The following is a 56,781-nucleotide window of genomic DNA, read 5'->3' as shown; positions in this document are numbered from 1 at the left end:
CTACGGCCGTGGTGATGTGGGAGCCGCGCACACGACGTAGGCACAAAGACAACCGCGGTGCGGAAGGATAATCCCACACGGCTGATTGAACGGACTAAGCAGCGTTGGCTGGTTAGTCCGTTTTCTCTTGGCTTGTTAATTTTGGCCGTGGATTAGCAACCGCTGATCTGAGACACCGGTCAGCTGTCAGTTAGCCACCGGTTGGTCTCGCGGGTGAAAACTTCGTCGTCAAAGTAGTGTTCGATGTGCGGGTTGCCCTGAACGTGCCGATACTTTTGAGGAATATCCTGCACGGGAGTGACCATGAAATCGGTCAAATCTCGCATGGACAGGCCACGCTCACTCAGGTTGAGTGTGTACGCGCCGAAATCCTTATCCGCTGGGTTTTTCCCATGAATCCCCAGTTCGGCAGGAATACGAATGGGGTCCATCGGGGACGTCGCCACTGCCACACGGTGGCTATTCTCATTTTCGGGTCGGACTGTGCCGTCCGGCTTGAGTAGTTTCATGTCGTTTGCGCGCTCCAGTCCGGGGCCAACACCTGGCGGAGCTATGAGCAGCACCCTATCCGCGTAGAGGCCACTACCAAGGGAAGCCTGCGAGACCACCGTCGCCCCATAGCTATAGCCGGCAACAACGTGCCGCTGAGTAGAAGACGTGCCGTGGCTAGTAAGGCCACCGGCAATCGCAGTGTCACCACTATCGACGCCACCGGAACGCTCAATCAAACCAGCTTGCAAATGCTGCAGCCGCTCAGCGGCAAAATTGTGATACTCGGTGCGTATGGCCTCACGGAGGTCGGGTGGCGCGTCATAGGAAAACAACACCACCGCCACATCCTCCGGATCTTCACCGGCGGCGTGGAAGGTCGCGGCTACGCGCTCGAACTGCCTGCTAGCGTCCTCCGCGCTAGAGCTGGTGCCGGGGACGAGAGTAATCACAGTCGATGCTCGCTCAACGTCACCGAACGCAATCGCAGAATGTCCAGGCGAGGACTCCAATAGTTGTCCAGGAGGCAGCCCCAAAGACCGGGCGCGAGCGGACATGGCAGCGTCTATCTCCGATAGCGGTCTACTCGAATACGCCCCAGTCAATCCGCTCCCAACTTCCAAGTCCCAACCACCGTCAAGCCCTCTGTCAGCAGGGTTGCCAGTACCACTGCCAGCCTGTGATGGCTGCAATCTACCCGAGCCGCTAACTCCGCTTGCCACCAGTGGTGAAAGAGCTGAGATTGCGCCCGCCGCCTTCTCATCGAGTCGGTTGAGTTCAGCCAAAGCCGACTGAATCCGAAGCTGCGAGGTTGCACGCCATTCGGCCATGGTGAAAGGCCCGGAAGGAATTTTGGGATGAACGAGGCTGCGCGCAATCGCAGACAGCATGCCCTCCGGCGGAGTCACCGCACCAGAAACCAGGTTCACCTGAAATCCCAGGTTGGTTGCCTGGTTTACCGCGTCGGTAAGTTCGCGGATGACGTCGTTAAGCATGGCGGCGGTGTCGCTGCAGCAGGCGGCGAGACGTTCGAGCGCGACACTGCTCCGGCGTAGACGCGTGGAGCTGTGGGTGACAGAAATCTCGGCGGCGCTGCGGTTGTCGCCGGCGAAGTCGTCCTCTGAGAGCGCGTTGAGTGCGCCCTGGGAACTGTCGGCGGAATCGGCGAGGGCGCGTGCCCCGGAACGCAGTGCCCGGGCAAGCGTCTCCAGCGAATCCACATGCCACAGCAGTGCTTCGCCTACCGTGACCATGACAGCTTTTCCAAGGCGGCGGACTGGTCATGCTCGTGCGCGAGAGCGCTGACAGCGAGGGCATCGGCAGCCTGCGCAATAACGTCGATGTTTGTGCACGCGGCAAGCAATGATTCCGACCACTTCCCACAAGTAGTGGAGACCGCGGGGACAATCCGTGAACCGGGCAGGGCAGAGGTGAGCTCGGCGCTTCCTGGGGCAGCTGCGACGATGGTGGAAAGGCCATCAATACGAGTGGAAATCTGCTGGTAGGAACGACTTAAGGCGGATAGTTGAGCTGGGTTTACTGTGATGTGTTCGGCCATGTTTTTGATTCTGCTGGGTGGAGTAAGGCAGCGGAAGACCATCTTCAGCGAACTGTGGATAACTCTGAGCGGAAGCAACGCAGGAAGCCGCGCTGTGGATAACTTCAGGGCGGTCAATCCGGGGTAGTCGGTAGCATTTAGGCATGCGTATTGCACTGGCTCAGTTGGAATTGTCAGCGTCGGTTGAAGAGAATCTGGACGCGGTGAAGGTGACTATCGCGCGGGCAGCACAGGACAACGCCGATTTGGTGGTTTTCCCCGAGGCCACGATGAAGGCGTTCAATTCCGGTCGCCTGGATGTCGTGGCGGAGTCCAGCAGCGATAGGTTCGTAGCGGAGGTCTCGCAGGCCGCTCACGATGCCGGAATCAGCGTGGTGGTCGGCATGTTCCGGCCGGCAGATGAAGTGGAGCGCGACGGTAAGACGATGCACCGCGTCTTCAATTCGCTGCTTCTGGCTTGGCGTGATGAGGACGGCCCCGGTGTCGAGTTCTACGACAAACTCCACCTCTTCGACGCTTTTGGGTTTCGCGAATCGGATACTGTCGCGCCGGGCAATGCGCACGTGGTCTGTGATGTCCCGCTTGCCGACGGATCGTCGGTCGCCCTCGGTCTTGCGACATGCTTTGACATCAGGTTCCCGGAGCAATTCATTCAACTGGCCAACCTGGGCGCAGAGGTCATCGCGCTGCCTGCATCGTGGAATGATGGCCCGGGCAAGGTAAGGCAGTGGCAGACGCTGGTGTCGGCACGCGCACTGGATAGCACTTGTGTGATTGCGGCAGTCGATGCAGCCCGGCCTGGTGGGGCGAAGGCCGCGGGGAAAGATGAGGGGCCGACCGGCGCGGGGCACTCCATGTTGGTCAATGCGGACGGCGGAGTCATTGCCTCGGCGGGCTACGACCCGCAGTTGCTTGTGGCCGATGTGGATATAGCGGAGGTGGAGCGGATTCGTCGCTCGATTCCGGTGCTGGAAATTCGCGATCAGGGCTAGCCGGGAAGCAATGAAGCGGGCCGAGTCGAGGGGGCGAAGATTGCGGGATATTAGCCTATAGTTCTACCGATTCGGGCGAAGTCCTTTATATTTCTTATCATGCTGCTCCACATCCTCTGGGTCATCGGAATTACGGCCGAAGGCGTCACCGGCGCACTAGCGGCCGGTCGAATGCGCATGGATCTCTTTGGAGTTTCAACAATTGCGTGCATGACTGCTATCGGCGGCGGTACCCTGCGCGATGTCATTCTCGGTCACTATCCGTTGGTGTGGGTTGCAAGCCCACAATATTTGCTGGTTATTGTCGGTGCAGCACTGATCACGGTGCTGTTGGCCGACTTCCTGATGAAGCACTTCCGGGTCGTGTTCTTGGTCGCTGACGCAATCGGTTTGTCGGCGTTTTCCATCATTGGTGCCCGCGTGGCCATGGAAATGGGGCACGGCGTCATCATCGCTATTGTCGGCGCCGTTCTTACCGGTGCGTTTGGAGGTGTGCTCCGCGACCTGATGTGTGACCGCGTCCCGCTGGTGTTTCAAAAGGAGCTCTATGCCTCCATCGCAGTCGTCGCGGCGACGCTTTACTACGTGCTCGACATGGTTGGCCTGCACGAGAACATCAACATCATCTGTGCGGTGCTGTCCGCACTGTTCATTCGACTAGCGGCGCTTTGGCGTGGCTGGTCGCTGCCGGTATTTGATTATCAAGGGCGCGATTAAATAACTCCCGCACCAAGAAAACCTGGTACGGGAGTTTTTAGTTGCGCTAGCGACTACCTAGAGGCGCGCACAAGCGCAAATGCACAGCGCGGACGATTAGGAAATCGAAGCCTCGTAGATGCCCTTGACGGACTCAGCCATGGTTGCGTTGAACTCTTCGTCGGACTGCTGAGCGGACAGGCCCTCAGACAGTGCACGGGAGAAGGAAGCAATCATGCCGTGGTTGCGGGACAGACGCTCGTTGGCGTCCTCGCGCTCGTAGCCACCGGACAGGGCGACAACGCGCATGACCTTCGGGTGCTCAATCAGCGGCTTGTACAGGTCATCCTTGGTCGGGATGGAAACCTTGATCATGACCTTCTGGTCATCAGCCAGGTCATCCAGGCCAGCGAGCAGCTCGCGCAGGACGATGTCCTCAGCCTCTGCCTTGTCAGCAGCGTTGATGTCGACCTCCGGCTCCAGGATCGGAACCAGACCGTGGGACAGAACCTGCTTGCCGAACTCGAACTGCTGGGCAATGTTGGCCTTGATGCCCTCTTCGTTTGCCTCGGCAATGAAGGAACGCATCTTGGTACCGAAGATGCCCTTAGCGACAGCGCGCTCCAGCAGCTCATCCAGGCCCGGGCACGGCTTCATAAGCTGAACGCCGTTTTCCTTGTCTGCCAGGCCCTTGTCAGTCTTCAGGAACGGGACGATGCCCTTCTTTTCCCACAGGTACTGAGCGGTCGGGATTCCCTCGATGTCGCGATCCATGGTCTGCTCGAAGAGAATCGCGCCAATAATCTGCTCAGAGTTGAAGGACGGGGAAGTGATGATGCGGGTACGCATCTCGTGAACCAGGTCGAACATTTCATCTTCGTTCGAGTACTGATCCTCGTTGATGCCGTACAGGCGCAGCGCCTTCGGGGTAGATCCACCGGACTGGTCGAGAGCGGCGATGAAGCCCTTGCCCTCAGTCATCTGACGTGCCTGCTCGATGTTCATTCGAGTCCTTTCGTGAGAATGAAGGAATGTCACCTACCAGGGTAACCAAAACAATATGAGTGCGCTGCCCGCCCATCACTCACATGGGGGAAGTTGAATCCGGCGGGAGTGTGCTGGTGAGGACGTCGGGCGGTGTGTCGGAGTGTGTTCGCACGTGGTTTCTGGAGCTTTCCAACGTTTTCTAGTGCTTTCCGGCGCGCTACTACGCTTAACGACGCTGCCGAGCTCAATCCTTTTTGCTATAGGTGTGGTGTGAATCACGGTCGGGAAATTGAAAAATTTGAAGTTGAGTGGAACAGACTCAAGGCTGAGTGCGTTATGGGTAGTGAATGACAAAGTTGAGTCAAAGGGGCGCAAGTTATGAGTTTTACACCAACAACTAAGACTGGAGAAGTTCTCCAGGAAGCTATGAAGGCCGCGACCAGCGCGGGTAACCCGGATATCCGGCCTGGGCACATTCTGGTAGCACTGCTGGAGCAAAAGGAGGGTATTGCGGCTCCACTGCTTGAAGCAGCGGGCGTTAATCCTTCTGGGGTTTTGACCCGCGCTAAGGAGCTGGTCGCGGGGTACCCGTCGGCAAGCGGGGCGAATATGGCGAACCCGCAGTTTAATAGGGACGCTGTTAATGCACTGAACGCCGCCGAGGAGCTGGCGGGGGAGCTGGGAGACGAGTACGTTTCCACGGAAATTCTGCTTATCGGTGTAGCAACTGGCCAGTCGGAGGCGGCAACTGTGCTGCAGTCGGCGGGTGCTACTGCCGAGGCGTTAAAGGGTGCGCTGACTAGCGTGCGTGGATCGAGGAAGGTAACAACGGAAAATCCGGAAGAGCAGTACCAGGCTCTGGAAAAGTATGCGACGGACTTAACCGCGCGGGCACGTGAGGGCAAGATTGACCCAGTTATCGGCCGCGATGCGGAGATTCGTCGCGTGGTACAGGTCTTAAGTCGTCGCACCAAGAACAATCCTGTGCTCATTGGTGAGCCGGGCGTTGGTAAGACGGCCATTGTAGAGGGGCTGGCACGACGCATTGTTGCAGGTGATGTGCCGGAATCTCTGAAGGGCAAGACCCTGATGAGTCTGGATTTGGGCTCTATGGTCGCCGGTGCGAAGTACCGCGGTGAGTTCGAGGAGCGCCTGAAGGCGGTTCTGGACGAGATTAAGGAATCCGACGGTCAGATTATTACCTTCATCGATGAGATTCACACCATCGTTGGCGCTGGCGCCACGGGTGATGGCTCGATGGATGCGGGCAACATGATTAAGCCGATGCTGGCTCGTGGTGAGCTGCGGCTGGTCGGTGCGACGACCCTGGATGAGTACCGCAAGTACATCGAGAAGGATGCTGCGCTGGAGCGTCGTTTCCAGCAGGTCTTTGTCGGTGAGCCGAGCGTTGAGGACGCCATTGGTATTCTGCGTGGTCTGAAGGAGCGCTACGAGGTCCACCACGGTGTTCGCATCCAGGACTCCGCGCTGGTGGCTGCAGCAACGCTGTCGGACCGCTACATCACATCCCGCTTCCTGCCGGATAAGGCTATCGACCTGGTTGATGAGGCCGCATCGCGTCTGCGTATGGAGATTGACTCCTCGCCGGAGGAAATCGACTCCGCGGAACGCATCGTGCGCCGCCTCGAAATCGAGGAAATGGCCCTGGAGAAGGAAACTGACATCGCGTCGAAGGAACGCCTGGACAAGCTCCGTGAGGAACTTGCAGATGAGCGCGAGAAGCTCAACGCTCTGAAGACTCGCTGGCAGAACGAGAAGTCCTCGATTGATGATGTCCGCTCCGTCCGCGAAGAGCTCGATGCCCTGCGCACTGAGTCCGAAAAGGCTGAGCGCGAAGGTGACTACGGGCGCGTCGCAGAGCTGCGTTACGGACGCATCCCTGAGTTGGAGAAGAAGCTGGAGGCCGCCGAGGAATCGGTCGCTGACGCAGAGGAAAACTCCATGCTCAAGGAGGAGGTCACGCCTCAGGAAGTCGCTGAGGTTGTCTCCGCCTGGACGGGTATCCCGGCTGGCAAGATGATGCAGGGTGAGACCGAGAAGCTGCTCGAAATGGAGCTCAACCTCGGCCGTCGCGTTGTTGGTCAGAATGCCGCTGTGGAGGCTGTCTCCGATGCCGTCCGCCGTTCGCGTGCGGGTGTTGCCGATCCGAACCGTCCGACTGGTTCCTTCCTGTTCCTCGGTCCAACTGGCGTTGGTAAGACAGAGCTGGCCAAGGCGCTGGCGGAGTTCCTCTTCGACGATGAGCGTGCGATGGTGCGCATCGATATGTCCGAGTACGGCGAGAAGCACTCTGTCGCTCGTCTGATTGGTGCTCCTCCTGGATACGTCGGCTACGACGCTGGCGGTCAGCTCACCGAGGCTGTTCGTCGCCGTCCGTACACCGTCGTGCTTTTCGACGAGGTCGAGAAGGCTCACCCGGACGTGTTCGATGTGCTCCTGCAGGTGCTCGATGAGGGTCGCCTGACCGATGGTCAGGGCCGAACCGTGGACTTCCGAAACACGATTCTGATTCTGACCTCCAACCTCGGTGCTGGTGGTACGCATGAGCAGATCATGGATGCGGTCAAGATGGCCTTCAAGCCGGAGTTCATCAACCGTCTCGACGATGTAGCGATCTTCGATCCGCTGACCTCCGAGCAGCTGCGCGGCATTGTGGACATTCAGGTTCGCAACCTGGCAGAACGCCTGGAGGCACGTCGTCTGGTGCTGGATGTCTCCGATGAGGCACTGGATTGGCTGTCGGAGCGCGGCTACGACCCGGCCTACGGCGCCCGTCCGTTGCGTCGTCTGGTGCAGAAGGCAATCGGCGATGAGCTGGCACGTCGACTGCTCGCTGGTGATGTTCGCGATGGTGACCGCGTAGAGGTCACGGTTGCTGACGATAGCGAGTCGCTGAAGGTTGTCGGCTATGACGAGGATGGCGTAGCCCGAATCTAGGGCGCCTGATACTCAGGGCGATAACTGCTGAGCAGGCTGTCTGTTTGTTGGGGCGGTTTGAGAGAGTTTTCTCCTGAACCGCCCTTTTTGTGCTTTTATTGTCCAGATTTATGTGTCTTGTGACCGACCGTGTGGGCTTGTTGCATTCCGGTCAGTCTGGAGTGCGCCGGTATAGTGCGCAAATATGACTAACTTTCAGTGGCGACCAGCGACAGACTCCGACCTCCCCTTCATTGCCTGGATGGACGAACTAACGGAAACATTCGGAGATGAAAGTCAGCCACTGCCGGAAGATTATGTAGTCACGAGGCGTCAGTACGTCGACCAGTGGGACGCGAGTCAGGGAGGGGTTATCCTTTTCGCCACTTCGCTTGACGACGCTGACCTCGAGTCGCTCAGTAGCGACATGACCCGCACTGACCCATTTGAACCGAGGGTTTCTCGCGAGGCTACCTACAGTGCGGCCGCCATTAAGAAGGAATGGTTGGAGCGCGGGGATTCGTCGTCAAGCGAAGAGCACGAGAGCTATGAAGTGCCGGTGGGGGCGGCCTGGCTGCGTACGTTTACGCAGGACGATCCGGGGTACGGATTTGTGGAAAATGGGATTCCTGAGGTAGCGATTGCGCTGCGTCCGGGCGTTGTCGGGCGCAGGCTGTCGCAGCCGATGATTGCAGGACTCCTTGAGTATGCGCGTGAGCTGGGGTATCCGGGGGTTAGTCTGGCTGTCCATGATGCCAACCCGCGGGCGGCGAAAGCCTATGTGAAGGCGGGATTTGAGCTAGTGGGGCGCTCGAGCTTCCCGGACCACGATGTGATGGTGGTGCGGTTTTAGGTTTTCGGCGTGCAGTTTTTGGTGGGGGCTGCGCGGGTTGGTGGGGCAGGGCGGATGGTGGGGGGGGGACTGCGCGGGTTGGTGGGGTGTTTAGGTCGGGAGCGTGGCAGTTTTTCGGAAAAAGATTCGAAAAGTTGACGTAGGGGGTTGTGGTGTGTCGAATTGGTGTGCGATAATGTGGAGGAGGGAAATTAGTTAGTCCATTTGGGGATTCGGATTGCTAGCGTTTTAAAAGGGGGTGGGGAAATGTCTACATCATCGGCGTCAAACGGCGGTGGACCGCTTTCGACATCGCAGGTTTTAGATGCGGTTGCACAGTTTGAAGCTCTGTCGACAGTCATCGTGGAGAACTTCGAAGTACTTGCACCGGATCATGCGCACGACGCATATAAGTCGATTGAGAAAGCGCGAAAACGACTCGCAGTAATTGATGCGACTTATGTGGAGACAATGAAAGGGCGGATGCCCAGCGCGGAGCACCGAAGGATCGCGTGGCTAGCGCAGGAGATGCGAATCTCGCGAGCAGAAGCGAGGCAGCGTATCAATGTCGTCGGACGTCTGAGTAGGAATGTTGATCCGTTTGCTCCGGCGAATGAGGATGTGCGAATGCCGAACCTTCGTCAGAAAGTTGAGGAAGGTGTTGTCGGTGCGGATGCTGTTGCGAAGATTGACAAAGCCGTTCGCGAGCTGCCGGCAACGGAGCATGCACAGCTGTCTAGGCTGCTGGACAAGCACATTGCAGATTTAGTGGACAAAATCCGTGTTGATGATCTCAATAAATTGCCGAACCGTCTGCGGGCGATGCTGGGGGTTGATGACCCGTATACGGATGAGGACCGTTCTCGGAAACGAAGCCTAAAAATCGGTGCTCAGGGGCCGGACGGCATGAGCCGGTTGAGCGGTGTGGTTACGCCTTCGTTTGCGGCGGTGCTCAAAAGGCTGCAGGCAGATCATGCGCGGCCTGGTGGGTTACTCGAAGAAGGCGCCGATGACCAGCGGAATCCGGAGCAGCGTTTCCATGATGCCGTGGAAGCGGCGGTGAATGGGGGCTTTCAACCGGGCGGTGAGCTTCAGCCGGCGCGGGGGACGACATCGGTGGTCACCGTCGCGCATATCGCAGATGTGGCAGCGTTAGCTGGAGTCTCCCTGCCTGAGGGGGAAGATTTTGTACTTCCTGGATCGGGTAAAGCGGTCTCAGACGCGGGAGTGCGAATTTCCATTAGTCAGGCCGTGCAACAGATGGTCGATAGAAATTCGTTCCTCCAAGTCTTGGGGAATGAGGGGCAGACCTTGTACTTTGGTCGATCCCGCAGGCTGGGGACTTTGCCGCAGTATCTGGCCCTTCTTGGAGAGGAAGGAGGTTCCTCCGCGCCGGGCATGGGCACTCCGGGAGCTATGTGCGATGTTCACCATGTGCAGTCGTGGGCTTCCGGTGGTGGCACTGACCTGGATAATCTCACGTTGGTGGATCCGGGTACGCATCGAAAGATCGACGATGCTCGATGTAATGAAAATGCTTGGTGGACGCTCCGGCCGGATGAGGTGGCGGAGATTCTAGGAACTGACGAAGGGGACGGGGTTAGCGGGGAGTGTGAGCAGGCCTCTACTGATCGTGTGGTCTGGGTGCCCCCGAAAGACGAGGAAGGAAACCGGAAAGCGGAATCCAATGAGGACCCCGATACGTTCGATAGCCCGGGGCGCTGGTTGCGTCGTAAAGCGCGAGAGAAACGGGCGGGGGACACAGTGGATGGCAATGACGAGATGGGGCCGGATCCCGGTGGGTAGTCGGATTGGGAGACCGAGGCCTGGCTTAGAGGCTGATCTTCCGTTTCGTAGTCAGCTTTGTGTTAATAAAGCGGTTGAGGAAAGGGGGGTGCCGATGCTGGCGGCATAGTGCAGCAGTTTTTCTGCGGTGGCACAGCCGATTCCATGGCCTGTGCCTGAGATGAAAACGGCCAGGTGAGCAGCGTCTTCATGCACCTTCCCAAGCTCCTAGTTTTAATAACGTACATATCGCGCTACCAAGTCAATCGATTTAGAATCCGGAATTATGACAACATCCATCTCGGTACAAGAGCTTCGTGACAAGATTGCCGGCGGCGGTCGTATCGTCGTCGTTGACGCACGCTGGTCGCGTGCTAAAAAACCATATGACTCCTACGCCACGGCTCACATCCCACTGGCCGTGTTCTGTGATCCCGAGTTGGACCTAGCAGGTGTTCCAAGCCGAGAAGCTGGTCGCAACCCGTTGCCGGATATCGAGCGTGTGCGCGATGCCGTCCGTCGATGGGGAGTCCGCTCGGAGCATCTCGTGATCGTCTACGACGCGGGCGATGGACTGTTCGCGTCACGTGCTTGGTGGATTCTGCGCTGGGCAGGTTTGGAGAATGTGCGTGTCCTCACCGGTGGGTTAGCTGCTTGGGAAGCAGATGGAAACGAGACTGCCTTCGGGCCCGGAAATCTGCCGCGGCCTGGAACGATTGCGGTGAGTGAAGGCAATATGCCTGTTGCCAGCCTCGATGACGTACGCACCTGGTCTGAGCGTGGAATTTTGGTGGATGCGCGTGAGCCCAGCCGTTTTGAAGGTCGTAGTGAGCGCGTCGATCTGCAGGCAGGTCACATCCCGGGTGCCGTGAACCTGGCGGCTCGCAGTCTGCAAAATGCCGACGGCTCCTTCCTGCCTGTTGAGCAGCTCCGTGAGCGCTTTGCCTCCGTCGGTATCGAAGACGGTCGCAATGTAGCGGTCTACTCCGGTTCCGGTCTTCATTCCTCGCTGTTCATTCAGGCTATGGAAGAAGCGGGCATCACGGGGGCCTCTCTGTATGTCGGTGGCTGGTCCCAGTGGGCTGGCAATCCGAGCCTGCCTATCGTCCGCTTCTAAGCGGGCCCGGGCCAGGGCGACCGCCCCAGGGCCCCAGATGTGCCGTCCATGTGGCTTTTGCCCCTCGCCCTTTACCGTCCTAGAGAGTCCCGTACGCTCTCTCCTCGGGCATTGGCATTGCGCCAGACGGGGGACGGCATCTTGTCGCTGACCAAATAGAACGGCTTCTGGCTTAAGCTAGGAGATTAATGATTCCCCTAGTATTCACCCTCGCAGCGATTCTCATCATCGCCGCAGTCGCGCTGTTCGTTGTCGACCGCCGCCGTCGCAGCACAAGTGAGACTGCTGTGGCGTCTCCGTCATCGCCATCGCTTTACGACGAGCCCTCGGACTCCACCGGCGAAGTAACCGGTGTGGCGGCAGAAGATGTTGTGTCCGAACAGTCGGATTCTTCGGAGCAAGGCAGCCCCGAGACAACTTCTGTGGCGAGACCGAATGTCGCAGCTGACGCTGACTCTGAGGTTGCCGCTGAGACTGATAGCGCCGCTGAAGTTGATTCTGAAACTGAGGTTTCGACGACAGAACTGGGGACTTCAGCTGTAGAAAAGACACCGACGGAGCCTGAATCTGTCTCGGGAATCGAGCCGGCGGCCACTGCTGAAATGCCCGAAGCAACAGAAGACGCGGGTGCTGCCGAAACATCGGAAGCAGCAGCTGATCTGAATGCGGGAACGGACGTGACTCTCCGAAGCGGCGCGGAGTCTGGCACAGAATCTGGAGCAGGGCCTGGCATGGAGCCAGCCGAGTCGGTGACTGCTGAAGATACCGATACCACGGATGAGCCCGAGACAGGTTTAGTGGACAACACCAGTGCCATAGATGCCAACAGCACCACTGCTCCTGACGCTCGCATTGGAACTGTTGACGGTGCAGAATTCGAGGCTGTGCCCGGCGAAAATGCCGAGACTGACGAAGTGCCGCAATCATCCGATCGTGCGGCGCGCACCCAGGCCACCCAGGCCACCCCGCCCACTGTGTCCACCCAGCCCGCGCAACCGCAGCGCGCTCAGCAGCAATCAGTGGCCCCTATCCGTCGACGTATCAGCGGTCGCCGTGTGCGTCACTTGCGGAAAGCCTGGGCGCAGGAACGTAATTCTGTCTATAACCGTGTGGACCATGAGCTGCCGTCGTACTGGCAGCGTACGCCGGACGGCGATGCCAAGGCCGTGGTCTCCGGTTTCGCCTTTGGCCGGGAAATGCACCTCGCCGATGTCGGCGGCATCACCACCATCGCCATCCGCCGCTCTGTATCCAGCGATGAGGTTTTCGAGTTGCGCCGCAGCGGCGGCACGACGCTGCCTCACGTAGCTACCGAAGCCGGCCTGGTAGTCGCAGCTACCGACCCAGAGCTCATTCATCGCATCTTCGACGACCGTGCAACCCGCATGCTTGCCGACGTACACCCGGCCATTACCCGCATGTGGTCCGAAAACTCCTGGTCCTTGGCTCAGCTGATTGATAATTCAGTGCCAGAGGACTGGGACGGTGCACTGGCATCGCTGTCGGACTTCTCCGACATTGCGCGCAGGTTGCCACCGGCGGAAGGCGAAACCGTCGCTCCGGACACTAATCAGTGGGATCCCACTCGTTTGCAGCTCACCGAGCAGTCCGTTGACTCTGGTTCCTTGATTTCGGATGGAACCGGGCGTGGGCACTTGCACGCGGTACCAGATCAGCGTCGCAACGGTTCTGCTAACCACGAATCGCAGGATCACAGCTCACAGAACGGGCATGCCCAGAGTCACAGCGCGCAGAATAGCAAGGGTGAAGAGCCGCTGGACGTTGAGGAAATTGTTTACGCAGATTCTCCTTCGTCCTCGTCCGCTGCTACCGCGGATGCAACCACGGATGATTCGCAGTGGCCGTCGCAAAGCAATGCACAACCCACGGTGGTGCAGGCGATTGACGGTTCGTCGTGGCGCCCTACGCGGGATATACCGCTGGATCCGACGGCGCTGCCTTCGCGGTCGACGGCACGAAAGATGGGTGCAAACGTTGGCGAGTCGGAGGACATTGGAGATTCTGGCCAGCAGATTCCTGCGCTTGGGGAGGACCCCGAACATAGCCGGATGCGCTCGAGCCAGGGGCGTGTGGTGCGATCAAATGTGAAGCCCGCCAGTATTTTTACCGACGCCGCCCCAGACCTCGACAGCAGCGACGACCCCACCGAATCTATGTCCGAGGACAAGGGCGTAACCCCTGATTCCGCGGACGAGTAGAACCAGACATATCCTTGAGCACACAGTCGTTTATTTAGGAGACAACCTCAGATGAGCATCCACACGAGCAATGTCAATCAGGAGAAGCTGCAGCGTTTGGCCGAGCTGGTCAAGGAGCTGGCGGTTGTTCATGGCAAGGTCACGCTGTCGTCTGGACGTGAGGCTGATTACTACGTTGACCTGCGCCGCGCCACTCTACATCATGAGGCCTCGCGTCTGATTGGTTCTCTGCTACGAGAGCTCACTGGAGACTGGGACTACGCGCACGTCGGTGGTCTGACGCTTGGCGCGGATCCGGTGGCTACCTCTGTCATGCACGCCGAAGGGCGTCCAATTGATGCCTTTGTGGTGCGTAAGGAAGCCAAGAAGCACGGCATGCAGCGCCGCATCGAGGGACCGGACATTGTAGGCAAGAAGGTCCTGGTTGTGGAGGACACCACCACCACGGGCAACTCGCCGCTGACTGCCGTCGCTGCACTACGTGAGGCCGGTGCTGAGGTTGTCGGTGTCGCCACGGTGGTTGACCGCGCGACGGGCGCCGACGAGGTCATCAAGGCTGAAGGCCTGGACTACCGTTACCTGCTCGGTTTGGATGACTTGGGTCTGGCCTAAGAATCTGAGCGCTAGAGCTATCGCCGAGCCTCACCCTGCTCGCCGAGCCTCACCCAGCTCACCGCCCCAACGCAGTCCCACGAAAGAGGAACATCCCCATGACCACCAAGCGCGCAGGACTCCTGTCCAAGCTCACCACGACCAAACTTCCCGGCACCAAGGAAACCGTCGCTGACATGTTTGTGCGTCGCACGGGCGAGGGCCTCGGCGCACTCGTCGGTATCGCCAGCGCAAGCTCCGACACCCGCCGTGCCCCAGAACGTGCCGGCTATATCGCCGCCAGTGCGGTCAACGTTGTCTCCAGTGCCTTCGGCTGGGAGACTCCACGTCGAGTTTCCAAGACTGTCCTCATGCCACTGTTGGCGGCCAATGTTTGGCGCCGTCGCCACGAGACGTCTCGCTTTACGACGACCACCCTGCTCATCGGCCTCGCCGGCGGTTGGCTGGGCGACTTGATTCTCATGCCGAATAAGCCGAACCTGAACCGCGGTTCTGTGCCGTTCGCAGTTAACCAGGTTGCCTACCACGTGCTGCTGTGGCGTGCCGGAGCTCGGATTAGCGCGCTGCGTGCTGCCATTCGCTTCCCACTGTGGGCTGGTTCGGTACCGCTGGTCGGTGCTGTAAAGCCCGAGGCGCTGCCCGCTGCTGTTGGCTACGGTCCGCTGCTGGCTGTGACCTCCGCACTGGCCGATGACCCGGCGCTGCTGGAGGGTGCCGGTGCTGTCGGTACTGATGAGCAGACCGGCCTGCCGATTGCCGATGCCGCCTACGGCCTCGGCCACGGTGGCAACCTGTTCCTCGTCTCCGACACGCTACTGATGGCTCGAAAGATGTTTGCGGAGGAGGGCGTCGTCGGCAAGCTTCTGAATGCGGCAGTGATGGACACCTACACCGTGGCGCAGTTGTTCCTGGTCGAGGGGCTGTTGGCTCTTGACCGCGCCTGAGCCCGGGAAGGGGCCGACGGAATGGTTTGAGGCTCGTGTCGGGGTGGGGCCGTGGGAGCAGGAGCACCCGAACGAACCCCGGCCGACCGGCCCAGAATACGATGAGCAGCTTCTGGATGAGGGCGACCGACGTAATGTCGTCGATGCCTACCGCTACTGGACGATGGAGGCTATCGTCGCGGAGCTGGATAAGCGTCGTCATCCGTTGCATATCGCCATCGAGAATTTTGAGAATGACTCCAACATTGGCACCGTGGTACGCACCGCAAATGCCTTCCTGGTGGAGGCCGTGCACATCGTGGGGCGCAAGCGTTGGAATCGTCGCGGCGCGATGGTGACTGACCGCTACCAGCACTTGCTGCACCACGAGACGGTGTCGGAGGTCATTAGCTGGGCGCGCGAGCATGATTTGGCTGTCGTGGCCGTGGACAATGTGCCGGGCTCCGTACCCATCGAAACCGTTGAGTTGCCCGAGCGTTGTCTTTTGCTCTTCGGCCAGGAGGGGCCGGGAGTGACTGAAGAAGCACAGCAGGCGGCGGATTTGACGGTGTCGATTGCCCAATTTGGCTCGACGCGTTCGATAAATGCGGGGGTAGCGGCGGGTATTGCCATGCACTCTTGGATTCGTACTCATGCAGATATCACCGCGGCCTGGTAATTGTCTGCTTAGGTGTTTTATTTCGAAGGCTGTTTTAGAGCTGTTTCACAGCCGTTTTAAGGAGAGCCAGTGGTTCTAAAAATGTCGCGTCCGGAGGCCGAAACGTGGGCCTATCGTGCGGACGTGGCTGAACAGGCGATTCGCAACCGTCATGCGGCGAAGCTGTGGGGTCTTCCGGGCACGAATTTGGCAATGGCTTCCTGGCCCGCGCCGCTGCGACATAAGGTCTTCATCAACTGGCATTACTGGTGGCAGGCGCAGTATCTCGACTGCCTGGTAGACGCAGCCAAGCGCGTGCCTTCTAAGGAGAAGTACCGCGCTATCCGCCAGACCACTCGGGGTATCCGCATTCGCAACCTCACGCTGCTGACCAAGAACAAGTACTACGACGATCGCGCGTGGATGGCGTTGGCGCTCGGGCGTGCCGACGCGGTCCTCGGCGCATCGGTGCCCAAGAAGACGACAGCACGGCTGATTTCATGCTTGGGTGATGGTCGGCAGGAGTCCACGGGTGTGCTGCCGTGGCGTGAGCAGGACCTCTTCTTCAACGTTCCCTCGAACGGTCCTGCAGCCATCGCTCTGGCCCGGGCTGGTCGTATCAAGGAGGCAGAGGAACTTATCGATTGGGTTTACGCCAACCTCCTGGCGGACTCAGGGCTGCTCTACGACGGCATTCGCTTGTCCATGGCAGGTGCCGTCGTACAGAAGGGCATGTTTACGTACAACCAGGGTGTCATGATTGGCGCTTGCCTCGAAGTGGGACTTGCGCTTCGGGCGCACGGCCAGCGTGAACAGGCGACGAAGTATTTCACGCGCGTGCAAAACCTCATCCACGCGGTGGCAAAGGATTTGGCGACCACCGACAATGTCATCGCCGGTGCCGGTGGCGGCGATGGTGGTCTGTTCAACGGCATCCTCGTGCGATACCTCGCCGATGCGGCGGTGCGTTTGCCTGGAGACAATCGCATGAATCGCGCGGCGGCCCGCATTGCTCGCCGACTGGTTCTGGCGTCGGGGGAGAAGTGCTGGTACCACCGCCTCGAGGTTGATGGCCTGCCGCTTTTCCCCGCAGATTGGAACGACAATGCTCAGTTCCCACAGGGCGGTTCGGTTGCGCAATCAGTCGGTGGCGCGGTTCGCGGTTCGGCGATTAAGGAGCGTGACCTCTCTGTCCAGCTGTCGGGTTGGATGCTGATGGAAGCGTGCGCCCGAGTGGCCGATTTTGTTGCGACCAAGCTGGAAAATGGTGAGTCGTTGGATTCGACGAAGCCGAGCTGCCCGGAGTAGTCGGGGAACGCTAGTTGGTCGTCATCTGGCGCTTGCCGACGTCGCACCACCACGCTGTGCCCGCCGTTGCCAACAGAGAGTCACATACTGAGCCCCTGCCATCGCCACGTGATGCCTGGCACAATAGGACGCATGAAACTCAATGACATGATGGCTCCTGCTCCCGTGAAGCTCCCCGTTCTTGACGAGGCCGTTGCTGCCCGCAACGGTGGCGCAAGCCCGGAGGCCGTGGTTCGCGCATGCCCGCGCGATTCCCAGGCTTGGGCGGATTTGGCTGAAAGCGCTTTGTCCGAGGGCCAGGAGATTCAGGCCTATGCCTTCGCTCGCACTGGTTACCACCGCGGTCTGGACCTGCTGCGTGGAAACGGCTGGAAGGGGTTCGGAGCCATTCCGTGGGAGCACGAGCCGAATCGTGGTGTGCTTCGCGCCTTCGCAGCGTTGGCTAAGGCTGCTAAGGCTATCGGCGAGGATGATGAATTCGATCGCATGATGGCGTTGCTGCGTGACAGTGATGAATCCGCGTTGCCAGAACTGGGTCTTTAATCGCGCACAGAGATTCAGCGGGCACATAAGAGTGCACAACAGCACAACGGGTACATAAAAAGCGCACAGTTTTTTACATGAGGATGGTGACTTCGGCATGGCTGGCATAGCTGGTGGGGAAGATAAGGATGCCGCAGCTGCCAGGAATCTAGAGGACCTTGCTCCCGCGCATGTCGACGACCTCGTCGAAGCTAAGGAAACGCAATTCGTCGAGGATAATCCGCGCCCGGATTTCCAAGATTTTCGCAATACGTACCTACATCCGGCCTCCCGCGCAGCAAACAAGTTGCGTCAGAAAGTGAGGCCCCGCACGCGTTTCCTCCATGCGATTGACCGTGTGCGCTCCCGTTGGATGCTCATTGTCCAAGCCACGTTAGCCGCTGGGTTGGCCTACTGGTTCGCACTTGAGGTACTGGGGCACCCCAACCCGTTCTTCGCGCCGATGGCCGCTTTCATCAGCCTCAACGTGATGACCGCAGGTCCTCGCTTAAAGCACTCTGTGGAGTTGGTGCTCGGTGCCTCGTTGGGAGTCGGCATTGGTGATGTGATTATCTCCATCCTCGGCTCGGGTATCTGGCAGCTGACCGTCGGTGTGTTCGTCGCCATGGTCATCGGTGTGTTTGTCGGTCGAGGACCGCTTGTGGTCAACCAAGCGGCATCTTCAGCCGTGCTCATCGCCACCATTATTCCGCCGGGCACCGCTGGTTCTTATTACCGAATGATCGATGCTCTCGTCGGTGGTGTGGTGGGCATTATTGTGCTCATGATATTGCCGCGAAGCCCGCTGGCGGGTGCTCGCCGCAAGGTGGCCAAGGTCCTCGACATGGGTGCAGATGTACTTTATGACATCGGCATCGGCATGAAAGAGGGCGACACCGATCGCATCCGCACCGCACTGAGCGTGGTGCGCTCCATGCAGGCGCAAGTCTCGCTGATGGACCGCACTGTCGCCGACGCGGGCGAGCAGGTCCGTATCTCGCCGTTGCTCTGGCGCTCCCGGGATCGAATCCACTCGCTGTCACGTATGGTTCATCCCGTCGACAACGCCATGCGCAACATCCGTGTGCTCGCGCGTCGCGCTATCACAGCACGTGAGGACCACATCGACTTCTCGTCCGAACTGTGCGCACTTGTTCTCGGCGTGTCTGAAGGTACGCGTCTGGTCAGTCATGTGCTTGACGACGAAGCCGCCGTGCGCCGAATCCCAGAGTGGGGCGAGTTGCCTTTCGAGTCCGGCGACATCGCTATCGCTCAGCTTTCCGAGGGATCCGGAGAGGTCAAGCTTGAAGACGTGGTTCGGTACTTGCGTCGTCTAGCGGCGAAAATGCACCCGCGCGTGATCGAGGACGCAACGCTGTCGGAACAGGTTGTGTTTGCGCAGTCCCGCTCCTTGGTGGTGGACCTGTTGCAGGTGTGTGGCCTGTCCAGACGTTCAGCTGTGGCAACGCTGCCGCCGACGACGCCGTTCCCAGCAATGCCGCCGGAGGTATGGGACGAGTAGCCGGTGAGGAGTGGGTGAGTAGCGGCTCGCTAGGCGCCCGTCGGTTACTGCCCACGTGCTCCGGCGCACATGCTACTGCCCACGTGCTATTGCAGCATGCTCTAGTGCGGTACGCGCTTGACCTCGACGCCGCCGAAAGCGACGAAGCCGCGCACAATAATCTTCGGAGCCTGTCCGGCGCCAGGAGCTGGAAGGTGACGTCCCGGCTTTCCAGTAACATCCGTGCCGCCGAAGATGGGCAGCACGTCGACATCAACTTGGTAGTGGTCGGGGACAATGACGTCGACTCCACCGAAGGCGCAGCCAATGTTGACGACAGTGGTTTCCGCGGTCAGGATGGCCTCGCGGAAATCCAAGCCAGTCCCGCCGAAGGCCGCTACCGTGGTGTGCGTGGGAGCGCACGTCCAAGGGCCTCTCTTGTCGGTGCCGCCGAAGATGCCGATGGAGAGCTTCGAACCAGTTGCCGCGGCGGAGCTATCAATCCGAGCTGGTTGATGATTGTTAGCTGCATTCGGTGCCACCGAATGGTGCTCGTCCGGGACGCTGTGTAGGTTCGGGCGCAGGTTAGGGTTTGGGTGTGCATGTGGAGTCGGCTCGGCCAGGTTCGCGGGCAGCGACAAGTCCTGTGTCAATGCGGGCAACTCATCGATGTACGTCGCCTTTTGGGCTTTCTCGGTGCGCTCCTGCAATTCCGCAAAGTCAATCTGGCCATCGCGGAATGCCCATTCCAAGCGTTCCAGCGCAGTGTGGCGGGCCTGGTCGCCAGCGCGTAGCCGTGGGGTGTTGTCAGTCATGATGCTGTCCTATCGAGGCAGTGGCGGGCAGTGGCTTTAACACCCAAATGTTATCTGTACTCGAACTTTCGCGCAGGCCGCTTTCGCGCAAGCCACTTTCTCATGGGCAGACCGTGGCTATTGCCCGACGCAGTTAGCGCACAATCTGCAAGTCGCGAAGGTGTCGGTACATAGTTGTCTTCTCTCGCGGCTTTCGAGACTCGACTCCATCGCGCACATATCGGAAGCCCAGGCCACCAACTTGAACCGCCCGACCCGTCATCGGACGGTGTAGCTCGCGGGCCGGGGCTTCTTTCGCTTTACGACGGCCACCGCGACCCAATCCGAGTCGGCTCAGCAGGCCTTTGCCGACTCCATCCTCGTTACCGATTTCCGCTTCCGGAGCCGGAACTTCGGCCGCAACGATGCCCGGGGCATCGGGGGTAGGGCGAATCTGCAGGCCGGTGGATGTGCCGGAGAACATCTGATGCTCGTCGACATAGACCTCGCCAGTAAACCCGTTTGTCGAGGACACTCCGGTAATTCCCGGCTCTGTCAGTAGGGCGTAACCAACAATTGCGTGGCCGGTGTCATCGCGAATCAGCGGCACTGGCGTCGTCGGGCGCGTGAGCGCGGCCGCCGCATCGAGCCCTTCTCCTCCTTCGATGCCCCAGTTTTTGGCCGCGGTCGACGGCGCGGTGGGGACATGTGCCACTTCAATCCACAGGAGGTTCTTGCGCATCAGGTAGGTTGCCACGGCAGCCAGTGCCGCGTCGGTGCCAACGACCACAATTCTTAACGGCTCGCTCGGCTTTTGCGGAGCGGGGTGCGGAGCGCCTAAGTGGTCGACTTTCTTCTGCTTGGAGATTTCCTCCGGTGTCGGTGCTGTATCGACAGGCAGTACGTCCTTGGCCAGGTCGTCGATGAAAGCTAGCTCCTTGCGGGTGGGGATCATCGCGACGTCGTGAAGCGCATAGGCGGGTGGTGCCGGAGTAGCTGGTGCTGATGGTGCGGACGGTGCTGATGTAGACCATGATTGGCGGAGCAATTGGGAAAACGCGGGTACATCGGGGCCACACTGCAGCACAACAATACGCATAGGACTACACTCTAATGCGTCGTCTGCAATCCCAGGAGTTGAAGTAGGACTATGGCCGCAATCATTATCGTCGGTGCCCAGTGGGGCGACGAGGGCAAGGGCAAAGCAACCGATATTCTCGGTGGCCGCGTCGACTACGTCGTCAAGCCCAACGGTGGCAATAACGCCGGCCACACCGTTGTCGTTGGCGGTGAGAAGTACGAGCTGAAGCTGCTTCCGGCGGGTGTGCTGTCGGAAAACGCGGTGCCGATTATCGGTAACGGCTGTGTGGTCAACCTCGAGGCGCTTTTCGACGAGATTGATGGCCTCGAAGCTCGCGGTGCAAAAGCCTCCCGCCTGCGCGTTTCCGGCAATGCCCACATGGTTGCTCCGTACCACCAGACGCTGGACCGCGTGACCGAGCGCTTCCTGGGTAAGCGCGCTATCGGCACCACTGGCCGCGGTATCGGCCCGACGTATGCCGACAAGGTCGGCCGTACGGGCTTGCGTGTCCAGGACATTCTGGATGAGTCGATTCTGCGCCAGAAGATTGAGTCTTCGCTGGCTCAGAAGAACCAGATTCTGGTCAAGCTGTACAACCGCCGCGCTATCGACCCGGATGAAGTCTTTGATTACTTCATGGGCTTCGCCGATCGTCTGCGCCCGATGATTATCGACTCGGAGTTTGAGCTCAATCAGGCTTTGGATGCCGGCAAGCACGTCCTCATGGAGGGCGGCCAGGCCACCATGCTCGACGTCGACCACGGCACCTACCCGTTCGTGACCTCCTCGAACCCAACCGCTGGTGGTGCCTGCGTGGGCACCGGCATCGGCCCGACGAAGATCACTTCGGTGCTGGGCATCATGAAGGCCTACACCACCCGCGTCGGTGCTGGCCCGTTCCCGACGGAGCTGTTCGACAAGTGGGGCGAGTACCTGCAGACCACCGGCGGTGAGGTCGGAGTCAACACCGGCCGTAAGCGCCGCTGTGGTTGGTACGACTCGGTGCTGGCTCGCTACGCCGCGCGCGTCAACGGTTTCACGGATCTGTTCATCACCAAGCTGGATGTCCTGACTGGTATCGGCGAGATTCCGATTTGTGTCGCTTACGACGTTGATGGCGTGCGTCACGACGAAATGCCACTCACCCAGTCGGAGTTCCACCACGCTGTCCCGATTTACGAGACCATGCCTGCATGGGACGAAGACATCACTGGCTGCCGCACCTTCGATGAGCTGCCGGACAAGGCCAAGGATTACCTGAACCGCCTGGAGGAGCTCTCCGGCGCTCGCATTTCCTACATCGGTGTTGGCCCGGGTCGTGACCAGACCATCGTTGTCCACGATGTGCTGGACAACTAGCGCTGGGCAACTAGCGCTGGGTACTTAGCCTGGGGGGGGCAGTGGCGAACTAGCCGGAAAATAGTCCGGCTTTCGACCCGACTTTATCGAACTGTTAGATAAAAAATCTTCGGTGTCGAAACTGCTGGCTGCTGTAAAAAAGAACATTTGCTAACCACGAGAAGGCTCTGGGAATTGTCAGTTGACACTGGCATCCCAGAGTCATTTTTGTATCGTAGGCCTCACCGCGTGGTCCAACGACAGAAGTCCAAACGACAGAAGGCGTGTGGTTTTCATGCAAAACACAGGACACCGAGTACAACGACTGGCAAGTTCCGCCGTACTTTCCGGCGCGATGGTTTTCTCCGCAGTAGGTGGAGCCGTTGCAGCTCCCGCGGCTCAGGCGGAACCGGCCCCAGTGCCGGCACCGGCTCCGGCGAAGGCAGATAGCTGTACCCCGAACCCGGCAGCACCTGAAATCCAGGAGGCCCTGGATAAGGTCAACAGGGAGCGTCCGAACAACCATGATGGGTGGAAGTACACTGGCACCTCCAACTTCAGCCCGTGTAGCGATTTGAGCTTTGCTCTCGCAGATCAGGCCAAGCAGGGCAACGCTCAGTCCTCCACTGTGCTGTTGATGTTCCACAAGGGTGAGTTCATTGGTACGGACTCTGACCGGCCTCAGCACATCAACAAGGTGACGCCGACCCCTGATGGTAAGAACATCTCGGTCATCTACCACGACTGGGAGGCCCAGGAGGCCGCAGGTGCGCCGAACGCTGATGCGGCCAAGTTCACCTCTAATGTTCACTTCTTCTGGAACGGCGATCACGTCGTCCACGAGGGCAAGATTCCCGGCGGGGCGAAGCCCGCTTCCTAAGGACTCCCGAGAATTTTCGAGAGCTTTCGAGAATTCTTGGACACTCCCGGGGTCTCTTGAATTTTCCCAAGTAAACTCAATTCAGAGTCGGACATGAGAAAGTAATGCTCCGTCGTAGCTCAGTGCTTGAGAAAACTTGAGAGAACAGAAGAGGTTCCAGCCATGAGTGGTCATTCAGTTCGTCGCGGGTCGATGCTGGTTAGCGCGGCGGTCGCAGGTGTAGTGGCTTTGTCCGGTTGCTCCACTGATGAGACCGCAGCACCGACCTCTGCTTCTCAGGTAGATCAAGAAACGACGACCATCACTACGACCACCACTGTCGAGGATGACAGTGAAAGTGCAGATACCCCCAATCTGGATGTCGATGACAACGACCCCGATGGGGGTTCTTCTGCGCCAACCCAGGAAGAGGCTTTCGAAGAAGCGGTTGCCGACCTGAACTCAATGGAAGGTGGCAATGGCAGCGGTTGGACAGTCACGGACGATACGAACTGGGATACCACCAGCGAGTTGACCTTTGCCTCAGCAGTACAGAATGAAATTACGCATTCAACTACCGCTGGTGCAGTGCTGCTGTTTCATAAGGGCGAGTACGTGGGGACCGCCGGTGGTCCGCAGACAATCAACTCGGTCGAGGGTGATGGCAAAACTGTGACCGTCAATTTCTTCGATGTCAATAAAATGATCGAAGACGGCGGTGCCTTCGCCTTTAAAGACCAGTACAACGCTCCCGTTACGTACTCCTGGGATGGGGCAGAGGTTGCTCAAGAAGGCGAGATTCCAAAGGCAGAGGGGAATTAAACGCTCACCCCGCACTCTCTCCAGATGCGAGTGCTGTCAGGCCGTTTTAAAGTAGTGGCGCACCACACAGTTTTCACCCAGATTTCTGTGTTCCGTAAACCTCCGACGGTAGTTTGTCGACACTGTGTTGTCGGTACTATGCCGTCGCTATGAAGTCGCTAATACTACGCCCAAAGAGGAAAAATCACCGGCCATGTCTTCTCGCAACTCATCTGACTCCATGTTTGACGAACGGACCAAGCAGAGCGAGCAGCCTCAGAATTCACGCGTCCACGGCACGCGCCGCGCAATCGCGGCCATCGCTATGGGCGCGTTTGCTATTTCTCCTATTGCAGCCTGCAGCAATGATGCAGACAACGACGCGGCGTCGTCGTCAAGCAGTGCAAGCGCGGTCAGCACTACGTCGAGCGAAGAGAAGACCTTTGAAAAGCAGCAGGTCGCTGAGCTGAATGCGGCCGCGAATGTGCGGCCGGCTGCGATGGCTAAGCTGCCGGAGGGTTTTGATCTGCAGTCACACCGTGGTGGTCGCGGTGAGTGGACGGAGGAGTCCAAGCAGGCGATGATCAACTCGTTGGAGCTGGGCGTTACGACGTTGGAGCTGGACATCGTCCTGACGAAGGATGGCGTGCCTATGGTCTGGCACGATCCGGAAATCCAAGACGACAAGTGCTCGGACACCGAGCCAGTGACGGAGGGGGATCCGCAGTACCCGTACGTCGGCAAGCTCGTGCATGACCTCACCTATGAGCAGGTACAAACCCTGGTCTGCGACAAGAAGCTCGAGGACTTCCCGGATGCGGAGCCAATCAAGGGCAACAGGATGATGACCCTGCCGGAGCTGTTCGAGCTAACTAAGGACAACCAGGACATCCACTTCAACATTGAGACCAAGATTGAGGGCGAAAAGCGCGCTGACTCGGCAGAACCACAGGAGTTCGTCGATGTGATTCTCGACGAGATTGACCGCGCGGGTGTGGCTGATCGAGTGATGATTCAGTCCTTCGATTGGCGCTCGCTGCCGCTGGTCGCGGAACGGAACCCGGAGATTCCACTGGTCATGCTGTGGGACGAGACCACCTGGAAGAAGGATTCTCCTTGGGTCGGCGATGTCAATTACGACGAGGTCAATGGCGACATCATCGAGGCCGCCAAGCAGCTCGGCGTGCAGGTGCTCTCGCCGACGCACAGCATTCCTTACGGCAAGACACCGTCAGATGCTGACTACCACCCGGTCGCCACGCCGGAGCTAATCTCCCGTGCGCATGAGGCCGGCATGAAGGTGGTGCCGTGGACCGTAAATGAAAAGGAGACCATGCGCGAGCAAATTGCCGCTGGTGTCGACGGCATCATCACCGACTACCCGACGCGACTGCGCGAGGTCTTGGCCGAGCTGAAAATGCCGCTGCCGGAGTCTGCTCCGGTGGGTGATGCAGCGATGTCGACGAACTAGTAAACCCGGCCAGCACCAGCGGAAACTCGTCTGTATCCCTGTTTTGCCCATGTTTAGCTCTGCGGGCCGAGCATGTTTCGTGTCACACTTGACCTTATGACGCGTTTGAAAGTGCTTGCCGACGTTGACACGGGTATCGATGACAGTCTTGCTCTCGTCTACCTCGCAGGGTTACATACCGCAGGCGAGATCGAGCTGGTGGGTGTGACCTGCGCAGGTGGTAACACCACTGCGGCATGGTCCGCTCGCAACACCAAGTACATGTTGAATCTCTGCGGTTGCCCGGAGGTCCCGGTTGTCAGCGGTTTCGAGGGGCCCGCTGACCGTGAGCTGACTACCACGCCTGAGACTCATGGTCCGTACGGGCTGGGCTACAACCTGGCGCCACCGGCCGTCATCTACGAGCCGGGGCGCGGAGGGGCGGCGGATCCGCTGGCGCTGTGGCGCCAGGTCATCGAACAGGCGCGGTCGACGGGGGAGAAGGTGCACCTGCTGGTCACTGGCCCTATGACTACCTACGTGGCCGCTTTGAAGAAGTACCCAGAACTCATGCGGGAGCTCGACGGTGTGACCATTATGGGCGGTGCTGTGGAGTACCACGGTAACGTTACCGAGTTTGCGGAATGGAACTTCTGGGTCGACCCCACCGCGGTCACCGAGGTCTTCGGCACCGCGGGCGCTGTGGCCGTCGAGCGCCCGGAGGATGCCGTGCGCAGCATCGCCACCGCCGCAGGCGCGCCGGTGCCGACGCTGGTTCCGCTCAATGTCACCGAGACCATCACCATTAGTGATACTGAGATTGAATCCTGGCGAGATGCCGGTATGAACTCGGAGCTGCTGCGTGTTCTGCGCCGCTCGCTGAAGTTCTACTTTGAGTTCCACCAGGGAGTTGGAGTCGGTTACAAGGCGCAGGTTCATGACCTCTTCGCTGCGATGGTGGCCGTCGGTGCGGTGACCGGGGAAGTGGAGAAGATGCGCCTCGTGGGCGTCGATAGGCGAACTTTTGCAGATGAGCCTGCGCGGCGCGGACAGGTGGTGGAAGATCCTGCCGGTTCGGTGGCGAATGTTGTCCTGGCCGCTGACCGTGAGGTGGCGCTGGCTGAGTTCCAGCGGGTGTTCCCGCGCTAGGTTCCCCGCCCGTGCCCGCCGCGGTGAATCCGCTCGCTGTCGTATGCTGGAGACAATCAATTTCACAGCTGCTGGTTGTGCAGCGTACGTGCCGTAGACGAAAGCGAGTTTATCTCGATGTTCACCCCTGAAGTCACCGGAACCCCGTACCAGCCGGAAGCAACGCGAGTTCTGCTGCTCGGCTCTGGCGAGCTCGGCAAGGAGGTGACCATTGCTTTCCAACGTCTTGGCGTTGAGGTGCACGCTGCCGATCGCTACGAGCATGCACCGGCACACCAGGTCGCTCACCACGCCTACGTCTTGAATATGTCGGATTCCAGTGCACTGCGGGATCTGATTCTCCAGGTCAAGCCCCACTTCATCGTCCCCGAGATCGAGGCCCTGGCAACCGAGGTGCTGGAAGAGGTTGAGGAAGACGAGACGCTGGACGTCACCGTTATTCCAACCGCACGGGCGACTCAGCTGACCATGAACCGAGAGGGTATTCGCCGTCTGGCTGCGGAAGAGGTTGGGCTGCCGACTTCCCGCTATCACTTCGCCTCCAGCTTTGATGAATTCACCGCAGCTGTCGATGAGATTGGCTTCCCGTGTGTGGTCAAGCCGGTCATGAGTTCCTCGGGCAAGGGGCAGTCCACGCTGCGTTCGCCGGAGGATGTCCAGGCCGCGTGGGATTATGCCATGAGTGGCGGCCGCGTCGAGTCCGGCCGCGTCATTGTGGAGGGCTTCGTCGATTTCGACTACGAGATCACGCTGCTGACCGTGCGCTCCGTTGATCCGGAGACCGGCGAGGGGGCAACGTGGTTCTGTGAGCCCATTGGGCACCGTCAGCAGGACGGCGACTACGTTGAGTCATGGCAGCCGGCTGCCATGAGTGAAAACGCCCTGGACAATGCGCGCTCTGTCGCCGCGCGCATCACCAACGCGCTGGGCGGTCGCGGTATCTTCGGCGTCGAGCTGTTTGTCCGCGGCGATGAGGTGTGGTTCTCCGAGGTCAGCCCGCGTCCGCACGACACCGGCATGGTCACCATGGGCACCCAGCGTTTCTCTGAGTTCGAGCTGCACGCGCGTGCAGTGTTGGGTCTGCCTATCGACGTCACGCTGGTGTCCCCGGGAGCCTCCGCTGTGGTCTACGGCGGTGCTGACATCGAGCAGCCGGGTTACACCGGGCTGACGGAGGCCATGGCTATTCCGGAGACTGATATTCGTATCTTTGGTAAGCCGGTCGCTGGCCCGCGTCGCCGCATGGGCGTTGCTGTTTCAACCGCGGATTCTGTCGATGCTGCTCGTGAGCGTGCATCGGAGGCGGCATCAAAGATTAAGGTCGTCGAACTGGGCTAGTTCGACGACCTAGTGTGCGCTGCTGGTGTTGCTTGGGAAAGGAACGCTGCAGCGCACTTTTTTGTGCCCGCTGTGGTGCGTAAGCTACTTGATCTACTTGGACTTCTGTACCGGTGGCTCGGCCGACCAGGGGAAGACGATCCAGTCATCGGTGTGCTTCCAGACGTAGTCCGGTGCAATCTCCGAGCGGGACTTGCCGTAGAGCACAGCGGAACGGACTTCAGCGCCGTGCTTCTTGAGCAGGTCGAGCACCAGATGCAGCGTGCGACCGGAGTCGGCCACATCGTCAACGACCAGCAGGCGGCGGTTGGAAATCGATTCGATGTCCAGGAGCGGCTCCAGCAGAACCGGATCCGGCAGGGTCTCCGCCACGTCGGTGTAGAACTCGACGTTGATGGCGTCAGAGAGCTTGACGCCCATGGTGTAGCTGAGTGCGCCTGCTGGCAGCAGGCCACCGCGGGCCACGGCGATAATAATCTCCGGGTCGAAGTCCGAGTCGACAATCTGCTGTGCCAGTTCACGGGAGGCGACGCCGAAGCCTTCCCAGGTCAGAACTTCCTTGACGTCCAGGTTGGATGAGTCTGCATGATAAGCCATGTATTAACTCTAATCCGAAAATCGACTGACGTGCATAATCAACTGTCCGGTTAGACCCGATGCGCTAGCTCGCGACGGTCTCCACAACAGCTTCGTGCACAGCTTCGGCCACGTCATCGGCATCTGGCTGCTTTGCGACGACCGTGGAGGCCGCAACCATGTCAGCCCACTCGACCAGCTTCTTGCGCTCGCGGCCTTCGGCTTCGCCCGCGGCACGCTCGGCGGCGTCGAGTGCGTGCCAGCCCTCCCAGGTGGTGACCTGGAGGCCCTTGTCGGCCAGGAACTCGTCGACGTCGTTATGCGTGGGCTTTGCAGGTGCGGCCAGGCGACCTGCCTCCCAGTCGGCGATGAGGTTGCCGACAGCTTCGTTGGCATCGCCCTTGGTGTTACCGATTAGGCCGACCGGGCCACGGCGAATCCAGCCGGTGGTGTACAGGCCCTGGATGTGGTTGCCGTCGATGTCGTCAAGCACGCGGCCGCCGGCATCTGGGATGGTGTGCGTGCCGGTGTCGAACGGTACGCCGGTGACTGCGTCGGAGCGGTAGCCGACTGCGCGGTAGACCGCACCGACCGGCCATTCGGTGAACTTGCCGGTGCCGCGGACGCCACCCTCGCCGTCGAGTTCGGTGCGTTCGGTGCGGATAGCGCTGACGTGCTGTACTCCATCTTCACCGGTCTCGCCGATGATTTCGACCGGGGACTCGAAGAAGTGGATGAAGAGCTTGTGCGGGGCGCCCTTTGGCTCGCGGATGGCGTAGTTTTCCAGAATCGTACAGACCTGATCGGTGATCTTGGACTCGCGACGGGACGTTTCGGAGGCGGCATCGTACTGGATGTCCTCCGGATTCACGACAACCTCAATGGTGTCAGAGTGGTCCAGTTCCTTCAGCTCCAGTGGAGTGAACTTTGCCTGAGCCGGACCGCGACGGCCAAAGACATGGACTTCGCGGGCGGCATTCTTTGCCAGGCCGTCGTAGACGTTGTCGGCGATTTCGGTGACGTGCAGCTCATCGGCAGTCTTGGCGAGAATACGGGCGACGTCGAGACCCACGTTACCGACGCCGATCACAGCGACCGACTCAGCAGAGAGGTCCCATTCGCGAGCAAACTCCGGGTGGGAGTCGTAGAAACCTACGAACTCACCGGCGCCGTAGTGCTCCGGCAGATCCGAGCCCGGGATGTTCAGATCACGGTCGCGGGTCGCGCCAGTGGCGAAGATGATGGCGTCGTAGAACTGGCGCAGTTCATCAACGCTGACCTGCTTGCCGACGTCCACGTTGCCCAGCAGTCGAACCTGCGGCTTGTCCAGCACTCGGTGGAGGGACTTAATGATGCCCTTGATTCGCGGGTGGTCTGGCGCAACACCGTAGCGGATGAGGCCGAACGGCACTGGAAGGCGCTCGTAGAGGTCGATGGCGACATCGCGGCCGGACTTCATCAGCGCGTCGGAGGCGTAGATACCGGCCGGGCCCGAGCCAACCACGGCTACACGCAGCGGCGTGGTGGAGTTGGCGAGATCGGGCAGTGAGGAAGCGGCCGTGTTCTGGGCTGCAGTCTGGTCGTTGGTCATTGGGTGGAATCCTTTTTCTACGTTTTCTTTGTCGCGATTGCTTATCGTAGACCAATCGGTCTATGCTTGCTGAAACAGAATATAGACAAACTGGTCTACAAAAAGCAAACACAAAACACCGCAAGAATCACTGCTTTGGCTTGAGAGGGTTTTGCTGCGCATCGCTTCTGCTGAATGAGCTCTGAAAGGGGCTCGGCGTGCGGGCATCGTGGCAACGGCAGGCTCTGGTTGGGTAAGCGGGGAAGGGCTTGTCATGGAAAAACTCATAGTCTTCGTGCTAATCGGCCTTGGCGCGCAATTAGTCGACGGCACTCTGGGGATGGCTTTCGGTGTCACCGCTACTTCGCTGTTTATTGTCGCTGGTAGTAGTGCTGCCACTGCGTCGGCGGTGGTTCACGTAGCAGAGGTGGGTACGACACTGGCCTCCGGTATTTCACACTGGCGATTCGGCAATGTCGACTGGCGACGCGCGCTGAGTCTTGGCGTGCCGGGTGCTATCGGTGCCTTTATTGGTGCGACCTTTTTGGCGAATCTCGACGGTGATGCTGCGACGCCTGTGACCTCGACAATCTTGCTTTTCCTCGGTCTGTGGGTGATTATCCGCTTCGCCTTTTTGGCCAGTGTTAAGCGCAAGAAGAAGGCCTGGGGGGCGAAGAAGCTCGCTCCGCTGGGGCTCTTTGGTGGCCTGCTTGATTCCACGGGAGGTGGTGGTTGGGGGCCTGTTACCACCTCAACTTTGCTCGGCGCTGAGGCTGACCAGCCGCGCAAGATTATCGGTACTGTCTCTGCGGCGGAATTTCTCGTTGCCTCGGCGGCTGTACTGGGCTTTTTGCCCAAGCTGCGGGAGGAATTTACCCAGCATGCCGCACCGGTAATTGGTTTGTTGTGCGGTGGTGTGATTGCGGCACCCTTGGCTGCGTACCTGGTGGGGCGCATTAATCCGCGGCTGCTTGGGATTGCGATCGGCGGCGTGTTGGTGGGGCTGAATATTCGCACTCTGTTTTTGTCGCTGGTTTCTGGTGGCGTGCTGGCAACGGTTCTGCTCGTGTGGGCTTTTGTTGTCGTCGCGCTGGTGCTGTGGGCGCGTTCGCACGACACTCTTCCGGGGCTGCGTCAGCGGATCCAACTTGAGCCGACTTCTCAGTCTCCCTCGGCTGATGTGTCTAGTTCTGGATCTCCATCACCCGCTTCGGTTGATGTCGGGGCCGAGGATGCTTCTGAAGGTGTCAAAGTGGGTGCGAAAAACGGTGTCCGCGTGGGCGAAGCGGGGGTCCGCTAGGTATCCGAGCGTGTCCCGGCTTGCACTAGCCAGACTGGTCGGTCTAATGTTGCCTGCAATGCAACGTAGACCAAACGGTCTATAAAGATTAGAAACTAATTCGGTCAACGAGAACAAAACGAAAGTGATTCGGTAGATTCCCCATGAGCTCTCCTACGAAAACCGCCGAGCGTCCAGCTTCCGCAGCGGCTACCCGACGTAAGAAGCGCGCACCGAAGCCACAGGGGCAGTGGCTTATCGACGGCCGCGAGCCACTTAACGACGACGAGCGCATTAAGAAAGAAGATGCTGGCATCGCCGTTAAGCAGCGTGTTATCGACATCTACTCCAAGCAGGGGTTTGACTCCATCCCCGCGGAGGACCTAGCGCCTCGCTTTAAGTGGATTGGCCTCTACACCCAGCGCAAGCAGGGGCTTAGCGGTGAGCACACCGGCGTGAAGACCAACGCCGAGCTGCAGGACAAGTACTTTATGCTCCGCGTCCGCCTCGACGGTGGCCAGACCACCACCGAGGGCATTCGCACCATCGGCGAGATTTCCCGCGACTTCGCCCGCGACACTGCGGACTTCTCCGACCGCCAGAACGTCCAGCTGCACTGGATTCGCGTCGAAGATATGCCGGAGATCTGGGAGCGCCTTGAGCGAGTTGGTCTCGACACCAACTTTGGCTGCGGCGACGTTCCCCGCGTTATTCTAGGCAGCCCGGTTGCCGGTGTTGCGGCCGATGAAATTGTCGACGGCACCAACGCCATCCGCTGCATCAAGGAGGAGTACCTCTCCGGCGACGAGTTCTCCAACCTACCGCGTAAGTTTAAGTCGGCAGTTTCCGGTTCCCCGCGTCTCGATGTCACCCACGAGGTCCAGGACGTTGCCTTCGTCGGTGTCAATCATCCAGAGCACGGCCCCGGTTTCGACGTTTGGGTCGGTGGTGGTCTCTCCACCAACCCGATGCTCGCCCAGCGTCTCGGCGCCTGGATCCCAGAGGACGAGGTTCCCGAGGTATGGGCGGGCGTGTGCCGCATCTTCCGGGACTACGGCTACCGTCGCCTGCGCAATCGTGCGCGTCTGAAGTTCCTCGTTGCCGAATGGGGCGCGGAGAAGTTCCGCCAGGTACTCGAAGACGACTACCTCAACCGCAAGCTTATCGACGGCCCCGCACCCGAACCTTTCGAGGGCGACCGTGACCACATCGGCGTGCACAAGCAGGCCGACGGTCTCAACTACGTCGGTGTTAAGCCCGCTGTTGGCCGTGTTCCGGGCTCTGACCTGGTCAAGCTCGCCGACATCGCCGAGCGCCACGGTGTTTCCCGCGTCCGCACCACCGTGATGAAGGAGCTCATTCTCCTCGACGTCGCCGACGACCAGGTCGACTCCCTGCTCGCAGAACTCGACGAAATTGGCCTGTCTGCCAAGCCTTCTGCTTTCCGACGGGGCATCCTGGCCTGCACCGGCCTAGAGTTCTGCAAGCTCGCACTTGTCACCACGCGCCAGCGCGCAATTGATTTGGTGGGCGACTTGGAGGAACGCCTCGGTGACCTCGACGTCCCAATCACCATTGCGCTCAATGGCTGCCCGAATGCCTGCGCCCGCACGCAGATTGCCGACATCGGACTCAAGGGGCAGATTGTCACCGACGACGAGGGCAACCGTGTCGAGGGTTTCCAGGTTCACCTCGGTGGTTCGCTGGGGCTCGATGCCAACTTCGGCCGCAAGGTTCGCGGACACAAGGTCACCTCGGCAGAACTGGGTGACTACATCGAGCGCGTCGTCAATCACTTCAAGGAACAGCGCCACGAGGGTGAACAGTTCCGCGAGTGGATTGTCCGCGCTGATGAGGAGGACCTGAAGTGAGTGAATCTCCCAATGGGGTTCGGTCGCAGGGGCCGTCGTCAAGCGAAAAAGACGAGACGCCAGCGCGACTGGGAATCGGTGGCCGAAGCGCACACCCCAATCCGAACCGGGGTGCGGTGATGCATTGCCCTTACTGCGGCGGTGATGATCTGTGGCCCGACCTGGAAACCGATTACGCCTGGCAATGCCGCGAATGCTGCCGGGTATTCACAGTGAAACTGCACGGACATATCGATAGAAAGGTGGCGTCATGAGCACGGGACTGAAAACCGCTGAGGTCATTAAGACTCAGGAGGCGCTCGCGCGTGAAGACGCGCTGGACAACCCGGAAACTGCTCGCCGTCTGATTGAGCTCGCACTGGAGTGGGGCTCCAAGCTGGAGACCGCCACTGCTGGGGAAGTATTGGAATGGGGTGCGGAGCACCTGCACACGCCACTGGCTGTGACCCTGTCGATGCAGGACACAGTGTTGGCGGAACTGGCTGCTCGGCACGCGCCGGAGGCAGATCTGATTTTCCTGGATACCGGTTACCACTTCCCGGAGACCCTCGACGTGGCAGAGCAGGTCGCACAGCGTTACGACAACCGACTGCTGTCGATTGAGCCGAAGCGCACCCGCGCCGAGCAGGACGCCGAAGAGGGCGTTGATCTGTACAAGACCGACCCGACGCGTTGCTGCGCATTGCGGAAGGTCGAGCCGCTGTCTGCCGTGAAGCGCCCCTACGAGGGCTGGGTCACAGGTCTGAAGCGCGTCGACGCGCCGACCCGCGCACACACGCCGGTACTGGAGATCGACAAGACTGGTCGCATCAAGCTCAACCCGTTGGCCACCTGGACAGATGAGGATGTTGCCCAGTACATCGAGGACAACGACCTCATTGTGCATCCGCTGACGCAACAGGGGTTCCCGTCGATTGGCTGCGCGACATGCACCGCGCGAGTGGCAGAGGGCGCGGATCCGCGCTCGGGTCGCTGGGCGGGCTCCGAGAAGACTGAGTGCGGATTGCACCTCTAGTTCGAGCGGCTAGCAGACAGCTACTTGCCGCCAGCCACTAGCCGCCCGCCGATAACCGATATCAGCTAAAACAGCGCAGTTACAACAGCCAACACAGCCCCAACAGAAAGAACCCCCATGACTAGCTCAACCACCGTTTCCGTACAAAACCGCCTCGACCCGCGGCTTGCCGAGCTGGAAGCCGAGGCCATCGACATTATTCGCCAGACCGCCGGTCAGTTCGAGCGTCCGGCACTACTTTTCTCCGGCGGAAAGGATTCCGTCGTCGTGCTCGAGCTGGCCAAGCGCGCCTTCGCACCGGCGGGTATCCCGCTGGAGCTGCTCCACGTCGACACCGGCCACAACTTCCCCGAAGTTATTGAATTCCGCGACAAGATTGCCGCTCAGCCGGGCATCAAGCTGCACGTAGCCAAGGTCCAAGACTGGATCGACAGCGGCGTGCTCACCGAGCGTGCCGACGGCACCCGCAACCCCTTGCAGACCGTGCCGCTGGTGGAGACCATTGCCAACCGCGGTTACGATGCCGTTCTCGGTGGCGCCCGCCGCGATGAGGAGAAGGCCCGCGCAAAGGAGCGTGTGTTCTCCGTCCGCGACTCCTTCGGCGGTTGGGATCCACGCCGTCAGCGCCCTGAGCTGTGGGGCCTCTACAACGGTCGCCACGCCGCCGGAGAGAACGTTCGCGTTTTCCCGATCTCGAACTGGACCGAGGCCGACGTCTGGGCCTATATCGAAGCCCGTGACATCGAACTGCCTCCCATCTACTTCGCCCACGAGCGTGAGGTGTTCAACCGCGGCGGCATGTGGTTGGCACCGGGCGAGTGGGGTGGCCCCCGCGACGGCGAGACCCTCGAGGTTCGCACTGTCCGCTACCGCACTGTCGGTGACATGAGCTGCACCGGCGCTGTCGAATCGACTGCCACCACTATTGCGGAGGTCATGGAGGAACTTCGCACATCCAAGCTCACCGAGCGCGGCGCTACCCGCGCAGATGACAAGTTGTCCGAATCCTCCATGGAAGACCGTAAGAAGGAAGGTTACTTCTGATGAGCCAGCCAAATTCCCCAGCTACCCTGATTTCCGCTGACCGCGCCACTCGCGCTCGTCGCACTCTTCGCCTGTGCACCGCTGGCTCCGTCGACGACGGTAAGTCCACCTTCGTCGGTCGCCTGCTGCACGACACGAAGAATATCCTCGCTGACCAGTACGAGGCCGTCGTCGCCTCCTCACAGGCGCGCGGTCAGGAAAACCCGGACCTGTCGCTGCTGGTCGACGGTCTGCGGGCCGAGCGTGAGCAGGGCATCACCATCGATGTCGCCTACCGCTACTTCGCCACCGACGTCCGCTCCTTCATCCTCGCCGACTGCCCAGGTCACGAGCAGTACACCCGAAACACCGTCACCGGTATGTCCACCGCCGAGGCCGTCGTTTTGCTTATCGACGCGCGCAACGGCGTCGTGACGCAGACCAAGCGTCACGCAACGGTGGCCGGTCTGCTGGGCGTTCGCCACGTGATTTTCGCAGTCAACAAGATTGACTTGCTGGACTACAGCGAAGAGGCCTTCCGCGCCATTGAGTCGGATGTGGCAGCACTAGCAGAGCGCCTGGGTCTGCAGAACACCTTCGTTGTTCCAGTGTCGGCTCTGGTCGGCGACAACATTGTCGATTCTTCTGAGCACACTCCGTGGTACGAGGGTCCGACCGTGCTGGAGCTGCTGGAAAACCTCAACATCGGTGCCGACCTGGAAACCGATGCCGAGGCTGACCTGCGCCTGCCCATCGACTATGTCATTCGCGATCACGCCACTGAATACCGTGGTTACGCCGGCCGTATCGCCGCAGGTAGCGTGCGTGTGGGCGATGTTGTCTCCGTAGACGCCAACCGTCAGGCTACGGTCACGAAGATCACCGTGGCAGCTGAGGATGTCACTGAGGCCGTGGCCGGCCAGTCGGTGGCCATCAGCCTGGATGCCGAGTTCGACCTAGCCCGTGGCGACCTCATCAGTGGCACGCGCCCGGAAGACGTGCGCCGTTTCTCCGCCGTGGCCGTCCACCTTGCAGACAAGCCGTTGGCAGTCGGTCGCGTCGTAGAGGTGCGCTATGGTGCCGCGCTGGTGCGTGGTCGTATCGCTTCCGTCGATGCGCTCATCGATATCGAAACCGGTGAGCCCACCGGTGTGGCTGATCAGCTTGCAGTCAACGACGTCGCGGAGATCACCGTCGAGGTCGCACAGCCGCTGCCGGTCGATGCCTACCGCGTCGGTGGCCGTGTCGGTGCATTCCTGCTCATCGAGCCGGGCACCGGTGACACCCTCACCGCAGGCCTCGTGCGTGGCGCTGCCCAGTAGAGCCGCCAGATAGAGAAACCAGAAAGCACAGCTAGCGAGCCTGAGGAGACCATCGATGACCGCACTGATTCTGCTTGCGCACGGTTCCCGGCACCCAGAGACCAAACCGGTGCTCGAAGAGGTGGTCGCACTCGTGCGCGAGAAGATGCCGCTCACCCGTCTGGATGCGCCCTCTCAGATTCGCCTCGCCTGGCTGGACCTCGACGAGCCCTCGCTAGATGCCGTATGTGGTGAGCTCGCCGCTGCCGGCGAGACTCAGGCGCTGGCCGTACCGCTGCTGTTCACCGATGCGTTCCACTCGCGAGTCGATGTTCCCGAGCAGGTTCGACTCTGCGATCGGCATGGTGTTGACATCACAGTGGCTGAAGGACTCGGGCTTGGCGACGGCACGAAGCGCGCCGTCGTGAAGCGAATCATTGAAGCGGCGGAGAATGCGTCTTTTTCCTGGCCGGTCGATGCGCTGGTGATGGGGGTCGGCTCCTCTGATGAGGAGGCCAATGCGGCGGTGCACCAATTTGCGGCAAATCTTGGCGGGATGCTGCCGGGACATGTGAGTGCAGCATTCGTGGTCGGTCCTGAGAAGATCAAGGGATCCGATGCTGTGGCCGTGGCACAGGAGCGCGCGGCCAAGCGCGGTCGCGGACTCGTAGTGGTGCCGCTGTTTACCGCGCCGGGCCTATTGTGGGATCGAGTCATCGAGGCGGGCGCTGCCGACGGTGCTGGTCAGGTGGCTTTTGGTGAGCCATTGGCCGAGCTGTTGGCGCCGATTGTGTGCTGCCGCTGGGACTCGCGCGCCGCGTACACGGACGTGAAGGTAGTGGCGTAGCCGACGCTTTTTATCCGTCCTAGTTACTCGCCGTTACTCGCCCTTGGAGTGGGTGACCATCTCATCCCACTCGACATACTTCTTGCGTTCGCGGCCCTCGGCCTCGCCAGCGGCGCGTTCCGCAGCATCGAGCTTGTGCCAGCCCTCCCAGTCCAGGTAGTCGATGCCTTTGGACTCCAGCAGCTCGTTGATAGCGGACAACTCCGGCTTCGACGGGTTGAATTTCTTGCCCTCTGCGGCATCGGCCAGCAGATTGGCCACGGCCTCGTTGGCATCGCCCTTGGTATTACCAATCAGGCCGACCGGTCCGCGGCGAACCCAACCGGTGGTGTAGAGGCCAGTGATGGCCTCGGCTGCTTCATCCTCGGTGTTGTCGGATTCGATGACTCGACCACCGACGTTGGAAATGACATTCTTCACGTTGTCGAACGGGATACCCGGCAGCGCATCAGAGCGGTAGCCCACGGCGGAGTAGACAGCGCCGACCTTCCAGTCGGTGGTCTCTCCGGTCGGCCGCAGCCCGCCAGCACCGTCGTATTCCATGCGCTGAGTGCGCAAGCCTGTCACATGCTGCTGGCCGTCGGTACCCTCCTCGCTGAGGATTTCCACTGGCGACTCGAAGAAGTGAATGTAGAGCTTGTGCGGTGCGTTCTTCGGCTCACGGATGGCGTAGTTCTCCAGGATGGTGCAGACCTGGTCGGTGATCTTGGAGTTGCGGCGCATGATCTCGGATGCAGAGTCGTAGTCAATATCGCGTGGATCGACCACGACCTCTACGTTCGGCGAGTAGTCCAGTTCCTTGAGCTCCAGCGGAGTGAACTTGGCCTGTGCCGGCCCGCGACGACCGAAGACGTGGACTTCCTTGGCCTTATTGGTCTTCAGAACCTCGTAGACATTGTCCGGAATCTCCGTGACGTGCAGTTCCTCGCCGGTCTTCGCCAGGATTCGGGAGACGTCCAGCGCGACGTTACCGACACCGACGACGGCCACGGACTCCGCCGAGAGGTCCCAGGTGCGCTCAAAGAGCGGATTGCCGTCGTAGAAGCCCACGAATTCACCAGCACCAAAGTGCTCCGGCAGATCCGCACCCGGCGTTGGCAGCGCGCGGTCGCCGACGGCACCGGTGGCGAAGATGACGGCGTCGTAATGCTCCTTTAATTCGTCGAGCGTGATGTCCTTGCCGAACTCAACGTTGGAAAACAGGCGCAGCTCCGGCTTTTCCATCACACGGTGTAAGGCCATAATGATGCCCTTGATACGTGGGTGGTCAGGGGCGACGCCGTAGCGGATTAGACCGAATGGAGCCGGCATCTTTTCAAACAGATCGACTTCCACGTCAGTACTGGATTTCATCAGTGCATCGGAAGCATAAACACCGGCCGGGCCAGAGCCAATTACGGCAACGCGGAGCGGGCGATTCATGAAGCGTGTCCTTCTTTCTCTAATGCTTTACGACGGCCACGAGACCGCGGCGTAAGTAGCTGCCAGCGGTGACCTCGTGGGGAAAGGAGTTATTGGTGAGCTATCGGTTTATTCGACATTCCCAATGGTAGCGCCCCCAATCGTAGCGATAACTTACGAAAAATCGAGAGGCGAGCACCACATCATCGGTGAGATGCTTTTGAAGGCGTACAAAACTAAATGTGACCTTAGTCACGTCCAATGTGGGAATTTGGGATAGTTCACTAGAAAAACCGCCTAAAAGGCGCGATTGTGCGGGAAAATTGTTGGAATCTGTGGGGAAAAGTGTGGCTACCAGGGGTAACCAAAGAGGTTTGAGTCCGTCGTGAGATGTAAGGTGACTCACAATAAGATGAAAATAATGATTTGGGACTCAGCGGGATTGGAAGCTCAGCATGATCTTGAGCCTCCGGCAGTCCAATGGCTCGAGCCAAGTCAACGTTCAAATAAGTCAACGATTAAGCGCAGTGCGAGAAAGGAACGTCGGTGAGCGATAAGAACGCCCAAGCGTCCACCAACAACTCCGCAGTCCTGATTACTTCAGTGGACCGCGCAGACGATCTACAGGATGTCATTACGGCATTGTCTGAGGCACTGGGTGGGGCACGTTGCCTCCACACTGTCGGTGGGGCTCACGGCGCCACTGTGGATCAGGTTGTTGTGGATCCGGAATCCGCGCTTGACACCATCGTCAGTGCTGTTGAGGACGACCGCGCTGCTAACGAGGGGGCGGCTGTTCTGACCGGCTCCGGCAACCTCGATTTTGACTTCCGCATCGCCACCGTCGCCGGTGCCGGTGTCATCGTTGTCGCTGGTGGCGAGGGCTGTCACACAGAGGCCGCAAAGGCTCGCGTTCGTTTGGCGCTCAGCAGTGCAGCTCAGCGTCACAGCGAGGTACTCGCTGTTGTTCTCACAGGGGAGGAAGCAGTCGAGGCTGCTAAGACTCTCGATCTCGACGTTCCCGTTGTTGCCGTTGACGATGCTGAGGGGCTTCGCAAGGTCGTAAGCCGCGAGGTCACCGCAGTGATGACTCCACAGCGTTTCCAGTGGTGGCTGTTGCAGCGCGCCAAGACTGATAAGCGCCACATTGTGCTGCCAGAGGGGGATGATGACCGCATTCTTGAGGCCGCTGATTACCTCCTGCGCGAGGACATCTGTGAGCTCACTATCCTCGGTGACCCGGATGCTATGAAGGCGCGCGCCGCCGAACTTGGTTTTGACATCGACGCCGCCCATCTCTGGAACCCACAGACCTCCGAATATGTTGAGCAGTTCGCGGAACAGTTCGCAGAGATGCGCAAGGCCAAGGGGGTCACGCTGGAGCAGGCCCGTGAGACGATGCAGGACATCTCCTACTTTGCGACGATGATGATTCACAACGGGCTTGTCGACGGCATGGTGTCCGGTGCAGCCCACACAACTGCGCACACCATTCGTCCGTCCTTGCAAATCATTAAGACCAAGCCGTCGGCTTCCACGGTGTCGTCGCTGTTCCTCATGGTTATGGACAACTCGCTGTGGGGTTTTGCGGACTGTGCGGTGCTGCCGAAGCCGGCTCCGGAACAGCTGGGTGAAATCGCGGTAGTATCCGCCGAGACTGCAGCTTCCTTCGGTATCGACGCCCGCGTCGCCATGCTGAGCTACTCCACTGGAGCATCCGGCACAGGTGAGGATGTTGACCGTGTGAAGGCGGGTTTGGCCAAGGCCAAGGAGCTGGCCCCGGACCTCGCTGTCGATGGTCCGCTGCAGTTCGATGCCGCTATTGACCCGTCTGTGGCTGCGAAGAAGATGCCGGATTCCTCCGTTGCGGGTAAGGCAACTGTTTTCGTGTTCCCGGATCTGGACGCCGGTAACATCGGTTACAAGATTGCCCAGCGCTGTGGTGGTGCATTGGCAATCGGCCCGATTCTGCAGGGCTTGAACAAGCCGGTCAACGACCTCTCTCGTGGCGCCACGGTGCCGGACATCATCAACACGGTTGCAATTACCGCTATTCAGGCTGGAGGAAACTAATTATTATGTCCCGTCACGTACTTGTTTTGAACTCCGGTTCCTCCTCTATCAAGTTTCAGCTGGTAGATCCAGAGAAGGACTCAACGCAGCCGCCGTATGTCTCCGGTCTGGTGGAGCGCATTGGCGAAGAAGACGGCATTATTAATCTGAAGTTCTCCGGACAGAAGATTGAAATCACTGAGCCTATCGCTGACCATGCCAGTGGCCTTGACCGCGCGTTCGAGCTGATGGATGAGCACGGTGTTGGTCCGGAGTCGGTGGATATTGCCGCCGTCGGTCACCGCGTCGTTCACGGTGGTCGCCTGTTCTCTGGACCGGAGCTGATTACCGACGAAATCGTCGGCATGATCCGCGACCTTATTCCGCTGGCGCCGCTGCACAACCCGGCCAATATCGTAGGCATCGAAGAGTCTCGCAAGCTGCTTCCGGACGTGCCTCACGTCGCCGTCTTCGACACTGGTTTCTTCCACACCATGCCGCCAGCTGCTGCTCTGTACCCGCTCAACGCAGAGGTCGCATCGAAGTTTGATATCCGTCGTTACGGCTTCCACGGCACCTCGCATGAGTTTGTTTCCAAGCAGGTGCCGGACCTTCTGAATAAGCCGGCAGAGGAAATCAACCAGATTACGCTGCACCTGGGTAATGGTGCGTCGTGTGCGGCTATCCGAGGTGGCCAGGCGGTGGATACCTCGATGGGGCTGACTCCGCTGGCTGGTCTGATGATGGGCACTCGTACCGGTGACATTGACCCGGGCGTCATCTTCCACCTCTACCGCAACGGCATGAGCATCGATGAGATCGACAATTTGTGCAACCGCCAGTCTGGTTTGAAGGGTGTCTCTGGTGTCAATGACTTCCGAGTCCTGCAGGAGCGCATGGATGACCACGACCCGGATGCTTGGGCTGCATACCAGATGTATGTTCACCAGCTGCGCCGCTACATCGGCTCGTACATGCTGATTCTCGGTCGTCTCGATGCCATCACCTTCACCGCCGGTGTCGGTGAGAACCACGTCGGTATCCGCCGTGATTCGATGGCTGAGCTTGAGAACTTCGGTATCAAAATTGATGACGAGCTCAACTCCCAGCCGAATGACGGCCCACGTCTGATTTCGGCGGATGACTCGAAGGTCAAGGTCTTCGTGGTACCGACCAATGAGGAACTGGCCATTGCCCGCTACGCAATGAGCTTCGTGGACTAGTTCTTTGGACCGGAACCCTGACGAGTAGGCAGGGTTCCGGTAACCCGTAATCGACGGCTGCCGTGTACCTCACCTGTTGAATCCGCGACTGTAACTCAACAAAAAATGAGCTCGCCTCCACTGCCTTCCAAACTGGAAGAATCTAGTGGGGCGAGCTCATTTTTCACCGCCAGGGAAACTGCGCCTATGCCTCAATAGGCTCAGTCACCTGTTCATTATTTCAACGCATCAGCGCGGGTAACTACCAGATGTAGACGCCGTCGCCGACCTGCAGAGTGTTGAAGTACATCACGGCATCATCGTGATTCAGATGAATGCAGCCGTGGGACATCTGATTGACCGAACCCTCGTGGAAAGCCTCACCGTCGTTGGTGAAGTACACAGAGAACGGCATCGGGCCGTTGTAAGGAACCGACCACTCATCGCGGACCTTGCGGGTAACGCTCAAGTGGCCACGGGTGGTTTCGTAACCTGGCATACCGGAGGACATTGGCACCGGGCCGTAGGTGATGTTGCCGTTTTCCTGCAGCCAGGTCTTCTGGTTAGCCAGGTCAACGCATGCGCGGGCGCTCGGCGGGCACGGGTTGTTTGGCTCTGGGCGTGGTTCAGGGCGTGGCTTCTGCTCTGGCTGTGGAGCAGGGGCAGGCGCCGGCTCAGGCTGCGACGGCTCGTCCTGGCCCCCCAGCAAACCGAAAATCTCGTTGACGACGCGGGTGGCTTCGGCCTTCTGTGCAGCTGGCAACGGCAGGCTGTCGATGGCGTTCAGCAGCTGAGTTTTGACCTTGTCCGCCACCTGCTTGTTGTTTTCAGCGAACTTGAAGTTTTCATTAATCAGAGCGACGACCGAATCCGGCAGCTTCACCGAAGAGGAATCCAGTACCTCAGAGAGCTCAGGGGCAAGGTCGCCCGAATTCAGAGTCGAGATCTCCGGCAGCTTGAGGTCCCGAACACTCTGGCTAAGCGACTGCAGGTCTGGAGAAACCGGCAGGGCAACGGCAGTGCCGGCCCCAATACCAAAGGCGGTGGTGAGGGCTGCAGCGCTGATAATTACGCGCTTAGCGCTGCGGAGAGAGGATTTCGAAGAGGCAAACATAGAGGATATCTTAAACCACGAAAGGCAATTCTCTCTTTATTCACCAATTCTGGGGTGGCGCTCAGGCCCACAACAGCATGTTTGACCAGGTTCGGTAAGGAGCTGTTAGAGAGCTAACGCCAAGTCCGTGGCCGAATGAGATTTGCGATATCCACCAAGTTGTAGCGGTGTCGCGGAAACTGCGAAGAGCGTGCCAGCATCCGTAAGTCTTTTTCCAATCCTTCACGCAGGCCGGCCACGGTAAAGGGCGCATCGAAAAGACCATTGGAGCTAGCTGCATGGTCGAGGTTCGAGCTGCGCAACCAGTTCAGCGCGGACGCCATCACGGCGATGCGCAGCTGTGGCATGCGCGGTTCATTCGTCGGCAGCTCCACCAGACGACGCGCAGCACGGCGAATTCTCGATTCAGTTAACTCGGAGGGCATCCCTGAGGTGAGCATCAGAATCGTCGTCAAACGTGCCATGCGATGGTGACGGGAGTTACCGGGTACGCGGTCAAGCTGGGAGATAGCCATTTCGTGTTGGCGCTCAGAGGCCAGCTGACGAGCTAGCCCGAAGGCGGAGGATACCGTCGTCGGGTTGGCCGCCCACACGACGGCGTAGAGACGCAGGGTGTTGAAACGAATCGTCTGAGGCGACAGGGACTCGCTGGCCCAGGCGGGGGAGAAGATCTCGGGCGTATCGGCAGCGACATTATCCAGCGCGCTGCTCAAGTTCGCGGCGGCGCGGGCGACAGCGGGCTCGAGGAGAGATGCGTTGGCGATGCCCAAGCGCTGTTGAATCAACTCGAGAGTCGCTGCCAGCGCCAACTTCGGGGCGGGCTCGCCGGGCAGCATCGTCAGCACGTGGTGGAACGAGGCGAGGGCATCGTTGAATTGGTCGAGAAGCAAATAAGTCACGCCCTCGTACCAGTGGTAACGCCAATCGCGCTGCAAACGTTCAGAGACATCGCGGAGGCTGTCGCGGGCCTCATCAATTAATCCGAGGTCCAGTTTCGCACGCACGATGCCCAGTGGAATTTCCACGGAAGAGCCATACTCGGGTTCGGACAGCGCATTGGTCAGTGTTTCGATAAGTTCGTTGGGCTCTGTAAACGACGAGGCACTCAAGATGCGCGCACCCGGATCTGTCGGGTTAATCAGTGGTACAGGCAGCGCGAAGGTCACTTCTTGCGGAGTGATTTCCACGCCGCGGGTGATGCCGTCGACAAGCTGATCGGTGCGGAACACCAGGTGCTTGGTGCCGTACGTGGAACGCTGCGGCGAGAAATTCGACACCGCCTGCGGGAATTGCACGCCGTCGCGCACCGCCAGAATCTCGCGCAATACGCCGATGAGCTGCACACTCATCTCTTCGGCAGAACCGAAGCGAGCCTCCGGGTTCTCGTGGCAAGCGCGTAGTAGGAAGCGGTAGAGCGAGTAAAAACGGCGGAATAGAGGCTCTTCGACAGGTGAGGGTAGCCCCGGGTCGTAGATGCCGTTGGTCGCCGGCAACTTCAGAATCAGCGAGGCCAGCGTGCGGCCGACTGTGTAGATATCGCTGGCAATCGTTGGTCCCGTCGTGGCAATCTCCGGCGCCTGGAAACCGGGCGTGCCGTAGATATGGCCGTAGGCGCCGATGCCGGTGACCGCGCCAACGTCGATAAGCGTGACGTGGTCTTCGCTGAGCAGCACGTTGTCCGGCTTCAAATCGTTGTAGACAACGCCGCGCGAGTGCAGGTAATCCAGCGCGGGGAGCAGCTCCAGGATGTAGCCAATCGCTAGGTCACAGGGCATGACGCCGTCTGGGTAGCTCCGTCGCTGCTTGCGTAACGACGGGCCGCCGACGTACTCCATCACAATGAAGCCGGTGGCGCTGTTGGCGTCCGTCTCATCGATGAAGTTGATAATCTTCACAATTCCCGGATGCGAGATTTCCGCGAGGAACTCGCGTTCCGCCTGGACTACGGCGAAATCCTTCTCGTTTTTCGCTGCCATCATGCCCTTGAGCACGACCCAACGATCCGAGACATTGTGGTCAATCGCCAGGTAAATCCAGCCGAGCCCGCCGTGGGCAATCGGGCCCACGATCTCGTACTGATCCGCCACGATATCGCCGGCTTTCAGGCTCGGCGCCGGCTTATTCGTCGCTCGAATCTTCTCATCACTCATTACTGCATCGCGCGGATCCTGCGTTGTGATGTACGGCAGGTGCACCATGCCGTCGGCGACAGTGCGTCCGCGGTGTGCATTCGATCGCCTCCGGCGGAAGTCCTCCAACGCTTTCCGGTGCGAGGCCATCGACGGATCTGGCGTCTGGGCGCCGGGTTGGGTCGTCGCGCTTGACGACGAGCCCCCGCGCCCCAACAATTCGGCGATATCGAACTCTTCGTCATCGTCATCATCGTCCGCAAAAGGGTCGAAGGCGACAGCGGCAGTGCCGGGCTCTTGTTCGTCGTCTTCATCGGCGAATGGGTCGAAGGCGACGGCCTGAGTGGCAGCTGCCTCTGCCTCTGCGTGAGCATCCTCCTGGGGCTCCGGCGTGTACTGGGGATGCTGGGCTTGCTGGGCATGCTCGGAGTACTGGTTTTCGTCGCTCATCGGTTATCCACCTCGCCTTCTGGAGCAGCTTCCGGTGTGGGGGAGATTCCAAGTATGTCTTCGTCGTCGCTGTACTGTGGCGATGGCTGTGTACCGCTTGGCAGGAAGGGGCCGAACCAAGTGTCGTAGAGGGACTGCCAGGTGCCGTCGCTCGCCATACGCTCCAGGGTCGCGTTGATTTGGCGAACTAGGCCTGGGTTCCCCTTGGATACACCGGCCGCGTAGCTTTCCTCGTTCAAGCCCCGCTGGACAATGGCGGTAGCCGGATCTTGGTCGTTGATACCAGCGAGGATGGTGTCATCGGCAACGACAATCTCTGCCTGGCTGTTTTGAAGTGAAATGAGGCAATCCGACCAGTTACCGACCAACAGCAGCGTATTGTTCGGCGAGAGCCGTCGAATCAAATCCTCGGTAGTGGATCCCCGGGAGACACAGATGCGACCGTCCTCGACGTCCTCGGGGGAAGCATCGCCACCCGGCGAAGAGACTAGAACTCCAGCTCGTGCTGTCAAATACGGTGTGGAGAACAGCACCCTTTCGCGCCGGGCATCGGTGACCGTCATAGTGCGCAAAACGACATCGACAGTGCCGTCTTCGAGTGCGGCAGTGCGTTCGTTGCTGTCGACGAACCGAAACTCGACAGCATCGGGATTGTCAAAGATGTCCCGGGCAATCTCTTGTGCCAGGGATACTTCAAACCCCGAGAGCTCTCCGCTGCTGAAGTCGCGGAAGCTGAGCAGGTTCAATGATTGGTCAACACCAACGATGATGCGGCCGCGCTGGTAAATCTCCGGGATTCGCTCTTCCGGTGTTTGGTCATCGGGGGCGAGTGTGGACAGATCTGGGGTGTTGGCTTCTGCCGCAGGCTTCCTCGAGGAGGCTTTGTCGTAGAACGCGCCCGGTGGCAGGGGGAAGTCACCGGTGGCCTCCAGGATTGTGCGCGAGTAGGGATCGTCGGCAAGCGAATCGGTCGCGCAGGCACTGACGGTGAGCCCGGCGATGGCGAGTGCACCAAGGACGGCCCTGCGCCGCCAACCGGCGAGACTGTGGAGCGACGGGGAGAACGAAACAATCATAGGTACTCCAGAAGCCGGTGTCGGAAGCCGAAAACAACCAGAACTGCCGCGATGACGGTCAGCGTAACCGTGGCGAGGGACAGTGCCGCGATAGCGCGACGGGATTGGTCGAGGTTCTCACGGGCGGTCAGGCGGGACTCGGCGATGGAATTCTGTAGCGACTCATCGACCTGGTTGAACGCAGTCGCCGACGAGCTGGCATTATCCACATCGGTCGCGATGCGAACCGCACCGGCGTAGTCGCCTGAACTCAAGTGCTCCATCATCAGGTTGTGGCCGGACTCCCAGCTGTAGATACCGTGGATGGCGGCTCTGACATCGTCGTCCGGCGCGTTGGCGTCCACTCTTTCCAGCTCGCCGACCAGGGTGCGCACCGACTGCGAGAAGGACTCCGCATCCGCGGGCTGACGGCGCACTAAGCCGAGGGTTTCGCTGGCGCGTAGCTGCTGGGCATCAATGCGTACTTGGGTTAGGGCATGAACGTCCGGGCGCTGCTCTCCGAAGAGGGAGTTAGACTGCCACGGCTGAGTGGTGGCGATTCCCACACCGACAAGTGCGATGGCCATCAGCATGGTTGCACCAAACAGGCCGACGTTGAATAGTCGACCGGTGCGGCGAGTCAGCCACCACTGTGTGATTAGCAGCATCAAAATTGCCGCTGCCAGGCCTGACATCGGGAAAAGAGGCGGCTTCGATAGTTGGCGCTGCTCCTCATTAGTGGTGGTACTGGTGCGTTCGTAGAGCGATTTTGCAGCTGGCAGAATCTGGACCTGCATCAAGTTTGAGGCAGAGGCGAGGTACGCGACACTGACGGGGTTGCCCTGGCGCGCATTCGCGCGAGCTGTCTCGACCATGCCGGTGTAGACCGGCAACAGTCGCTGTACAGTCGCGACATCCTTCATCTCTGGATCATCGACGTTTTCAATGCCCGTAGCTGCGCGGGTAGCGGACATGGATGCTTGTGCGATGACATCGTCGAAGTTGCTGACCAAGTCCTGGCTGCTGTTGAGCGTGCCGCGGGAAAAAGCGGTGTTGGCCGACGCATCGGCAATCGTCAGCGAGGCATAGAGATTCTGCGAGGCATTGGCCATCGGCTCGCTCAGCTGCGAAATGCGGGTGAGCTGCTGCTGGCGTTGCGAGGTTGTTTGCCACATGGATAGGCCGGCGGCCAGGATTGCGACGATGAGGATGAGGGCGACTATGGTCAATCGGCCCGGCGACGTTATCAAAAATGACGCTGACCGGCGCACATACGTGGCCGACGGGCCGAGCTTGTCGTAGAGGCGCTCACCGAGAAAACGTGTCAATCTCCGGTTGCGCGGGCCAATCTCCAGGGCATCCACGCGCAAGTCTGTATCGCGCGGAGAGTCTGCTAGGGCTGTTGGGGTTGTGGCCGTTGCTGGGGCATTAGCCGAGGACTCTGTAGTTTCCAGAGCAGTTGATGGTGCCGCACTCTCGGTAGCCGGGGTGGTGTCGGGAGTATCTTTCGATTCTTTTGCCGCCTGAGCCGCAGTGTGTATGTCTAAGCTTTCGCCACCGGGAGTGGTGCGACCGCTGAAACGAGTTCGGCGTGGAGCACGATTCTTGCGGTGGAATGGGTTTCGGTTTTTGTCGTGGGCACGGGAATGAGGCGCACTTGAAGTGGTTTCACCCATGTGCACGTGTCCTTCCGACGTGACCGAAGTCGCCTGCGACGATCTCTCCGCTCAGAGCAACGTTAGTTCCTTGCAAATCTTAGTCGCTCGGGCTTGTGACGGAAAACACAAGGGTATCTGGCGTAGGGTGGAGACATGCTTCAGGATGGAAATGGTTGGGCAGCCGGCCCCAACGGTACGCGCTGCTGGGGACGCTTCGGAGCTGCAGGGCTGCTGATTGTGAGCCCTCAGCGCACGGTGCTTATGCAGTATCGAGCTGACTGGACATCGTTCCCCCTAACGTGGGGTGTTCCTGGTGGGGCTTGTGATTCTCATGAGACTCCTGAGGCGACCGCGCTGCGTGAAACGGCTGAGGAAACTGGGCTGCTGGAGCATCAGCTTCGCATCCTCGACACGCAGGTCACCACCGGGCCCTTCCCGGCCGATCCGGACCGCCCCGAGCTCGCCGGCGGCTGGAAGTACCACACGGTCTACGCACTAGCTGCCGAAGAGCTGGAGACGAATCCGAACGAAGAGTCTCTAGAGCTGCGCTGGATTCCGCTTGACGACGTCGACAGCCTCAATCTGCTGCCGCCTTTCGTGGAATCGTGGCCCCGGGTGCGCGCGCACCTCGAGAAATTGTTGGAGGCCCTTGGCTAGGTGGCTAAGGTCTGAGGTTAACACCGACCATTGAGGCTGCACGCTGAGATTTGGCACACCAAAGCCGCTCCCCGGCGCGACTTTTAAGTCGGGAGAGCGGCTTGTCTACTTGTTGCTTACTTGGAGTCGGCAACTGCTGCTGCGCCAGCAGCCAGCGCGGTGACGGTCAGGACGGACGGCCATGCGCCAATCTTCTTAGCCAGCGGGTGTGAGAGGCCGAAAGCGCCGAGGTAGGCGGCCACCAGACCAGTGGCTCCCAGGGCGCCGGTCTTTGCGTTCCAGGTGCGTGCTGCATATGCGCCGGCGGCGCCCAAGATGACGCCACCGAGCGGGCGAATGCCTGTTTCGCGAGCGGTGAGCCAGCCGCCGATGAGGCCGGTGGCCACCAATGGAGCGGTCTTTACGTCTTTTGCCTTCTTCAAAGTAATAGCCATGAGCATCATCGTACCTAGTAAGAAGGGTTTAGCGGCGCGCTTTTAGAACGGCTCCTGGCGGCGCTGGTGCTCCTCAACATAGCTTTCCGAGTGCTCCGCCAGCTTCAGCAGCGAAGGCAGTGCCTTAATTAGCGCACGCACGTCCTTTTGCGACATTGTCCGCACAATTTCGTACACCAGCGCACCCCAGTGGTCGATAAGCTGCTCCAGCAGGGTCTCGCCATCGCTGGAGACATAGAGGTTCTGCGCACGGCGATCCTTTGCATTGTTCTCGCGTTCAATCAGCCCGTTGTCGAGTAGGCGGCGGACTGTTGCCGAAACGTTGGACGGGCGCAGGAAACGCAGGCGTGCAATGTCGGATACGCCGCAGCCCGGGTGGGTCGAAATAAAGTGCAGTACTTCCATTTCCGACTGGGAAATGTCCATCCTGGCATTCGGGCGCTCACCGAGGCGGCGAGTCGACGCAAGGAAGTCATACAGGCCGATGGAAATCTTCTGCACGCTTTCGCGCAGGGATTCATCGGACTCAGTTGAGTCATCCGCGGTGGGGAAGCCGCTCGCTGGCTCCGGGGTAGTGGTGCGCTGAGGGGAGCGTGCAGAAGTCATGATCTTCCTTCCCGACGTAATGAATTGATGTTCTGAATAAACACCTTATATCGTCGAAATAACTTTCTGTGGTGAAAATTTGTAGATTGAACAAAAAGTTAGACTCATAAGTGTTGTGCGGGTGCTTTATCGCCCATTTCTGCCCCTGATTTTAGGGGCTGGCAGCAAAGACTCCGCTTTACGACGGCCCCAGCGACACCCCCTAGTAGGAACTAGGCCTACGCGCTTTTCCGCCCGTTTATCTACACTTCGTAATCCACAATCACCGGAGCATGGTCGGATGCGCCTTTGCCCTGACGCTCTTCGATGTCGATGAATCCGGCGGACGCCTTTGCCGCGAGGTCGGGGGAGGCGAGCTGGAAGTCGATGCGCATGCCCTCATCCTTGAAAAAGCGGCCAGCCTTGTAATCCCAGTAGGTCCACTGGTTTGGGGTGAATTGGCGAGTTACTTCCTTCATGCCCGCCTGCTCCAGCGCATAGAAAGCTGCGCGTTCAGGCGGTGTGACGTGTGTTTTCCCTGCGAAGGCTGCCATTGACCAGACATCGCCGTCGGTCGGGGCAATGTTGAAGTCGCCGCCCATCATGAAGGTGGCCTCCGGGTCGTCGTCAAGCGTGGCGATGATGTGCTGACGGAGCCGCTCCAGAAATTCGAGCTTGTACTCGAAGTGCGGGTCGGTGATGTCGCGGCCGTTCGGGATGTAGAGGCTATGGACGCGCACGCCACCGCAGGTAGCGGCGATATGGCGGGCCTCCAATGCGGGAGTTGCGTCGGGGTCCTTGTTGAAACCCGGCTGACCGGGGAACTCTGCCTGGATGTCCTCAAGGCCGACGCGGGAGATGATGGCAACGCCATTCCACTGATTCAGGCCGTGGTGGGCGACTTGGTATCCCAGCTCTTCAAAAGCAGCGGTGGGGAATTGGTCGTCCTTGCACTTGGTTTCCTGGACGGCCAGGACATCAATGTCATTCCGGCGCAGCATTTCCACCATTCGGTCGAGGCGAGTTCGAGCCGAATTGACGTTCCAGACACAGATTCGCATATCAACGATTGTAAAAGGGGAACGAAACGGCGGCCTCATGCGTTGAACAAAGCAGTGACAAAATAGGCGGACAAAAACGGATAAGGTGGGCGGAAGCCCGGTAGGAAAGGGAGTTTCGAGGTTGGCTAACTGGGACGATCGCCGTTACGGCGGCGAGTACAGTCCGACGGATTACCTGGGTAGTAGTGGCAGGAACGCTTATCGGGAACACGACGCATATGCGGCGTACGATGCGGCAATGCCGTATCAGGAAGTGCCATATCCGGTAGCAAACATTCCGGTCGGCTATGAAAGCGGGTACCCCGCTAGCTATGGGGTGTCTTCCTTCGGTGAGCTCAGTGCTAATCCCAAAGTCGCGCCGCTGACCGCTCAAATGGCAGTACACCTGGGCTTTGACCCCAATCTGGCCAATGGCTCAGTGGCACGTCGTGGTGGTGCGCTGTTGGTGGATTCTGTCATCTACACTGCATTGATTGCCTCCATTGCAGTTCTCACTAGCATCGTGGGGACATCGGACAGCGGCGTAATGGTGATGCTGATCAGCCTCTTCCTCGGTCCCGGTGGTTTTTACCTCTACCGCGTGGCGGGGGACTCCATCTTCGACGGGTCGCCGGGTAAACACGCCATGGGCATGAAAATCGAAGGTGCACACGGGATGCCAGTCTCAGCCCGCGATGGTTTTGTGCGCAATGCCTGGATTCTGCCGTCGATGATTCCGGTCGCCGGTTGGTTTGTCTCTGCGGGCCTGGCCGGCTGGATTGCAATGGCTGCCTCACGCGATCCGCTGGGGAGAGGTCGTCATGAACTCTCGGTCCACACCCGTGTGGTGGAAAAGCCGGAGACGCGCGAGCTGCCGCGTGGGCAGCGCCGCATGGGCAATCGCATGGGTAGCAAAGAGCAGCAGGGCAAGCAGCTGAAGCGGATTAAAAGGGTTAAGCGCGGGAAGTAGGGCAATCAGGGCGAGTAGCGCAGGGCCGAAACGTAACCCCCGGCCCCTAAGCCCCTGTCAGCTCCGCGTAGCGGTGCCGGTGGTGCTCGGTAAAACCGAGTGTCCGGTACAGCGCAATGCCAGCCTCATTTGAGCCCAATACCTGCAGATATGCAGAATCTGCCCCGTGTTGTGTGCCCCAGTGCATCATGTGAATTCCCAGTAGGGTGCCAAGTCCTCGGCGGCGCATATCGGCTGCGACTTCCACAGCGGAGAACCCGAGCCACACACGGCCGTCGTCCGATTCGGTCAGCGTGCCGCGCGTAATGGCTACCGTGCGTATGCCTTCAGGCGCATTGTTGTCAGGCACTTGCAGGCGTCCGAAGCACATGCGGCCATCAATTTCATTGCGCAGAAGCTGTAGTGCATGCTCGGGCAGCGTGGTACCGCGGAAATGGTAGAGCCCCAGCCAGTCGTCGTCAGGTTGATCAGCGATATCCACCTGCACGTCTGCAAGCTCGACGCTGTGCTCATCGAGCACCTGTTCGGCGCTGTGCTCATCAAGCACCTGTTCGGCGCTGTGCGATTCAGCTGCCAATTCAGCAGGCGGCAAATCCCCATCGAGTGAGCGCGTCATAACCACAATGTCCGGCCCGACCGTCCACTCCGGCCCCGCGACCAGCGCCTGTGCAGGTTTGGCGATTCTATCCGGAATCGCAATCCGCACCGGCAAATCGTGGGAATCGTAAAACGACTTAATCTTCTCCAACGGCACCGGCTGAGTGCTGGCTCCGGGTTCGAGCGGCAGCGCGGAGTTGGAACGCTCCGTAATGCCATCGCCGGCTCGCAGCAGCCAGCCCGACTCCACCACATGCGCGATACCCGGGAAGGCCTTCGCTGTCGCAGTTTCCACGGCGCGAATATCCGAATTGCGCACCGGATGATCCGGCAGGGCCTTCACAATCAAAATGTGCTTATCGCTAAAGTCCACCGCTGCCACGGATTCGTCGGCACGCACGCCAGCATGAACCTGCGGACGCACGACGAACGGATCCATGCTGAGCACATGCCCAATGACGTCCGTAGTCTTCTTGCCGCTGGCCAGCGCCTCTTCATCGGTCAGCGCACGCCGCACAATGACACGACGTCCCACCGTCACTTCACCGACGCCCCAGCGGGAAATCGGTAGCTTCTGTGCTGCATTTTCGCTTGCCGACGACTCCAATTGCCTATCCGCCACGATTTAATCCTCGTGGCCGAACGGATCGGGATCCACGCCCGGCATCCAGGTCAGGCCGCCCTCGGTCCAACCGGCGCGCTTGATTTCCTTCTTGGCCATGCGCTTCCAACGACCGGTGAGGCAATCGGTGTAGAGGAACCCATCCAGGTGGCCGACCTCGTGCTGCATGCAGCGGGCGAAGAAACCGGTGGCCTCGATGCGGACCTCTTCGCCGTTTTCATCCAGGCCGGTGACAACAGCCTTCTCCGCACGGTTGGTGGGGAAGGACAGGCCGGGCACAGAGAGGCAACCTTCGTCATCGGAGCCGTCGTCGTTAGGCATAGTCTTCGGGATTTCACTGGTGGTCAGCACCGGATTGATGACGCAGCCGCGGTGCCAGACATCGTCGTCATCGGGGCAGTTGTAGACGAACAGACGCTTGCCGACACCCACCTGGTTGGCAGCCAGCCCCACACCGTGGGCGCGGTCCATGGTTTCGTACATGTCCTCGATGAGCTCACGCAGCTCGGAGGCATCCTCGGTCACCGGCTGGGTAGGAGTGTGGAGAACGGGGTCTCCGGCAATCACAATGGGACGGATAGTCATGCCGCTGATTCTACTCGGCGTCCATGTTTTCTAAATCGCCTGGTGATGCCTGAGTTGTGTCAGGGAGTTGTAGGTGGGGCGTAGGTGAGGCTGGGTGGCTAGATCTGACGATGTATCTTCACTAAGTATCTGCATAGACAGTGTCGTGCAGAATAGAGGATCAGGGCGAGCGAGAAGGAAAGCGGGGTGCGGAAAGTGGTGAACAAGAAGCCCATAGGTGGCAGCCACGAACCTGAGGCCGAGCGGCGGCTTGACTCATCCGAGCATCTCGGACTCGTGGGTGATACCAGCGGCATTGAACCCGTTTTGGCTCAGAAAATGCTGGATTTTGAGAAAGAATGGCTGAAAGTTGCCCGCCGTGGACCGCGTATGGCCGGTGCGCGGCAGGAGGCAATTCGGCGTCGCTTTGCCGAGGACTTTGGAAACAACACAATCCGCTACCACCAGGTACTTTCGCGACTTCTCGACTCTCCAGCAGCCGAAGCAGCCGAACCCGTGTTGGTTCATCGGCTGCGCGCCGTGCGGGACAACCACGACGCATAAGGTTCAAGTTTCACTTCACGGTTCGGCGGCAGAACATATAGGATGTGGGATGTGTCTGACCAACTAAACCCTCAGAATTCGCCGCGTCCGGGCCGTCATCGACTCGATGACGACTACGACGACTTCGATGAGTACAGCGATTACGCGGAGGCTCCCGCCGCTGGCGGCGCTCACGCGTACTCCGAGCCGTCGGATGCTCAACACGCAGCTCCCAGATCTGCGGCCTCGGCCGCTGGCGCAGCCGCTGCTGGTGCTACCGCTGCCGCCACTACCGGTGCTGGCTCTCGGGCTGCTGCTAGCAATTCCGCAGCTGCTGATGGTGCTGATGACGGCGACATCGGCGACGGTGCCGGTGATGGCCGCTACATGCGCGTTCTCGCTATCGTGCTGCTCGCTATCGGCGTGTGCCTGGTCGCCTACGGTGCCTATGCACTCAGCACACGTGGCGACGATGCCGAGAACACCGGCCAGAATGACACCTCGGCATCCGCTCCGGTTGACTCTGGTGTGCCTGCTGACTCGGCCAACGGCAGTGATCCGGCAAAGGATGGTGCTGTTGGAGATGGTGACGGCGAGGTTCCGCCGCCGCCACCGGCAAATGAGCCAGGCAAACCGGTTCCTCCCGCTGAGAATCCGCCGGCACAGGATGAGGCCAACGAAGCGCCCCAGATTGACCGCAAGACTGTCAAGGTCAGTGTCCTGAATAACTCTGAGGTCGTGGGCCTCGCCGATGACCTGTCCAAGCAGATGGGCGAGCAGGGCTGGGGCGCCGGCGAGACCGGCAATGCTCCTGAAGAGAAGATGGGTGTGTGGGAGAAGACCACCGTCTACTTCGACCCGAGGAACGAAGAGGAAAAGGCCGCCGCTGAGCAGATCGCGCATGACAACGGTTGGGAAGCCGCACCTCGCGATGACCGCCTCCGGGACGCTCCGGCGGGAATCGTCGTGGTCGCCACTGACCCGGCTCACTAGACTCCCGGCCCACCAGGCTTTGGTCTCTCACTAAGGTTTGCGGCCTAAGCGTCAAAACCTGCCGCCGTGGTGCGAAGCCCCATAGCTTTCCAAGTCCCGCGTAAGCCACACATTTCATGGCTTACGCGGGGCTTTTGCATATTTTGCAGTCTCAAACAGATCACGGCTGAAAAAGGGGTACTAGAATTCTGCTAGTAGCCAGTGAGGTCTGTGAGGTTTTTATGTTCGCCGTAAAGCGTCGTCGTGTTGCTGTCGCCACCGCGTTGGGTTGTGCTGCAACACTGTTGGTGTCCTGCTCGGGGGTTGAATCCAGCAGCGACAAGGACGGGAACGCAGGCGCGTCGACAAGCACTGCGCCAGTGAGCGTAGATCCGGCTGCACCGAAGCTGACCGAGCGAGTCAGCGCCTATAACTTCATCCGAACAAACGACGACGGATCAATGAAAATGCTGGCAACTGTACAGGTCATGAGCGCCAAGGGATGGATGGGTCTTTCCGACGAAAAAGGTCAGTTCACTACCTTGGATAAGGGCAAGTACACAGTGCAGGCGCGCGGTGCATCTGGCTGCAGTGGCATCGGCAGCCCCGCAACCGAAGGGTTGGGTGTCATCGGCGAAGTGCACGTCGATGACAAACGGAATGCAGATGTCTGGAACGTTCCGTCCAAGGTGGATGAAGACAGTTTCACCACAGTTGCGCTTGTCGATTCCAACGGTGACCTTGCCTCCTGCGCAAAAACCGTCACCTGGACGGAGCCAACTGAGGAAAACGACTCCTAGTGTGAAAAAATAGCGGTATGACTGAGCAATTTTCCGGATCGGCGCAGCCATCACTGGGAGTGGAATGGGAAGTGGCGTTCGTTGACCGACGAACGCGCGACACCGCCCCCGCTGCCGCCGAGGTGCTCGACATCATCGATGCGGAGCATCCCGGACATGGGCTCCAGCGAGAGTTCCTCGCCAACACCGTAGAGCTCGTCACCGGTGTGCACACGAACGTGCCCGGTGCCGTAGCGGAGCTCCAAAGCCAGCTGGACATGGTTCTCGAGGCCGCTGATCGCGTTGGGGTGGATGTGTGGTCATCGGGCTCGCATCCGTTCGCCCGCGGTACTGCTCAGCAGGTCAGCGCTAAGGGGCACTACTCCGAAATCATCAACCGCACTCAGTGGTGGGGTAACCAGATGATCATCTGGGGAGTCCACGTCCATGTTGGCATTAAGGACTCCGAACGCGTTTGGCCGATCATTCAGGCCCTGGCAACGAAGCTGCCGCACATGTTGGCGCTGTC

At 59.7% G+C, this 56,781-nt stretch carries 51 protein-coding genes (2 of these 51 only partly in view); 34 read left to right on the top strand and 17 right to left on the bottom strand.

Going from position 1 to position 56,781, the window contains the following annotated elements; translation table 11 throughout:
• On the top strand, positions 1-71 hold the final stretch of the coding sequence (locus HMPREF2920_RS07110; RefSeq protein ID WP_070601024.1) for a heat shock protein transcriptional repressor HspR. 340 nt of this gene lie to the left of the window's left edge; only the last 71 of its 411 coding nucleotides appear in the window; its start codon lies beyond the left edge, outside the window; it ends in the stop codon at positions 69-71.
• A gap of 108 nt (positions 72-179) precedes the next feature.
• Here HMPREF2920_RS07110 and HMPREF2920_RS07105 read toward each other — a convergent pair whose 3' ends face one another.
• Positions 180-1,742, bottom strand: a complete 1,563-nt coding sequence (locus tag HMPREF2920_RS07105) for an alpha/beta hydrolase (protein WP_070601028.1) — start codon at positions 1,740-1,742, stop codon at positions 180-182.
• Complete coding sequence (locus HMPREF2920_RS07100) at positions 1,730-2,047, bottom strand: hypothetical protein (RefSeq protein WP_070549985.1); 318 nt, start codon at positions 2,045-2,047, stop codon at positions 1,730-1,732. The genes HMPREF2920_RS07105 and HMPREF2920_RS07100 overlap by 13 nt, the downstream gene beginning before the upstream one ends.
• 143 nt (positions 2,048-2,190) lie before the next feature.
• On the opposite strand from HMPREF2920_RS07100, the gene HMPREF2920_RS07095 reads away from it, so the two are divergent.
• Both HMPREF2920_RS07095 and HMPREF2920_RS07090 read left to right on the top strand, forming a co-directional pair.
• Complete coding sequence (locus HMPREF2920_RS07095; RefSeq protein WP_049193760.1) at positions 2,191-3,039, top strand: carbon-nitrogen hydrolase family protein; 849 nt, start codon at positions 2,191-2,193, stop codon at positions 3,037-3,039.
• 99 nt (positions 3,040-3,138) lie between these two features.
• Positions 3,139-3,756 (top strand): trimeric intracellular cation channel family protein, encoded by a 618-nt coding sequence (locus HMPREF2920_RS07090; RefSeq protein WP_016421558.1) that lies wholly within the window; start codon positions 3,139-3,141, stop codon positions 3,754-3,756.
• A 96-nt stretch (positions 3,757-3,852) separates the two neighbouring features.
• On the opposite strand, the gene HMPREF2920_RS07085 is transcribed toward HMPREF2920_RS07090, so the two are convergent.
• Complete coding sequence (locus HMPREF2920_RS07085) at positions 3,853-4,740, bottom strand: fructose bisphosphate aldolase (protein WP_038626781.1); 888 nt, start codon at positions 4,738-4,740, stop codon at positions 3,853-3,855.
• A 360-nt stretch (positions 4,741-5,100) separates the two neighbouring features.
• Here HMPREF2920_RS07085 and clpB point away from each other — a divergent pair, with 360 nt between their 5' ends.
• The 11 genes from clpB (at position 5,101) to HMPREF2920_RS07030 (ending at position 19,157) form a co-directional block, all read left to right on the top strand.
• Positions 5,101-7,680 (top strand): ATP-dependent chaperone ClpB, encoded by a 2,580-nt coding sequence (gene clpB, locus HMPREF2920_RS07080; RefSeq protein ID WP_070601029.1) that lies wholly within the window; start codon positions 5,101-5,103, stop codon positions 7,678-7,680.
• A gap of 184 nt (positions 7,681-7,864) precedes the next feature.
• Complete coding sequence (locus HMPREF2920_RS07075) at positions 7,865-8,512, top strand: GNAT family N-acetyltransferase (protein WP_016421554.1); 648 nt, start codon at positions 7,865-7,867, stop codon at positions 8,510-8,512.
• Positions 8,513-8,758: 246 nt separating this feature from the next.
• A complete protein-coding gene (locus HMPREF2920_RS07070; protein ID WP_070601031.1) occupies positions 8,759-10,297 on the top strand; it encodes an HNH endonuclease signature motif containing protein in 1,539 nt (512 codons plus the stop codon).
• 265 nt (positions 10,298-10,562) lie between these two features.
• Positions 10,563-11,393: a sulfurtransferase gene (locus HMPREF2920_RS07065; protein ID WP_049169848.1), complete on the top strand. Its 831-nt coding sequence runs from the start codon at positions 10,563-10,565 to the stop codon at positions 11,391-11,393.
• A gap of 188 nt (positions 11,394-11,581) precedes the next feature.
• Positions 11,582-13,612: a type III secretion system chaperone family protein gene (locus HMPREF2920_RS07060; RefSeq protein ID WP_070549989.1), complete on the top strand. Its 2,031-nt coding sequence runs from the start codon at positions 11,582-11,584 to the stop codon at positions 13,610-13,612.
• Positions 13,613-13,663: 51 nt separating this feature from the next.
• Positions 13,664-14,224 carry an orotate phosphoribosyltransferase gene (gene pyrE, locus HMPREF2920_RS07055; protein ID WP_049169851.1) on the top strand — a complete coding sequence of 187 codons (561 nt, stop codon included), beginning with the start codon at positions 13,664-13,666 and terminating at the stop codon, positions 14,222-14,224.
• Positions 14,225-14,322: 98 nt separating this feature from the next.
• Complete coding sequence (locus tag HMPREF2920_RS07050; RefSeq protein WP_016421548.1) at positions 14,323-15,168, top strand: lysoplasmalogenase family protein; 846 nt, start codon at positions 14,323-14,325, stop codon at positions 15,166-15,168.
• A complete protein-coding gene (locus HMPREF2920_RS07045; protein ID WP_038626765.1) occupies positions 15,155-15,826 on the top strand; it encodes a TrmH family RNA methyltransferase in 672 nt (223 codons plus the stop codon). The genes HMPREF2920_RS07050 and HMPREF2920_RS07045 overlap by 14 nt, the downstream gene beginning before the upstream one ends.
• Positions 15,827-15,895: 69 nt before the next feature.
• Complete coding sequence (locus HMPREF2920_RS07040; protein ID WP_005510131.1) at positions 15,896-17,113, top strand: glycoside hydrolase family 76 protein; 1,218 nt, start codon at positions 15,896-15,898, stop codon at positions 17,111-17,113.
• A gap of 132 nt (positions 17,114-17,245) precedes the next feature.
• Positions 17,246-17,656 carry a DUF3151 domain-containing protein gene (locus HMPREF2920_RS07035; RefSeq protein ID WP_016421545.1) on the top strand — a complete coding sequence of 137 codons (411 nt, stop codon included), beginning with the start codon at positions 17,246-17,248 and terminating at the stop codon, positions 17,654-17,656.
• 97 nt (positions 17,657-17,753) lie between these two features.
• Positions 17,754-19,157, top strand: a complete 1,404-nt coding sequence (locus HMPREF2920_RS07030; protein WP_005510217.1) for an FUSC family protein — start codon at positions 17,754-17,756, stop codon at positions 19,155-19,157.
• Between the two features lie 101 nt (positions 19,158-19,258).
• Here the strand turns inward: HMPREF2920_RS07030 and HMPREF2920_RS07025 are convergent, their stop codons facing one another.
• Positions 19,259-19,951, bottom strand: a complete 693-nt coding sequence (locus HMPREF2920_RS07025; protein ID WP_070601033.1) for a DUF1707 SHOCT-like domain-containing protein — start codon at positions 19,949-19,951, stop codon at positions 19,259-19,261.
• Between the two features lie 133 nt (positions 19,952-20,084).
• Positions 20,085-21,029: a hypothetical protein gene (locus HMPREF2920_RS07020; protein ID WP_246816239.1), complete on the bottom strand. Its 945-nt coding sequence runs from the start codon at positions 21,027-21,029 to the stop codon at positions 20,085-20,087.
• Positions 21,030-21,080: 51 nt separating this feature from the next.
• On the opposite strand from HMPREF2920_RS07020, the gene HMPREF2920_RS07015 reads away from it, so the two are divergent.
• The 6 genes from HMPREF2920_RS07015 (at position 21,081) to purT (ending at position 27,946) form a co-directional block, all read left to right on the top strand.
• Entirely contained in the window at positions 21,081-22,370 is a 1,290-nt protein-coding gene (locus HMPREF2920_RS07015) for an adenylosuccinate synthase (RefSeq protein WP_016421542.1), read from the top strand.
• Positions 22,371-22,644: 274 nt separating this feature from the next.
• Positions 22,645-23,229: an LppP/LprE family lipoprotein gene (locus tag HMPREF2920_RS07010; protein WP_016421541.1), complete on the top strand. Its 585-nt coding sequence runs from the start codon at positions 22,645-22,647 to the stop codon at positions 23,227-23,229.
• A gap of 162 nt (positions 23,230-23,391) precedes the next feature.
• Positions 23,392-24,030 carry an LppP/LprE family lipoprotein gene (locus HMPREF2920_RS07005; RefSeq protein ID WP_070601034.1) on the top strand — a complete coding sequence of 213 codons (639 nt, stop codon included), beginning with the start codon at positions 23,392-23,394 and terminating at the stop codon, positions 24,028-24,030.
• Positions 24,031-24,223: 193 nt separating this feature from the next.
• The gene (locus HMPREF2920_RS07000) at positions 24,224-25,480 is read left to right on the top strand and encodes a glycerophosphodiester phosphodiesterase family protein (protein WP_070601036.1); all 1,257 of its coding nucleotides are present in this window, start codon (positions 24,224-24,226) and stop codon (positions 25,478-25,480) included.
• Between the two features lie 96 nt (positions 25,481-25,576).
• Positions 25,577-26,608 (top strand): nucleoside hydrolase, encoded by a 1,032-nt coding sequence (locus HMPREF2920_RS06995; RefSeq protein ID WP_070546043.1) that lies wholly within the window; start codon positions 25,577-25,579, stop codon positions 26,606-26,608.
• Positions 26,609-26,725: 117 nt separating this feature from the next.
• Complete coding sequence (purT, locus tag HMPREF2920_RS06990; RefSeq protein ID WP_049169873.1) at positions 26,726-27,946, top strand: formate-dependent phosphoribosylglycinamide formyltransferase; 1,221 nt, start codon at positions 26,726-26,728, stop codon at positions 27,944-27,946.
• A 93-nt stretch (positions 27,947-28,039) separates the two neighbouring features.
• Here the strand turns inward: purT and HMPREF2920_RS06985 are convergent, their stop codons facing one another.
• Both HMPREF2920_RS06985 and HMPREF2920_RS06980 read right to left on the bottom strand, forming a co-directional pair.
• Positions 28,040-28,543 carry a phosphoribosyltransferase gene (locus HMPREF2920_RS06985; protein WP_048734520.1) on the bottom strand — a complete coding sequence of 168 codons (504 nt, stop codon included), beginning with the start codon at positions 28,541-28,543 and terminating at the stop codon, positions 28,040-28,042.
• 64 nt (positions 28,544-28,607) lie between these two features.
• A complete protein-coding gene (locus HMPREF2920_RS06980) occupies positions 28,608-30,113 on the bottom strand; it encodes an FAD-dependent oxidoreductase (RefSeq protein ID WP_070854116.1) in 1,506 nt (501 codons plus the stop codon).
• 253 nt (positions 30,114-30,366) lie between these two features.
• Here HMPREF2920_RS06980 and HMPREF2920_RS06975 point away from each other — a divergent pair, with 253 nt between their 5' ends.
• The 6 genes from HMPREF2920_RS06975 to HMPREF2920_RS06950 all read left to right on the top strand — a co-directional run bounded on the left by HMPREF2920_RS06975 (position 30,367) and on the right by HMPREF2920_RS06950 (position 37,428).
• Positions 30,367-31,392 (top strand): sulfite exporter TauE/SafE family protein, encoded by a 1,026-nt coding sequence (locus HMPREF2920_RS06975; RefSeq protein WP_069358960.1) that lies wholly within the window; start codon positions 30,367-30,369, stop codon positions 31,390-31,392.
• Between the two features lie 143 nt (positions 31,393-31,535).
• Positions 31,536-33,242 carry a nitrite/sulfite reductase gene (locus HMPREF2920_RS06970; protein ID WP_070854115.1) on the top strand — a complete coding sequence of 569 codons (1,707 nt, stop codon included), beginning with the start codon at positions 31,536-31,538 and terminating at the stop codon, positions 33,240-33,242.
• 250 nt (positions 33,243-33,492) lie between these two features.
• Positions 33,493-34,257, top strand: coding sequence for a phosphoadenylyl-sulfate reductase (locus HMPREF2920_RS06965; RefSeq protein ID WP_048734528.1), 765 nt, complete (start codon positions 33,493-33,495; stop codon positions 34,255-34,257).
• A 117-nt stretch (positions 34,258-34,374) separates the two neighbouring features.
• Positions 34,375-35,301, top strand: a complete 927-nt coding sequence (gene cysD, locus HMPREF2920_RS06960) for a sulfate adenylyltransferase subunit CysD (protein ID WP_049189477.1) — start codon at positions 34,375-34,377, stop codon at positions 35,299-35,301.
• The gene (locus HMPREF2920_RS06955; protein WP_049189478.1) at positions 35,301-36,602 is read left to right on the top strand and encodes a sulfate adenylyltransferase subunit 1; all 1,302 of its coding nucleotides are present in this window, start codon (positions 35,301-35,303) and stop codon (positions 36,600-36,602) included. Before cysD ends, HMPREF2920_RS06955 begins: the two co-directional genes overlap by 1 nt.
• 55 nt (positions 36,603-36,657) lie before the next feature.
• Positions 36,658-37,428 carry a sirohydrochlorin chelatase gene (locus HMPREF2920_RS06950; protein ID WP_070601040.1) on the top strand — a complete coding sequence of 257 codons (771 nt, stop codon included), beginning with the start codon at positions 36,658-36,660 and terminating at the stop codon, positions 37,426-37,428.
• Positions 37,429-37,461: 33 nt separating this feature from the next.
• Here the strand turns inward: HMPREF2920_RS06950 and HMPREF2920_RS06945 are convergent, their stop codons facing one another.
• Positions 37,462-38,850, bottom strand: a complete 1,389-nt coding sequence (locus HMPREF2920_RS06945) for an FAD-dependent oxidoreductase (protein ID WP_069358957.1) — start codon at positions 38,848-38,850, stop codon at positions 37,462-37,464.
• 726 nt (positions 38,851-39,576) lie between these two features.
• Between HMPREF2920_RS06945 and pta the strand changes: the two genes are divergently transcribed.
• Together pta and HMPREF2920_RS06935 are read left to right on the top strand one after the other, a co-directional pair.
• Positions 39,577-40,902 (top strand): phosphate acetyltransferase, encoded by a 1,326-nt coding sequence (pta, locus tag HMPREF2920_RS06940; RefSeq protein ID WP_224783755.1) that lies wholly within the window; start codon positions 39,577-39,579, stop codon positions 40,900-40,902.
• Positions 40,903-40,907: 5 nt separating this feature from the next.
• Positions 40,908-42,104, top strand: a complete 1,197-nt coding sequence (locus HMPREF2920_RS06935; RefSeq protein WP_049193781.1) for an acetate kinase — start codon at positions 40,908-40,910, stop codon at positions 42,102-42,104.
• 241 nt (positions 42,105-42,345) lie between these two features.
• Here the strand turns inward: HMPREF2920_RS06935 and HMPREF2920_RS06930 are convergent, their stop codons facing one another.
• The 4 genes from HMPREF2920_RS06930 to HMPREF2920_RS06915 form a co-directional block, all read right to left on the bottom strand.
• Positions 42,346-43,197, bottom strand: a complete 852-nt coding sequence (locus HMPREF2920_RS06930; RefSeq protein WP_070854114.1) for a L,D-transpeptidase — start codon at positions 43,195-43,197, stop codon at positions 42,346-42,348.
• Between the two features lie 113 nt (positions 43,198-43,310).
• Complete coding sequence (locus tag HMPREF2920_RS06925) at positions 43,311-45,776, bottom strand: serine/threonine protein kinase (protein WP_070546056.1); 2,466 nt, start codon at positions 45,774-45,776, stop codon at positions 43,311-43,313.
• A complete protein-coding gene (locus HMPREF2920_RS06920) occupies positions 45,773-46,852 on the bottom strand; it encodes a glutamate ABC transporter substrate-binding protein (RefSeq protein WP_049193784.1) in 1,080 nt (359 codons plus the stop codon). Before HMPREF2920_RS06920 ends, HMPREF2920_RS06925 begins: the two co-directional genes overlap by 4 nt.
• Positions 46,849-48,507 carry a hypothetical protein gene (locus HMPREF2920_RS06915; RefSeq protein ID WP_070601043.1) on the bottom strand — a complete coding sequence of 553 codons (1,659 nt, stop codon included), beginning with the start codon at positions 48,505-48,507 and terminating at the stop codon, positions 46,849-46,851. The genes HMPREF2920_RS06920 and HMPREF2920_RS06915 overlap by 4 nt, the downstream gene beginning before the upstream one ends.
• 135 nt (positions 48,508-48,642) lie before the next feature.
• Here HMPREF2920_RS06915 and HMPREF2920_RS06910 point away from each other — a divergent pair, with 135 nt between their 5' ends.
• Positions 48,643-49,146 carry an NUDIX hydrolase gene (locus HMPREF2920_RS06910; protein ID WP_016421520.1) on the top strand — a complete coding sequence of 168 codons (504 nt, stop codon included), beginning with the start codon at positions 48,643-48,645 and terminating at the stop codon, positions 49,144-49,146.
• A gap of 116 nt (positions 49,147-49,262) precedes the next feature.
• Here HMPREF2920_RS06910 and HMPREF2920_RS06905 read toward each other — a convergent pair whose 3' ends face one another.
• The 3 genes from HMPREF2920_RS06905 to HMPREF2920_RS06895 form a co-directional block, all read right to left on the bottom strand.
• Positions 49,263-49,580 carry a hypothetical protein gene (locus tag HMPREF2920_RS06905; RefSeq protein WP_172620224.1) on the bottom strand — a complete coding sequence of 106 codons (318 nt, stop codon included), beginning with the start codon at positions 49,578-49,580 and terminating at the stop codon, positions 49,263-49,265.
• A 42-nt stretch (positions 49,581-49,622) separates the two neighbouring features.
• On the bottom strand, positions 49,623-50,186 hold the full coding sequence (locus HMPREF2920_RS06900) for a MarR family winged helix-turn-helix transcriptional regulator (protein WP_016421518.1): 564 nt from the start codon (positions 50,184-50,186) through the stop codon (positions 49,623-49,625).
• Between the two features lie 242 nt (positions 50,187-50,428).
• Positions 50,429-51,226 (bottom strand): exodeoxyribonuclease III, encoded by a 798-nt coding sequence (locus HMPREF2920_RS06895; RefSeq protein WP_038626705.1) that lies wholly within the window; start codon positions 51,224-51,226, stop codon positions 50,429-50,431.
• Positions 51,227-51,347: 121 nt separating this feature from the next.
• On the opposite strand from HMPREF2920_RS06895, the gene HMPREF2920_RS06890 reads away from it, so the two are divergent.
• Positions 51,348-52,175, top strand: coding sequence for an RDD family protein (locus HMPREF2920_RS06890; RefSeq protein ID WP_222865185.1), 828 nt, complete (start codon positions 51,348-51,350; stop codon positions 52,173-52,175).
• Between the two features lie 46 nt (positions 52,176-52,221).
• On the opposite strand, the gene HMPREF2920_RS06885 is transcribed toward HMPREF2920_RS06890, so the two are convergent.
• Both HMPREF2920_RS06885 and HMPREF2920_RS06880 read right to left on the bottom strand, forming a co-directional pair.
• On the bottom strand, positions 52,222-53,394 hold the full coding sequence (locus HMPREF2920_RS06885; protein ID WP_083308210.1) for an N-acetylglutamate synthase, CG3035 family: 1,173 nt from the start codon (positions 53,392-53,394) through the stop codon (positions 52,222-52,224).
• Between the two features lie 3 nt (positions 53,395-53,397).
• The gene (locus HMPREF2920_RS06880; protein WP_070429378.1) at positions 53,398-53,979 is read right to left on the bottom strand and encodes a peptide deformylase; all 582 of its coding nucleotides are present in this window, start codon (positions 53,977-53,979) and stop codon (positions 53,398-53,400) included.
• A gap of 195 nt (positions 53,980-54,174) precedes the next feature.
• On the opposite strand from HMPREF2920_RS06880, the gene HMPREF2920_RS06875 reads away from it, so the two are divergent.
• The 4 genes from HMPREF2920_RS06875 to HMPREF2920_RS06860 form a co-directional block, all read left to right on the top strand.
• Complete coding sequence (locus HMPREF2920_RS06875; protein WP_224783754.1) at positions 54,175-54,522, top strand: DUF3263 domain-containing protein; 348 nt, start codon at positions 54,175-54,177, stop codon at positions 54,520-54,522.
• Positions 54,523-54,573: 51 nt separating this feature from the next.
• Positions 54,574-55,494, top strand: a complete 921-nt coding sequence (locus HMPREF2920_RS06870; protein WP_070601141.1) for a LytR C-terminal domain-containing protein — start codon at positions 54,574-54,576, stop codon at positions 55,492-55,494.
• A 221-nt stretch (positions 55,495-55,715) separates the two neighbouring features.
• Positions 55,716-56,273, top strand: a complete 558-nt coding sequence (locus tag HMPREF2920_RS06865) for a hypothetical protein (protein ID WP_049169906.1) — start codon at positions 55,716-55,718, stop codon at positions 56,271-56,273.
• Positions 56,274-56,290: 17 nt separating this feature from the next.
• On the top strand, positions 56,291-56,781 hold the 5' portion of the coding sequence (locus HMPREF2920_RS06860; protein ID WP_049193794.1) for a glutamate--cysteine ligase. It continues 733 nt past the right edge of the window; the window shows 491 of its 1,224 coding nt (coding positions 1-491); the start codon lies at positions 56,291-56,293; its stop codon lies off the right edge, out of view.

The organism is Corynebacterium sp. HMSC075F02, from assembly GCF_001838335.1.
GTDB lineage: Bacteria > Actinomycetota > Actinomycetes > Mycobacteriales > Mycobacteriaceae > Corynebacterium > Corynebacterium jeikeium_D.
The sequence above is the reverse complement of the archived record's forward strand: the minus strand, read 5'-3'. Positions and strand labels throughout refer to the sequence as shown.

What these genes read in the sequence shown, in the direction of transcription:
- HMPREF2920_RS07105 (WP_070601028.1), bottom strand. Translation starts at nt 1,742, where the DNA reads ATGGTCACGGTAGGCGAAGCACTGCTGTGGCATGTGGATTCGCTGGAG.
- HMPREF2920_RS07100 (WP_070549985.1), bottom strand. Translation starts at nt 2,047, where the DNA reads ATGGCCGAACACATCACAGTAAACCCAGCTCAACTATCCGCCTTAAGT.
- HMPREF2920_RS07095 (WP_049193760.1), top strand. Translation starts at nt 2,191, where the DNA reads ATGCGTATTGCACTGGCTCAGTTGGAATTGTCAGCGTCGGTTGAAGAG.
- HMPREF2920_RS07090 (WP_016421558.1), top strand. Translation starts at nt 3,139, where the DNA reads ATGCTGCTCCACATCCTCTGGGTCATCGGAATTACGGCCGAAGGCGTC.
- HMPREF2920_RS07085 (WP_038626781.1), bottom strand. Translation starts at nt 4,740, where the DNA reads ATGAACATCGAGCAGGCACGTCAGATGACTGAGGGCAAGGGCTTCATC.
- clpB (WP_070601029.1), top strand. Translation starts at nt 5,101, where the DNA reads ATGAGTTTTACACCAACAACTAAGACTGGAGAAGTTCTCCAGGAAGCT.
- HMPREF2920_RS07075 (WP_016421554.1), top strand. Translation starts at nt 7,865, where the DNA reads ATGACTAACTTTCAGTGGCGACCAGCGACAGACTCCGACCTCCCCTTC.
- HMPREF2920_RS07070 (WP_070601031.1), top strand. Translation starts at nt 8,759, where the DNA reads ATGTCTACATCATCGGCGTCAAACGGCGGTGGACCGCTTTCGACATCG.
- HMPREF2920_RS07065 (WP_049169848.1), top strand. Translation starts at nt 10,563, where the DNA reads ATGACAACATCCATCTCGGTACAAGAGCTTCGTGACAAGATTGCCGGC.
- HMPREF2920_RS07060 (WP_070549989.1), top strand. Translation starts at nt 11,582, where the DNA reads ATGATTCCCCTAGTATTCACCCTCGCAGCGATTCTCATCATCGCCGCA.
- pyrE (WP_049169851.1), top strand. Translation starts at nt 13,664, where the DNA reads ATGAGCATCCACACGAGCAATGTCAATCAGGAGAAGCTGCAGCGTTTG.
- HMPREF2920_RS07050 (WP_016421548.1), top strand. Translation starts at nt 14,323, where the DNA reads ATGACCACCAAGCGCGCAGGACTCCTGTCCAAGCTCACCACGACCAAA.
- HMPREF2920_RS07035 (WP_016421545.1), top strand. Translation starts at nt 17,246, where the DNA reads ATGAAACTCAATGACATGATGGCTCCTGCTCCCGTGAAGCTCCCCGTT.
- HMPREF2920_RS07030 (WP_005510217.1), top strand. Translation starts at nt 17,754, where the DNA reads ATGGCTGGCATAGCTGGTGGGGAAGATAAGGATGCCGCAGCTGCCAGG.
- HMPREF2920_RS07025 (WP_070601033.1), bottom strand. Translation starts at nt 19,951, where the DNA reads ATGACTGACAACACCCCACGGCTACGCGCTGGCGACCAGGCCCGCCAC.
- HMPREF2920_RS07020 (WP_246816239.1), bottom strand. Translation starts at nt 21,029, where the DNA reads ATGCGTATTGTTGTGCTGCAGTGTGGCCCCGATGTACCCGCGTTTTCC.
- HMPREF2920_RS07015 (WP_016421542.1), top strand. Translation starts at nt 21,081, where the DNA reads ATGGCCGCAATCATTATCGTCGGTGCCCAGTGGGGCGACGAGGGCAAG.
- HMPREF2920_RS07010 (WP_016421541.1), top strand. Translation starts at nt 22,645, where the DNA reads ATGCAAAACACAGGACACCGAGTACAACGACTGGCAAGTTCCGCCGTA.
- HMPREF2920_RS07005 (WP_070601034.1), top strand. Translation starts at nt 23,392, where the DNA reads ATGAGTGGTCATTCAGTTCGTCGCGGGTCGATGCTGGTTAGCGCGGCG.
- HMPREF2920_RS07000 (WP_070601036.1), top strand. Translation starts at nt 24,224, where the DNA reads ATGTCTTCTCGCAACTCATCTGACTCCATGTTTGACGAACGGACCAAG.
- HMPREF2920_RS06995 (WP_070546043.1), top strand. Translation starts at nt 25,577, where the DNA reads ATGACGCGTTTGAAAGTGCTTGCCGACGTTGACACGGGTATCGATGAC.
- purT (WP_049169873.1), top strand. Translation starts at nt 26,726, where the DNA reads ATGTTCACCCCTGAAGTCACCGGAACCCCGTACCAGCCGGAAGCAACG.
- HMPREF2920_RS06985 (WP_048734520.1), bottom strand. Translation starts at nt 28,543, where the DNA reads ATGGCTTATCATGCAGACTCATCCAACCTGGACGTCAAGGAAGTTCTG.
- HMPREF2920_RS06980 (WP_070854116.1), bottom strand. Translation starts at nt 30,113, where the DNA reads ATGACCAACGACCAGACTGCAGCCCAGAACACGGCCGCTTCCTCACTG.
- HMPREF2920_RS06975 (WP_069358960.1), top strand. Translation starts at nt 30,367, where the DNA reads ATGGAAAAACTCATAGTCTTCGTGCTAATCGGCCTTGGCGCGCAATTA.
- HMPREF2920_RS06970 (WP_070854115.1), top strand. Translation starts at nt 31,536, where the DNA reads ATGAGCTCTCCTACGAAAACCGCCGAGCGTCCAGCTTCCGCAGCGGCT.
- HMPREF2920_RS06965 (WP_048734528.1), top strand. Translation starts at nt 33,493, where the DNA reads ATGAGCACGGGACTGAAAACCGCTGAGGTCATTAAGACTCAGGAGGCG.
- cysD (WP_049189477.1), top strand. Translation starts at nt 34,375, where the DNA reads ATGACTAGCTCAACCACCGTTTCCGTACAAAACCGCCTCGACCCGCGG.
- HMPREF2920_RS06955 (WP_049189478.1), top strand. Translation starts at nt 35,301, where the DNA reads ATGAGCCAGCCAAATTCCCCAGCTACCCTGATTTCCGCTGACCGCGCC.
- HMPREF2920_RS06950 (WP_070601040.1), top strand. Translation starts at nt 36,658, where the DNA reads ATGACCGCACTGATTCTGCTTGCGCACGGTTCCCGGCACCCAGAGACC.
- HMPREF2920_RS06945 (WP_069358957.1), bottom strand. Translation starts at nt 38,850, where the DNA reads ATGAATCGCCCGCTCCGCGTTGCCGTAATTGGCTCTGGCCCGGCCGGT.
- HMPREF2920_RS06935 (WP_049193781.1), top strand. Translation starts at nt 40,908, where the DNA reads ATGTCCCGTCACGTACTTGTTTTGAACTCCGGTTCCTCCTCTATCAAG.
- HMPREF2920_RS06930 (WP_070854114.1), bottom strand. Translation starts at nt 43,197, where the DNA reads ATGTTTGCCTCTTCGAAATCCTCTCTCCGCAGCGCTAAGCGCGTAATT.
- HMPREF2920_RS06925 (WP_070546056.1), bottom strand. Translation starts at nt 45,776, where the DNA reads ATGAGCGACGAAAACCAGTACTCCGAGCATGCCCAGCAAGCCCAGCAT.
- HMPREF2920_RS06920 (WP_049193784.1), bottom strand. Translation starts at nt 46,852, where the DNA reads ATGATTGTTTCGTTCTCCCCGTCGCTCCACAGTCTCGCCGGTTGGCGG.
- HMPREF2920_RS06915 (WP_070601043.1), bottom strand. Translation starts at nt 48,507, where the DNA reads ATGGGTGAAACCACTTCAAGTGCGCCTCATTCCCGTGCCCACGACAAA.
- HMPREF2920_RS06910 (WP_016421520.1), top strand. Translation starts at nt 48,643, where the DNA reads ATGCTTCAGGATGGAAATGGTTGGGCAGCCGGCCCCAACGGTACGCGC.
- HMPREF2920_RS06905 (WP_172620224.1), bottom strand. Translation starts at nt 49,580, where the DNA reads ATGGCTATTACTTTGAAGAAGGCAAAAGACGTAAAGACCGCTCCATTG.
- HMPREF2920_RS06900 (WP_016421518.1), bottom strand. Translation starts at nt 50,186, where the DNA reads ATGACTTCTGCACGCTCCCCTCAGCGCACCACTACCCCGGAGCCAGCG.
- HMPREF2920_RS06895 (WP_038626705.1), bottom strand. Translation starts at nt 51,226, where the DNA reads ATGCGAATCTGTGTCTGGAACGTCAATTCGGCTCGAACTCGCCTCGAC.
- HMPREF2920_RS06880 (WP_070429378.1), bottom strand. Translation starts at nt 53,979, where the DNA reads ATGACTATCCGTCCCATTGTGATTGCCGGAGACCCCGTTCTCCACACT.
- HMPREF2920_RS06865 (WP_049169906.1), top strand. Translation starts at nt 55,716, where the DNA reads ATGTTCGCCGTAAAGCGTCGTCGTGTTGCTGTCGCCACCGCGTTGGGT.